This window comes from Pseudomonadota bacterium (genome assembly GCA_027624955.1).
Lineage (GTDB): Bacteria > Pseudomonadota > Alphaproteobacteria > UBA828 > UBA828 > PTKB01.
In genome coordinates this window covers 1-57,303 of record JAQBTG010000017.1, presented here as the reverse complement: position 1 = coordinate 57,303, position 57,303 = coordinate 1, and the positions used below count along the sequence as shown (strand labels likewise).

Here is a 57,303-nt window from a genome sequence, read left to right as displayed (position 1 = left end):
CGTGCCGCGCCACCATCATATCCGTTATCGTGGGCTCACGCATCGCGGTGAGACAATTGAGCGTGAGGCGCGGGGCTTTCACGCCAGGGTGGTCCAGCATGAATGCGACCATCTTGACGGCGTGCTCTATCCAATGCGAATGCGCGACCTGTCGACGCTGAGTTTCACCAGCGAGCTGTCGCGCGCAGAAACCGAAGAAGACCAAGAGGACTCCGAGCTATGACGCGCCAAGATACCACCCAGGACGCCATCCGAGCGACGCTGATCGCGGCCGTGCTCGGCCATGTGCCGTTCGATGGCTGGGGTGAAAAGGCGCTATTGGCGGCGGCCGACGAATGCGCCATTGACGCCACCACCGCGCGCCGCGCCTTTCCGCGCGGCGCCGCATCTTTGATCCAATACCACGCGGCGCGGACCGACCGGAGCATGGAAGACGGCTTGGGCGGCGCCGAGGCGCTAAAGGGCATGGGCGTGCGCCAGCGAATTGCCGCAGCGGTGCGCTTACGCCTTGAGCTTGAACAGCCCCACCGCGAAGCGGTGCGCGCCGCATTGGCTTATTGCGCGATGCCCCTGAACGCGCGCCTCTCGCTGTCCTGCCTCTACCACACGGTCGATAGCGTATGGTTTGCCATCGGCGATAAATCGACGGATTTCAATTTCTACAGCAAGCGCGCCCTGCTGGCCGGGGCGTATGGCGCGACGCTGCTATACTGGCTTGATGACAGCTCCGAGAATTATGAAGAAAGCTGGGCCTTTCTCGACCGCCGCCTTGAGGATGTCATGCGGGTGGGCCGGGTGAAAGGAAATCTGCAACGCCTGCTGCCGTCGCCACAATTCATCGCCAATCTGATCAAGAGCGGCCCGGGCTGGGCCTCAGGCACGGCGCGTTACGGCGCCTCAGGCGCGGCGCGCTATGGCGCCTCAGGCGCAGCCCGCAATGGGCGCACGGGCCGGCCGTAGTGTCGCCCCGGCTATTCCACCTGATCGACAGGAAATTCAGGCACGTTGGCGGTTTGCCGAGCGCGCCAGTCATCGAGCGCGCCGGCGATGGTGGTGTCGCCGAGCGCGAGAATGGCTGCGGCCAGAAGCGCCGCGTTGATGGCGCCAGGTTTGCCGATCGCCAGCGTCCCCACCGGAATGCCGCCCGGCATCTGTACGATCGACAACAGGCTGTCCATTCCCTTGAGGGCAGCGCTTTCCATCGGCACCCCGAGGATCGGAAGCGGCGTCAGCGCCGCGGTCACGCCGGCCAGATGCGCGGCGCCGCCGGCACCAGCGATAATCACCTGCAACCCGCGCTCCTTGGCAGTGCTGCAATATTCACTGTGCCGCTCAGGCGTGCGGTGAGCCGAAATAATGCGCGATTCACAAGCGATGCCAAGGCTTTTCAAGGTCAACGCAGCATGGCGCATCACCGACCAGTCCGACTGACTGCCCATGATAATGCCGACAACAGGCCTCTCTGTACTCACGATTTGTCCAAATTCACTATTTTATGGGAACTCTGTTAGAAAAAAGCAAAAGCGTTTACCATTACTAAACCCTGCAAGGCGATGTTAAAGGGTCGGCTCGATTACGGAAAGATACTTTTCACGCGATCAGCAAAACTTGGGCAGAATACTTAGGCAGGATTTTTGCCATCTGGATCTTGTCGTGGTAATAAAGTAATCGCTGCTAACACTGAATTATACGGAAGTGGCATTGGTCGAGGGCAAATTCGCATGAAGATCGAGGGAAATAGAACCTCACGAGTTGGCGTCGCAGGTCGTGCAGGAGGCACGAATCGCCGCGCCGCGAGTGCTAGCGCTGGTTCCAGCCACCAAGTCATGGACACGGCCTCGGTGATGGGCATTCCCGAGGCCGAGCTCACGTCCAAAGTCCGCATGGCAATCATGACGCTGATGGAAGAAGTCGCCCGGCTGCGCGACGAATTAAACGGCAGCCGCGGTCGGATTGAGCATCTTGAGCGTCTGGCCGATCAGGATTCGCTGGTGCCGGTCTATAACCGCCGAGCCTTCGTACGCGAGTTGACGCGCGCGATCTCGATGACTGAACGCTACGGCGCGCCGAGCACCGTCATCTATTTCGATGTCAACAACATGAAACATATCAATGATACCTGCGGCCACCCTGCCGGCGATGCCGCGCTTCGCCATGTGGCGGAAACGCTGCTCGAGCAAGTGCGCGATTCGGACATCGTCGGTCGCCTGGGAGGCGACGAGTTCGGCGTGATTCTCTATCAAATCGACGCCAGCGTGGCGCAGGACAAGTCAGGTCAATTGGCGCGCGAGATCGGCAAACAGCCTGTTCCGTTCAATGATGATGAACTGGCCATAAGCGTGACCTATGGCGCCTACACCTTCAGTGGAACCGAAGACGCCGGGCAGGCGCTTGCCGAAGCTGACAAGGCCATGTACGCGAGAAAACATGGCGGAAGCCGCAAAGAGGACCCGTCGCGTCAATAGCTAGTCCGTCACGGCCGACCAGCAATGGCTGGTCGATCATAGCCGCTCCGTGCAAAGCCGCTATTTCGCGAGGCGTTGCGGAATTACGCGATTAAATTCGGCAATTGATCGCTCTCAAGCTTGGCAATCTCGTCTTTTAGAGCCAATTTTCGCTTTTTCATTCGTCGCATTCGGACATCGTCTGCTTCGAGATTGTCAGCCAGCTCGTTGATCACCGCGTCTAAATCCCGATGTTCGATTCGTAGGGAGACGAGGCGCTGATCGTGACCTAGAGTTTCCATTGTTTATCCAGCATTTGAGAAATGACCCGATTGTTACAAATGATATGGTATCGAAATAGCTCCGAAAAATCGAGTATGAATATGGGATTTGCGCCGCCATTCACGCTGATTTCCCGGTGAAATTATCGCCCAAAACCGCAAATATCACCTGCTTGATCTGCCACCAAATTCAGCGGCCAAAAGAACTTTGACCGGCACTGTTTTTGGCTCCTTCGTGCGGTTCTTCGCTTCAATGCGCGACAACCGACGGCGGATAATTATGCTAGATATAGTGGTCAATGCGGGGCGCGTATGACACAATGGCCGAACCGTCAGTTGGGGTTCGGTTTGGCAATACCTCGCCACTAAATCACCCCTAAAATTTATTCGCGATTGGGGGACCATGTATTCAGGGCTAGATCCCGAAGAGATAAGTAATGATCTGGGGTTTGACGATTATGTCGCAAGCCTCGCCGCGAAACATGCCAATTTAGAAAAAGCGATTCAAGACGAGGTCGAAAGGCCGGCACCGAATACGCTCTCTCTTGGCGAGCTAAAACGCTGGAAATTGAGGGTTAAAGATCGAATCTACCTGGTCAAGGCTCAAACCTACGGCCAAAGGCGGCGATTCCAGGCTTAGAGCAAATCCCGAGCAGGTGGAATCACCTGCGGCGACGCATTTGCTTGAATCAAGAAGCGATAGAGCATTTCGCGTGAACGCAAGTGAAGGTGAAACGCTCTATCGGCCCACTGCGGCACTGCCTGTTTGGTTCAGCGCACACCGCGACGAAAACAATCTAGCGTTGTAGCTTTGCGATTGTCCTGCTGGTACTGAATCCAGCGACCGTTTCCGCCAACAGGATTCGACCGCCATAGGCCTGCACGTAGTCTGCGCCAACGACGCCATCAATCTGATAGTCGCCGCCCTTTATCAGCACATCTGGACGAAGAGCTTCGATTAAATTGATCGGCGTATCTTCAGCAAAAATTACCACGAGATCGATGCTTTCGAGCGATGCCAGCACTTGTGCGCGCGCGATTTCCGTTTGAATCGGCCTGTCCTTGCCTTTGAGGCGGCTCACCGATGCATCGCTGTTGAGGCCGACAACCAGCCGTCCACAATTATTTTTGCTCTGGCGCAGCAGCGATATATGCCCCGGGTGGAGGAGGTCGAAACAGCCATTGGTAAATCCGATCGATTGCCCGCCGTCGCGCCATTTTGCGATGCTTTCGAGTGCCGCCGTCAGGGGCACGATTTTGGCTTCGGATGAGGACAGATCACCGGCCCGCACGGCATGCAAGAGATCTGCCGCAAAGACTACGGCAGTGCCGGTTTTTGCCACCACCACGCCGGCGGCCAGATTTGCCAGTGCCGATGCTTCAATCAGGTTCACACCGTTTGCCAGTGCACTGGCCAGCGTCGCGACAACGGTATCGCCCGCGCCGGAAACGTCGAACACTTCGCGTGCCCGGGTCGGTAAATGCTCGACGTCGCCGTCAGCCGATAGCACCGTCATTCCGTGCCGACTGCGCGTTACCACCAGCGCGTCGATCGCTACTTGCTCGATCAGCGCCTGTCCGGCAGAGACGATTTCGCTTTCCGTTTCCACCGGCGCGCCGGTCGCGGCGCCCAATTCGCGCCGGTTCGGCGTGATCACGCTGGCACCCTTGTAGCGGCCGTAATTCAGGCCCTTGGGATCGACCACCACGGGCTTGGAGGCGGCGCGCGCACAGGCGATCAAGGCTCGGCACAGGTCTGCCGTCAATACACCCTTGGCATAATCCGATAACACCAGCACATCGCAATGCGGCACGATATCCTCGGCCATGCGCAGGAGGTTCTCGGCGCTGCGGTCGCTGATCCAGTTTCGCGTTTCTCGGTCGGTGCGCAGAAGCTGCTGGCCGCCCGCCAGGAACCTGGTTTTCTCGGTCGAAGGCCGGCCCGGCTCGACCAATAAATGCGGCTCAATCCGCTCCTGCTCGCCGACCATTTGCGTGAGCGTCCGCCCGACCTCATCATCGCCAACCACGGAGAGCAGCGCGGTGCTCGCACCGAGGCTGATCAAGTTTCGTGCAACATTTCCGACGCCACCCAGCATCGCAGTTTGCCGCACGATTCCAAGTATCGGCACCGGTGCTTCTGGCGATGTACGCTCGACCTCGCCGTAAACGAATCGGTCGAGCATGAGATCGCCGATACAAAGAATACGGGCCTGGCTCAGCCGTTCGATATGAGAGACCAAATCTGAAGGGGTGATCATATTTCGCACGTCAATTGTCGGGTGGCAATTCTACCGGTTCGGGCACCCAAATCCGGCAAATGCCTGCGCAATATACTCGATGTTGACCCCACGTGGCCACAATGCGCTCTCGCATACTTGCCCCTTCCGCGGCAGCGCGCCAAAATCCGGCGACCAAAATGGGGGATATATGGTTCAACAAAGTGATTGGCAGCCCGAGTATCAGCGCCGGCTGCAATCCGCAGACGACGCGGTAAGCCGTCTTGAAGACGGCCAGCGTCTGATTCTACCGACTCTGGCCGGGCAACCGCCGGCCCTGCTTGCCGCGATGGGGCGTCGCTTGCGGGCGGGTAACCTGGCGCGCGTGCGCACGAGTACGATATTGCCGACCCCTGATCTCGCCAATGCCTTGTTGCAGCCCGAGCATTTAGACAGCCTCGATTGGGACAGCCTGTTTTGCGGCAACCCCGACCGGCTCGGTGTCTTTGAGGGCCGCTATGACATGACGCCGATGCATTTCGGTCAGATGCCCAAGATCATGCGCGAAGACATGCAGGTGGGCGCTGTCATGACGCTGGCCTCGCCGCCCGATTCGGACGGCTACATGAGTATTGGCATCAGTATCGATTACACCAAATCGCTGATCGAGTCCGCGCGATTCAGCGTGGTCGAAGTCAATCCTAACGTGCCCCATGTGTTCGGCGATTGCCGTGTGCATGTGTCCGAAGTGAGCGCCATCGTCGAAAGCGCCGGCGATATTTTTGAACTGCCCAACCCGCCGGGGACGCCCGAGGACGAAAAGATCGGTGCATTTATCGCCGCGCGAATTCCGGACGGCGCCACAATTCAGTTGGGCTACGGCGCCGCGCCAAGTGCCGTCGGCCTGTGCTTGCTGGATCACAAACATCTCGGCATCCATACCGAAATGTTCGTCGACGCCATGCGGGTTCTGATGGAGACGGGCGTGGCGGATAATTCGCGAAAATCGATCAATCCCGGCAAGACTCTCTATACCTTCGCCGCTGGGACTCGGCAAACTTACGATTTTTTACATAAAAATCCGGCAATCGAAGGCCATCGAGTGGAGTATACCAACGACCCTTTCGTCATCGCGCAACATAAGGGAATGATAGCAATTAACGCGACCATCGCGGTCGACCTCACCGGCCAGGCGTGCTCGGAATCGATTGGCGGCATGCAGTATAGCGGCACCGGCGGCCAAGCCGATTTCATCCGCGGCGCCATGATGGCTGATGGTGGCCGGTCGTTTCTTGCCACTCATGCCACCGCCAGGAACGGCGCCGTATCCTGCATCGTCGACGGACTCTCGCCGGGCTCAGTTGTCACGACGGCGCGCACAGATATAGATATGGTGGTTACGGAATTCGGCATCGCTGAACTGCGTGGCAAGTCTCTGCGCGAGCGTGCCCAGGCCCTTATCGCCGTTGCCCATCCAAAGTTTAGGGACGGACTCCAGGAAGACGCGGCAAAGCGCGGTTTGTCGGCCAAACCCTTAAGGTCATAGGCGGCAAGTTAGATGTCGCTGGCCGTTCCCAGCGTTTAATCGAATCGCATTTCCCACTGCAAGGCGCCTACCGCGCTCGCCTACGGCGTCGGTTTGCCGCGCTGGCTTGTCGTAAAGCCCCGAAGCCCGGCTATGAGGCCGATTCTGTCTCGTCGGCCGGCGCCGGGACGGGCGCCGGGTCCGGTTGTGGGGGCGGCGCGACGGATGCGGCGGCCTCAGCTTTTGCCGCAGCTTTATTGGCTGCCTCACGCGCCGCCTTCTTTTCCTCGCGCTCTTGGCGTCTTTGGCCCTTGCGCAGTTCCTCCAACAATTCCTGTTCAGAGCAGATGCCGAGAAGCAGCGGATCCTGCGGAGAGATGTTGGGCGTATTCCAGTGCGTACGTTCGCGTACTGCGGTAATCGTCGATTTGGTTGTGCCCAAGAGTTTGCCGATTTGCGCGTCGTTCAGTACCGGATAGTTCTTGACCAGCCAAGAAATTGCATTGGGCCGGTCCTGGCGCTTGCTGACAGGGGTGTAGCGCGCCCGGCGTGTGCGTTCGGGCACCTTTGTGGTTGGCGAGCTTAAACTCAGCCGCAAAGTTTTATCCTGCTCGCAGCGCGCGATCTCATCGCGCGTGAGCTGGCCGTTGGTGATCGGGTCCGAACCACGGATACCAACAGCGACTTCGCCGTCGGCGATGCCCTGAACTTCCAGATCGTGCAAGCCGCAAAACACCGCGATTTGTTCAAAAGTGAGCGCGGTACTGTCGACCAACCAGACGGCCGTCGCTTTGGGCATCAATAACTCAGACATTGTTTATCCTTTCACCCCAATTCCATCGCGGATCAGGGCTGTGTATCCAGCCGCGCAAATCTTCTTCGCGGCTGCGAATGTTCGAATGACAGTGATATATCGCTCTTGGTGGATAAGGGTCAATTGGGCCGGTGAGGATTTCTTCTAATTGGTGAGGAGCATTATCTTACCGATATGTTCGCTGGATTCCATGCGTGCATGGGCCTTTGCGGCCTCTTCCAACGAGAATGAGCTATCGATCACGGGTGCGATGGTGCGCGCTGAAAGGAGCGGCCAGGCTTCTTTTTCTAGCGCTGCCGCGATGCGTCCTTTGCTTGCCACGCTTTGTGCACGCAGCGTGGAGCCGGTAATCGTCAAACGCTTGAGCATCACTGGCGCCAAATTGAGTGTGCTCTTGGGCCCGCCAAGGAAGGCAATTTGCACGAGGCGGCCTTCCGTTCTCAAGCAGCTCAAATTGCGCTGAACATACTCTCCGCCGACCATGTCGAGAACCACATCCACGCCTTCGCCGCCGGTCGCCGCTTTCACCGCTTTCACGAAATCCTCGCTGCGGTAATTTACGGCCAGTTCGGCGCCGAGATCACGGCACGCGGCACATTTATCCGGCGAGCCAGCGGTGGCGAACACGCGAATACCCATTGCCGCGGCGAGTTGAATGGCAGCCGTGCCGATGCCGCTGGTGCCGCCATGCACCAGCAGCCGCTCACCCGGCCGCAAGCGCCCGCGTTCAAATAGGTTTGTCCAAACGGTAAAATATGTCTCGGGCAACGCGCCGGCTTCCTCAGGTGTATAACCGTCAGGAAACGGCAATGCCTGCACCTCCGGCGCGGCGCAATATTCCGCATAGCCGCCGCCAGTAACCAGGGCACAAACAGAATCGCCCGGCTGGTATCGCTGGCCCCCAGGGCCGCACGCGACCACAGTTCCGCTCACTTCCAGTCCGGGAATGTCGGATGCGCCCGGTGGCGCGGGATATCCGCCCGCACGCTGCATCACATCTGGCCGATTGACGCCGGCCGCAGCGACCCGGATCAATATTTCGCCATGCCCCGGCTGCGGCACAGGGCGCCGTGTCGGGACGAGATTTTCCGGCCCACCCGGAGTCGATATTTCCACAGCCAGCATGTCTTCGGGTATGCGATCGCCTGGGTCGTTCATTTATGTTTACTCACGGTATTATTGCTCCCGGATTGCCCCGGTGAGTTGTTATAATGGCGCGCGTCCGATGGAGGGGGAAAACTTTATGGATGACATCGAAATTGTAATTCCGAAAGCCGCTGATTGGGCACCCCGCGTGCTGGATAATCTTTCGGTCGAGTCATTGAAGAGATATGTCGACGATTTAGAGCGTGAATTGAAACGCGTGAAGTTGGAACTAGACAACAGAGATGTAGTGCGCAGCGAGGCAGATGCCATGTTCAAGAAGTGAGCTGAACGCGCAATAGTCGCTCCAATTCATCGGGTACTGAAGGCAATGTCAGTTGCGAAGAAAGAACAAATTCGAGCCCTGTTGAAGAGCATCGAGACTGGCGATCCGGAAGCGGTCGCCGTCGTCAATGAAGCGAAGTACATTCAGCACAATCCGCAGACCCGCGAGGGCAGCGAGGGTTTGGCGACACTGTTCAAACGACTGTCCAAAACCGAGCCTCGGGTAAACATGGTTCGGGCGTTCGAGGACGGCGATTTTGTGTTCGCCCATATGGAATACGACTTTGCTAGCCGAAAAATAGGCTTCGAGGTCTTCCGGTTCGAAAATGGTCAGGCGATCGAGCATTGGGACAACATTCAGGAAAGGCAGCGGCCTAACCAATCGGGCCGCAGCATGGTGGATGGGCCGACCGATGCCACCGATCACGATCTGACCGAACACAACCGCGCGCTGGCTCGATCGTTCATTGAGACGGTATTTGTTGATGGCCAACTTAAACGCCTGACGGACTTCGTCGACCAGGACTCCTACGTTGAGCACAATCCGCGTCTGGGCGATGGCGTGACCATGCTTAAAGACGCGTTAGAAGCCGCAGACAACGGCTGCAAACGCATTGATTATCATCGCATCCACTATGTCCTAGCCGAAGGAAGTTTTGTGCTCTGCGTCAGCGAGGGAAACTATGGCGGCGTTCATTCCGCGTTCTATGATCTTTTTCGGCTGGCAAAGGGAAAAGTGGCTGAGCACTGGGACACAACTGAAAAAATCGCACCACGAAGCGAATGGAGAAACGACAACGGTAAATTTTAAGGCGTAAGGCCGCGAATAATTCAAAGCATCTCAAAGCGCAGCACATATTTGAGCCCAGGCCGCCGCTCTACGTTCTGTGTTGAAAGAAAGTAAATAATTGGCTCCGGGTTAACGATTAATTAACTATTTCGGAGATATTCTCGTAAATACGGTGTTTCACATATATGAAATCGCCGTGCATTAGACCTCTGATATTGTTTCGTCTCCCTGTTTTACTGCGCCGCCTTACCCAAGGCGGCGCTTTTTTTTGGCGATGAACGAAGTGCGAGACTGCGGCGCTTCATGATGAAGATACGAAAACGAGTGCGGCCTCCGTGCCTGCGGCAATGACTGCCGAGAAAGGCAAGAGCCACGGCCAATTAAAAGTGGTGGCGATCCGCGTTTTCCGTTCGTCGCGGCCGATTTTGATGGCGAAAGCCTTGATCCCATTAGGCGATTAAAATTATAGGTAATACTCGCCTAGGTTGATTTATCGGTTATCAATTGAGGTTTGATATGTGCGCACCGCGCCCACCAGCGCGGCGCCAAGCAGGCTAGCTATCCGAAGATTGATAGAGGCTAAATTCGCCCTACTTTAGCAAACTTGATGCGCAAATTTTTTTGATGTTGAGCTTGTGTCCTGATCCAGCATATGGCGCGCTGGCGTGGCGTGGCGTGGCGTGGCGCGCGCCAAGCCGATCCCGAGATCCGCCTAGGGGGCCGCCTAGGAGGACTCCGTCGGCGTATCGCTGCGTCCACCCCATTCAGTCCAGGAGCCGTCATAAACAGCGGCGCCGGTATGGCCGCAAACGAACAGCGCCAGGGCCAACAGTGACGCGCTGATGCCAGAACCGCAGGTGGTGACAACCGGCCGCGCCAGGTCGACGCCGCATTCGGCAAACGCCGCGGCCAACAAGTCCGGCGGCAACAGAGATTTATCCACTGCGTCGATGAGAACCGGGTAGGGAAGATTAACACTGCCCGGAATATGGCCGGAGCGGACGCCGGCGCGAATTTCCGGCTCGCTGCCATCGAAACGCCCAGGTCCGCGCGCATCAATGACCTGCTCCGCCCCCTGTTCTAGATTGCCCAGCATCTGCGCCAGATCGCGTACCAGTTCCGGCCGAAATATCGCCTTGAATTTCGCAGTGCCGGATGTAGCACGGCCGGCGACAATCGGTAGGTTGGCGGCGCGCCAGGCCGGAAGGCCGCCGTTCAGAACCGCCACATTGTCATGCCCGAAGATCCGCAATGTCCACCAGGCGCGTGGCGCGCTGAACAAGCCCGCACCGTCATAGACGATCACGGTATCGCTATTGGAAATGCCAAGTCTTGCCATTTCCTCGGCGAATAGTGGCGCGCTCGGCAGCATGTGGGGCAGCGGATTGTCAGGATCGCGAACACCATCAATGTCGAAAAATACCGCGCCTTCGATATGCTCGGCCTCGAACTCGGCGGCCGGGTCGCGTTTCTCCGCCGGCAAATACCAGGAAGCGTCCATCAATTTGAGGCCGGGCCGCGCAAGATTCGCCGCGAGCCAGGCGGGCGACACGAGAGGCCCGGGCAGTTGGACACTCATTCGGGCTCCTTGAAGATAATATTTATCCGGCGGTTATGTTTGCCCTTGTTCTCGATCTTGCGCACCGTTATGGGGCCGATCTCGCCGGTTGATTTGACATGGGTGCCGCCACAGGGCTGCAAATCCACATCTGCTATGTCGAGCAAGCGAACCCGCCCCTGGCCGCTCGGCGGCTTCACTTTCATCGTGCGCACGAGATCCGGCTGTGCCGCAAGATCCGTATCGCTAATCCATCGGGTGGTGGTGGGCGCGTCACGCGCGATCAACCGGTTGAGAAGTGCCTCGATCTCGGCTTTGTCGATGGAGAGTTCCGACAGGTCGAAATCTAGCCGGGCCTTATCCTCGGACAATTGGCCGCCAGTGACCGGCGCCTCGATAACGGCGCACAGCAAATGGAGGCACGTATGCATGCGCATATGTTTGTGCCGGCGCGCCCAGTCAATTTCGACCGTTACTGCCGTGCCGATCGCAGGAATCGACGCATCGTCTGGTACGATATGGAGGATTTCACCGATGCCTTCGCCTTTGACAGTATCCAGAATTGGAATAGTCGTGCCATCTGCGAGTTTGACAGCGCCGCTATCGCCGGGCTGGCCGCCGCCGGCAGGGTAAAACACAGTGCGATCAAACTGTATTGCGCCGGGCGCAGAGTGCGTCACGCAAGCTTCGCACGTCCGCGCATAGGCGTCTTCAGTGAATAATTGTTCAGTTGCCGCCACGATTGCCCCCGGTTTCGAGCCATTGCGGTACGGGCAAATTCTTGGCGCGCAGGAATTCCGGATTGAACATCTTGCTCATGTAACGCATGCCGTAATCGGCAAGGATCGTCACGATCGTGTGGCCGGGGCCGAGCTTCTCCGCCAAACGGATTGCGCCGGCGATATTGATGCCGCTGGAGCCGCCCAGTACATGTCCTTCCTCCACGACCAGATCGAAGATAATGGGAAGCGCTTCTTCATCGGGAATCTGAAACGGCACATCGATCGGCACGCCTTCAAGATTGGCGGTGATGCGGCCTTGACCGATGCCCTCGGTGATCGAACTGCCCTTAGCTTTCAGTTCGCCGTGGGCATAATAATTAAAGAGTGCCGCACCCATCGGATCGGCGAGGCCGATTACGATATTCGCATTGCGTTCCTTCAAATACAGCGCGATACCAGCCAGTGTACCGCCGCTGCCGACCGAACAAACAAAGCCATCCAGCCTGCCGTTGGTCTGCTCCCAGATTTCGGGCCCTGTGGTTTCGAAATGCGCTTGGCGGTTGGCAATATTGTCGAATTGGTTGGCCCAAACGGCGCCTTTCGGGTCCTTCGCGTCTAATTCCTCGGCGAGGCGGCCAGAATATCTTACGAAGTTATTTGGATCCCTGTAGGGAACCGCCGGGACCTCGATCAGCTCCGCGCCACAGAGCCTCAGCATGTCCTTTTTTTCTTGGCTTTGCGTATCGGGAATGACAATTACTGAGCGATACCCCAGCGCATTGCCGACCAAGGTCAGGCCGATGCCGGTGTTGCCCGCCGTGCCCTCGACGATCACGCCGCCGGGCTTTAATTGGCCTCTTTTCTCGGCGTCGCGCACGATGAACAGTGCGGCGCGATCCTTTACCGAGCCTCCCGGATTGAGAAATTCGCATTTGCCGAGAATTTCACATCCGGTACGTTCCGAGGCTGCTTTGAGACGAAGCATCGGCGTGTTGCCGATCAGTTCTATAAAATCTTCTTTTACAGACATTTTTTGTGAATACTCAGTATTTCCACTGCCAGCAACCTAGCTTGCTGGAAGATTACGATCAAGCTGGATAACCGTTATATTTCTGCAAATTTACCAGCTCACTAGCCCTTGCGGGACGCGCGTCAGCGCGGCACACTCCGGCAATCCACAAGGGCGGAAAGCACAACGAAAATGAACGAAAAAAAATCCATCGAGCAGCCTTATCTGCTGTTTCTCGGCGACGCGCATGACCAACTAGCGGCCAAAACCGCGCGTGGCATCGTTGACTGGCGGCCCGAGTGGTGCCTCGGCCAATTGCGTCTTGACGGCTGCCAAGCGACCGCTGGTATTGCCGATATCTCCGTTGCGGCGGCGGCGGAGGCGGGCGCGCGAACTCTGGTGGTGGGTGTCGCTAATCGCGGCGGTATCATTCCTGACAAATGGCTCGACACGCTTGTTGAAGCGCTCGATCGGGGCATGGATCTGGCCAGTGGACTGCACATGCGTCTCAGCGACATTCAAATGATAAGCAACAAGGCCAAGGAAATGGGTGCGTCACTGTTCGACGTCCGCCACTCGGAGCGAGAATTTCCCTTGGGTTCTGGCGAGAAACGGGCGGGTAAGCGTCTGCTGACCGTTGGCAGCGATGCTTCGGTGGGCAAGATGTACACCACCCTCGCCATCGAACGGGAGCTCAAGGCGCGCGGTGTGAAGGCCGACTTTCGCGCCACCGGACAGACCGGAATTTTTATTGCTGGAGACGGCGCTTCCGTCGATGCTGTGGTGGCGGATTTCATATCCGGTGCCACCGAATGGCTCTCGCCAGCCAATGCACCCGACCATTGGGATTTGATCGAAGGCCAAGGCTCCCTATTCCATCCCTCTTTCGCGGGCGTAACGTTGGGGCTTATTCACGGTGCGCAGCCCGATGCGATCGTGCTTTGCCATGAACCGACCCGCACGCATATGCGCGGGTTACCAAGTTGGCCATTGCCGAAATTGAGCGAATGTTTGGCAGCGAATATTGCAGCCGCGCGTCTCACGAACCCGGCGGTATTTTGTGCTGGCGTCGCCATCAACACCAGTCAACTCAGCGTCAATGAGGCGACGCGCGTGCTGAACGAAACCTCGGATGCACTCCGGCTTCCCTGCGTCGACCCGATGCGCGAAGACGATGAATTCAAGCTCGGCGGCGTCGCGCCAATCGTCGACCGCTTGCTCTGAACGATGCGCAAGCTCCGCGCACGGACGCATTTGTGGACGATGCGCGGTACCTTCCGCATATCCCGCGGCTCCCGAACAGAAACGCCCACCATCCTCGCGGAAATCGAAGAGGCTGGAAAAGTGGGGAAGGCAGAGTGCGTTCCCTATCCGCACTATGGCGAGAGCAACGACAGCGTCGTGGCGGAAATCGAGACGGTGCGCTCGGCCATCGAAAGCGGTATGTCACGCGCGGATCTGCAAAACGCCCTACCAGCCGGTGCGGCGCGTAACGCGCTCGATTGCGCGCTTTGGGACCTGGAAGCCAAGCTGAGCGGTAAGCGCGTTTGGGAGTTGGCTGGAATAGACCAACCACCGCCGGTTGTCAGCGCCATGACTCTCAGCCTGGACACACCGGAGAATATGGCCGAAGCAGCGCGCGCGTCGGCGCATCTTCCGTTGCTCAAGCTCAAAGTAACCGGCGAGGGCGATTTGGAGCGGGTGACCGCAGTCCGTGGCGGAGCACCCAATTCGCGTCTAATCGTGGATGCCAATGAAGGTTGGCGGCCGGAAATGCTCGACAGACTGTTACCTGCTCTCGCCAAACTTGGTGTGGAAATGGTGGAGCAACCGTTGCCGGCGGACAGCGACGAGGCTCTCCTCGGGCGTGAGTTTGCCATACCGATCTGCGCCGACGAATCTTGCCATACACGCGCCGACCTAGACCGCTTGCAGGGGCGCTACCCCATGATCAATGTGAAGCTGGACAAAAGCGGAGGACTCAGCGAAGCGTTGGCTCTGGTGCGTGAGGCGCGGGCGCGCGGCTTTCGGGTCATGGTGGGTTGCATGGTGGGGTCGTCGCTCGCCATGGCGCCGGCCGTGTTGCTCACCCCGTTCGCCGAATATGTCGACCTCGACGGGCCGCTCCTGTTGGCCAACGATTGTCAGCCCGGACTGCGTTACGACGGCATGACCGTGCACCCGCCGGAAGCCAGCCTATGGGGCTGATTGACCGTTATCCTGCTTTGCAGCATAATTTTTTGCAGTTGCGAAATGGCAAGCGGATCATGCAATGACGGATTTCCATAGACAGACCTACGACGAATGGCGCGCGCTTGCAGCGAAAGAGCTGAAAAGCCGTGATGCAGACTCGCTGATTTGGAAAACTCCGGAAGGCATAGACGTCAAAGCTCTCTATACGGCGGCCGACCTCGAGCACATGGAGTGCGAGGCCGATCTGCCGGGGTTCGCGCCTTTTACCCGGGGCGTACGTGCCACCATGTTCGCCAACAAGCCGTGGACGATCCGCCAATATGCCGGCTTCGCCACCGCCGAGGAATCGAACGCGTTCTACAAACGCAATCTTGCCGGCGGACAGAAGGGGCTCTCGGTCGCCTTCGATCTCGCGACTCATCGGGGGTATGACAGCGATCATCCGCGGGTGCGCGGCGATGTCGGCAAGGCGGGCGTCGCGATCGACAGCGTCGAGGATATGAAAACTCTTTTCGACGGCATCCCGCTAGGCGAAGTCAGCGTATCGATGACGATGAATGGCGCGGTGCTGCCCGTGTTGGCGGCCTTTATCGTTGCCGCGGAGGAACAGGGCGTGTCCCAGGGCAAGCTCTCCGGCACCATTCAGAACGATATCCTCAAGGAATTCATGGTGCGCAACACCTACATTTATCCGCCCGAGCCCTCGATGCGCATCGTCGCCGATATTGTCGCCTATTCGGCCAAGCAGATGCCGCGCTTTAACTCCATCTCGATTTCCGGTTATCACATGCAGGAAGCTGGCTCCACACTGGTGCAAGAACTGGCATTCACGCTTGCCGACGGGCTGGAATATGTGCGCGCCGCCTCCTCTCGCGGGCTGCGGGTAGATGATTTTGCGCCGCGTCTCTCTTTCTTTTTCTGCGTCGGCATGAATTTTTTCATGGAGATCGCCAAGCTTCGCGCGGCGCGCCTTTTATGGGCGCGAATCATGGCACAGTTCGAGCCGAAGGATCCGCGCTCACTGATGTTGCGCATGCATGTTCAAACGTCTGGTGTGTCGCTCACCGCGCAGGACCCCTACAACAATGTCGTGCGCACCGCCTACGAGGCCATGGCGGCTGTGCTCGGCGGCACGCAATCGCTGCACACCAATTCGCTCGATGAAGCGGTCGCATTGCCAACCGATTTTTCAGCCCGTATCGCCCGCAACACACAGTTGATTCTGGCTGAAGAAACCGGTGTGCCAAATGTTATCGATCCCTTGGGCGGTTCCTACTATGTCGAATCACTGACCCATTCGATCGCCGCTGAAGCGTGGAAGCTGATCGAGCAGGTTGAGGAATTGGGCGGCATGACCAAGGCGGTCAGCGCCGGGATGCCCAAGCTGCATATCGAAGAATCTGCCACGCGGCGGCAGGCGCGCATCGACCGCGGCGAAGAAACCATCGTCGGTGTCAACAAATATCTAAATGACAGCACCGACATGCCCGAATTGCTGGATGTCGATAATAGCGCAGTCCGCGAAGCGCAGATCGCTCGCCTGGCCAAAATCCGCTCTGAGCGCGACGAGAACGCGTGGCGTGCGGCGATAGATGCTCTCAAGACTGGGGCTCAGGGCGATTCCAACCTGCTCGCCCTTTCGATCGTCGCTATGCGCGCACGCGCCACGGTGGGCGAGGTTTCCGACGCGCTTGAAGAGCATTTTACCCGCCACCGCGCGGCGCCGTTGAGCGTATCGGGGGTCTATGCATCTGCCTATGCGAATGACGAGGAATTTACCCGCATTCGATCAGATGTTGCCGCCTTCGCTCGACTTGAAGGCCGCCGGCCGCGGCTCTTAGTGGTCAAGCTTGGCCAGGACGGACATGACCGCGGCGCAAAAGTCATCGCCACCGCGTTCGCCGACATTGGCTTCGACGTCGACATTGGCGCTCTTTTCCAGACGCCACAGGAAGCCGCCCGCGAAGCGGTGGAGAACGATGTGCATGTCGTGGGTATCTCCAGTCTTGCGGCCGGCCACAAGACTCTGGTGCCGGAACTGCTGTCAGAATTGAAGGCTCAGGGCGCGGGCAACATATTGGTCATCTGCGGCGGCGTCATTCCGCCCAATGACCATGAATTTCTCATCGAGGCGGGGGTCGCCGCCATTTACGGCCCCGGAACTAACATTCCCAAGGCGGCCGCCGAAATCATGGCCTTGATCGAAGGCCAGTAACTCAGCGACTGGCTGGTATTTCGGCGCTTCGCCGACTACTTCATGAAATGCCGCCCGCCGTCGTGAGGGAGAAATCATTTTGAGCCTGACGCAGGCCCCGGTCTACACATTTGGAGAAAGGGTGGCCGACAATATCGGTCATGCCCTCGGTATTTCAGCCAGCGCCGCCGGATTGGTCATGTTGGTCATTGTCGCCAGCCGCTATGCCGGGGCGCTGCCGGTGACCAGTTTTGCGCTTTACGGCGGCACACTGGTCCTCGTTTTTACCGCGTCGGCGCTCTACCACATGGTCCGCCGCGGTGCGCTCAAGAATGTGCTGCGAGTCTTGGATCATTCGGCGATTTATTTGTTGATTGCCGGCACATACACGCCTGTGGCGTTGAACAGCATTCAAGGCGTCTTTGGGTGGAGCCTGTTTGGGACGGTTTGGGGGCTGGCGCTAACCGGGGTAGCGCTCAAGTTGATCTATCCTGGGCGCTTGGAGAGACTGTCTATCTTTCTCTATTTTGCCACCGGTTGGGCAGGCCTCGCCGCAATCGAACCGCTACTCGCAAATCTGCATTGGGCGGCCCTCGCCCTGCTTGGCATCGGAGGTTTCTTTTATAGCGCTGGCGTAGGATTCCATCTCTGGACGCGATTGCGCTATCACAACGCGATTTGGCACGCATTCGTGTTGGTTGGAGCGGTGTGCCATTATTTTTCAGTAATCTTTTTCGTGCGGCCGAACCTGTGACATCATCACTTTTCGTAGCCCGCGATTGCGAATCACCAAAATAATCCATACTTAACATTCGGATCGTTCGGTCCGACGTCTAAGCAACGCCTGGAAATCCATGGTCGAAATGCCCCGCCAAGCCCGAGAGACGCCGCCTCCGGCTTCGCGCTCGCACATGCACACGATCCGCACGCTGCTGCCATATTTGTGGCAGCCTTCCTTCGAGATGCGTGGGCGTGTCGTGGTTGCCATCCTTCTTTTGGTTTTGGCCAAAGTCGCCAACGTCTATGTGCCGATTCTTTACAAGCAGGCGATAGATGTTTTGGGGGCCGACCAGGCATTTTTAATTGTCGTACCGGTCGCCATCTTGATCGCTTATGGCATCTTGCGCATCGCCACGGTGGCATTCGGCGAATTGCGCGATGCCGTATTTGCGAAGGTCGCCGAGCGCGCCATCCGTACGGTATCACTGCGTGTTTTTGAGCATCTGCACCGATTGTCGTTGAGCTTTCACCTGGAACGGCGCACCGGCGGGTTGTCGCGCGCCATTGAACGCGGTGTGAAGGGCATAGAGTTTCTGCTCACCTTCATGCTTTTCAATATTCTGCCGACCCTCGTTGAGGTCGTCATGGTGTGCGGCATTTTATGGTGGTTCTACGGTGTGGAATACGCCGCCATCACCTTCGTCACCATTTCGGCATTTATCGCATTTACGCTGACGGTGACGGAATGGCGGCTCAAATATCGCCGCCGCATGAACCAGCAGGATTCCGAAGCCCACACTAAGGCGATTGATAGCCTGCTTAATTACGAGACCGTGAAATATTTCGGCAACGAAGCGCACGAAGCGCGGCGTTTCGACGAATCACGCCAGCGCTACGAAGAAGCGGCGGTGCAGAGCAAGACCAGCCTGTCGATATTGAATATCGGTCAGGGTGCGATCATCGCCATCGGCCTCACCGGCATAACCATCAAGGCGGGCTACGAAGTCGCCGCCGGTACAATGACCATCGGCGATTTTGTTCTCGTCAATACTTACTTGATCCAACTCTATATTCCGCTCAATTTTCTCGGTTTCGTTTACCGCGAGATCAAGCAATCGCTCACCGACATGGAGGCCATGTTCGAGCTTACGGATATCTATCCCGCGATCGAGGACAAGCCAGGAGCAAAGCCACTCGACCTTCGCGACGGAGAAATCAAATTTGAGAATGTGCGCTTTAGCTACGATGCGCGGCGCAACATCCTCGACAATGTTTCGTTCGATGTGCCGGCCGGGCAGACGGTTGCCATCGTTGGCGCCAGCGGTGCCGGCAAATCCACCATCTCGCGCATCCTCTTCCGCTTTTACGATATCGAAAGCGGCAGCGTGCGCATCGACGGGCAAGACATAAGTGAGGTGCAGCAGCAGTCTCTGCGCGCCGCCATCGGCATCGTCCCGCAAGACACGGTGATGTTCAATGACAGTATTTTTTACAATATCGCCTATGGCGATCCGAGCGCGAGCCGTGCCGAAGTCGAAGAAGCCGCGCGTCTCGCGCATATTCATGAATTCATCGGTGCCTTGCCGGACGGCTACGAGACACAGGTAGGCGAGCGCGGCCTCAAGCTCTCCGGCGGCGAGAAGCAGCGTGTCGCCATTGCCCGCACGATCCTTAAAAACCCGCGCATCATGCTGTTCGATGAGGCGACTTCGGCGCTCGATTCCGGGACCGAAAAGGAAATTCAGGCTAATCTCAAAGAAGTCAGTCGTGACCGCTCAACCCTGGTGATCGCTCACCGCCTGTCGACGATCGTCGATTCCGATCAAATTCTAGTACTCGACGGCGGGCGCATCGTAGAGCGTGGCCGCCATGCGGAATTGCTGGCGAGCGACGGCAAATATGCCGACATGTGGCATCGCCAGCAGGAAACCGCGGAACTGCAAAAGGAACTGGCCGAGCGCCTGGCTTTGGAGAAGCAAGAGCTGGAAGGGGAGGACGCGCCGCTGCCCGAAGGCACCGGAAACGGATAGAGGCCGCCGCTTCAATAATTTTCAGCCAGTTCCGCCGCCGCTTTTTCCGTCGCTTCGTCTGCTGGGTAAAAGCTTTCGATGCGGAGTTCCTGCAATGTGATGTCCTGCGGCGTGCCGAAGGTGGTGAACGTTGTGACCCAAGAGAGCCGCCGTCCGCCGGCATTAAACGTGACGTTGAGGAAAGGCGCGTTGGGTGGCGCCATGATCGGATCGCGCCAATCCTCGGGTACCCCCGGATAAGCCAGCACTTCATCAAACAGGCGCGCCGCAATTTCGTCTCCGGGTTCCGCTTCCCGGCGCGCCCTCATCACTACATCACGCGCCACCGCCTCCCAATTCTCGATATAGGGTTTTAGCATGTCGGGATGGAGCATCAGGCGCAGCAGGTTGGCCGGGCCGTCGATCGCTGGCAGGTCCAACAGCCGGGTTAGATTGGCCGCACCCATATTGGCCATCACCAGATCCCAATGGCGGTTGAAGACGAGGGCAGGGTAGGGGTCGTGACTCTCCAGCATCATTTCGAGAACGCGCCGCGCCGGAGCGAGATCGGCATCTTCGAGACCGCGCTCACGGTAATGCGCCGCGTAGCCCGCGGCGTTGAGCAACATATTGCTCTCCCGCAGCGGTAATTCGAGCGCTTCCGCCAAGCGCAGCACCATCGGCCGGCTCGGCTGCGCGCGCCCTAATTCAATAAAACTCACATGACGCGCCGAGACACCGGCTTCGAGCGCCAGCGTAAGTTGGCTCATGCCGTGCAGGCCGCGCGCCTGTTTGAGTGCCCCTCCGAAGGGTGTGTGTGAAGCCAACGCCGCTCTCGCCATTCCTGCTTCCTCTCAGTCGGACGGTGTTCATACTAACGTGTCGATTTCCGCTCGGACATTACCTCGGAGGTAATTGCAGGGAATCGCCGGAGACACCAATTTCCTCTCAACACACTCAACGACTGAATTGTGGAGGAAAGAATGACCGCACCGACCGAGACCAAGGAAAGATTTCTTCGTCTGGCTTTGACAGAGAATTTTCTATTTTCAGCCGCGTCCGGACTCGCCCTGTTGGTGGCGCCCGGCGTTATCGCGGATTTTTTGGGCGAGGCGGTGCCGCAGTGGTTGATGCTGGTGCTGGGCGCCGGTTTGTTGCTTTTTTCCGCTGGTCTGTTGCGCCAAATCCTGCGCCGGCCGTTGAAACGGGGCGAAGCGATTCTGACCATCCTCATGGACGACGTCTGGGTGATTGCTAGTATTCTGCTACTGGCGCTGGCGCCGCACTGGTTCTCCGCCGCCGGGCTATGGCTGATCGGCGCAGTGGCATTTGCCGTTGCGGCACTTGCCGTGGCGCAGTGGCTCGGTCTCAGGCGTCTAGACGTCGACGCCCTTCCCGGCTCTTTGCGGGCGCCTCCTCGATAAATGGCAAGCCAGCATCATGGCCGCGGGAAACCCTAATCTGCGCCGCCGCGATGCAGCTTGAGAGCGGCGTAGACGGCATCGTTGGCCGGCGTCGGGACGGCGAGTTCGCGCCCGAGGCGCGAGACTTCGCCGGAGAGCCAATCCACTTCCAGGCGCTTGCCGCGCTCCAAATCGTCGAGCGTCGACGCCTTCATGTCGGGCGGCAGGTTCTCAGCAAAGGCGAGACGGTCGAGCGCGTAATCGTCGGCAAGGGCCACGCCGCGAGCGCGCCCGACTGCGGCTGTTTCCGCCATCAAGTTCAACAACAGGAGACGGCAATCTGAATCTGCGACAATGGCGCCGATCCCACTGCGGGTCACCGCTGTGGCGCCGCTTAAGCCGACCAGGAATACAAACTTCTGCCATTGCGTCAGCTCGATGTCGGCCGATATTTCGGCTTCGATGCCCGCCTGTTGGCAAACATTTAGGAAATTACGGAGGCGTGCAGTTTCGCCACCGTTTGAATCGCCGAACTGCAAGCGTGCAAAATTCCCGTGATGGCGGATGACGCCGGGACGTTCGATGAACGCTGAAATATAGGCAACACCGCCAACTACAGACCGGCCGCCCAAGGCCGGCGTCAGGCGCGCGACGCCATCGATGCCGTTTTGCAGCATGATGACGGTGGTGTTGCGGCCCAGCAGCGCTTTGCAGGCGTTGGCCGCTGCTTCGGTGTCCCACAGTTTGACCGCGAACAGCACGACATCCGCGGCACCGATGGCAGCGGGGTCGTCCGAAACCCGCGCATCTTCAATATGAAGATCGCCGAGCGCACTTTCGAGGTGAAGGCCGGTATTCTGGATGGCTGCAAGATGTGCACCACGGGCGATGAAGTGTACCTCCAAGCCGGCCGCCGCGAGGCGAGCGCCGAAATAGCCGCCGACGCCGCCCGCTGCCATAACCGCAATTTTCACACTTGGCCTACCCGCTCCATGAGCGAACTGGACCGGTGTCGAGATCGGCAAAATTGCTGCCGCTATAAATCCCGGTGCCGCTCATATTGAATTCTGTCACCGTTTGCCAAACGCTGTGACCACAGGTGCCCTGCGGGCTAAAATATGCTGCCGGATGGGGCGCAATTGGACAGGCATTTTTCTTCTCACGGCGCGCAGCATATCGCAAGAATTCGGGAAACTCACGTTTCGTCGGCCTCTTCAAACCTGCCCATCAGATGCGGTTGCCGCCGATGGGCCGGAGCGATAGGGTGAGGCCAAATCCGGGCGCGGCGGAAGGGTGTCTTTGCTCGGGCACATGAATTTTAGAATATGGAGAAATTCAAAAATGGCTACTGCTTCAGCTGAAATCGTTTCCGGTGTATTCCTTCAGGATGGCAGGCTGCTTCGCCAGCAATGCTATATCGACGGCGCCTGGGCCGATGCTGACAACGGCAAAACCATCGATGTAACTAACCCGGCGGACAATGATGTGATCGGCACCGTTCCTGCCATGGGCGGCGCCGAGACCCGGCGTGCGATTGAGGCGGCGAACCGCGCCTATCCGGCATGGCGCGCGAAGACGGCCAAGGAACGCTCCAAGATTCTGCGCAAATGGTTCGATCTGATGATGGAGAATCAGGAGGACCTGGCAGTCATTATGACCGCTGAGCAGGGCAAGCCGTTGAACGAATCGCGCGGCGAAATCGGCTATGGCGCCTCGTTTGTTGAATGGTTTGCTGAAGAGGGAAAGCGCGCTTATGGCGACGTGATTCCGCAGCCGACGAGCGACCGGCGCATCGTCGTAATCAAGGAGCCGATCGGCGTTGTCGGCCTGATCACACCGTGGAATTTCCCCAACGCGATGATCACGCGCAAGGCCGGCCCGGCGCTGGCAGCGGGCTGCACTGTGGTTGCGCGCCCCGCCACTTCGACGCCCTATTCAGCATTGGCGCTCTGCGAGCTGGCTGAGCGCGCCGGCATTCCGCCGGGTGTGCTCAATATCCTCACTGGCCCGTCGCGCGAGATGGGCGCGGAAATAACCTCCAACCCGATTGTACGCAAGCTCTCCTTCACAGGCTCCACCGAGGTCGGAAAGATTTTGATCGCGCAATGCGCGGCCACGGTAAAGAAGGTTTCCATGGAACTTGGCGGCAACGCGCCTTTTATCGTTTTCGACGATGCTGATATGGACGCGGCGATCGAAGGAGCGATGGCCTCGAAATACCGCAATACCGGACAAACCTGCGTCTGCGCCAATCGCTTTTTGGTTCAGGATGGGGTGTATGATGAGTTTGCGGAAAAGCTCGCTGCGGCAAGCGACAAGATGCGCGTCGGCCCAGGTCTCAAGGGCGAGACAGAGCAGGGACCGTTGATCGATATGGCGGCAGTCGAGAAAATCGAGGAACATATTCAGGATGCGCTCGACAAGGGCGCGAGGATAGTTACCGGCGGCAAGCGTCATGAATTGGGTGGCAGTTTTTTCCAACCGACCGTGATTGCCAACGTCAACACGCAGATGAAGGTCGCCCGCGAAGAGACATTCGGCCCTCTGGCGCCGCTGTTTCGGTTCCATACTGATGAAGAGGCCGTGCAGCTCGCCAACGATACGGAGTTCGGCCTTGCCGCCTATTTCTACAGCCGCGATATCGGTCGCATCTGGCGCGTCGCCGAGCAGCTTGAATATGGCATTGTCGGTATCAATGCCGGCATCATCTCAACCGAGGTTGCGCCATTTGGCGGCATGAAGGAATCCGGCATCGGGCGAGAGGGCTCGCATTACGGCCTGGACGAGTTCATGGAGGTCAAATATCTCTGTATGGGCGGAATCGGCACGTAGGCGTCCCATGGCTGATTTTGATCTGTTTGTAATCGGCGGCGGTTCGGGCGGCGTCGCCTGCGCGCGCCGCGCCGCCAGCTACGGTGCGCGTGTCGCCTTGGTGGAAGAAAGCCGCATGGGCGGTACCTGCGTCCATCGCGGATGTATTCCGAAAAAATTTCTCGTCTACGCTTCGCACTTCAAACATGATTTCGAGGATGCGGCTGGCTACGGCTGGAGCGTTGGCGAAAGTCGATTTGATTGGCCCGCCATGGTTGCGGCTAAGAATTCAGAATTGGCGCGGCTCGAAGGGATCTACCGCGGTTTGCTGAAGGATTCCGGCGTCACCACCATCGACGGCCGAGGCGTGTTGCTCGATGCCAACACCGTGGCCATCGGGGGCAAACAATATAGCGCCGATACCATTCTGATTGCCACCGGCGGCTGGCCCTCTCTGCCAGAACTGCCCGGTATCGAATTGGCCATCACATCGAACGAGGCGTTCGATTTACCGCAGTTGCCCAAACGCATCGTCATTGTCGGCGGTGGGTATATCGCTTCCGAGTTCGCCTGCATCTTCAATGGCCTGGGCGCCGAGACGGTACAACTCTACCGCTCCGACATGATCCTACGCGGCTTCGATATGGATGTCCGAGAAGTGTGCTGCGATGAGATGCGGAAATCCGGCATCGATGTGCGCCTGAACGAAAACCCAGGCAAGCTCGAGAAAACGGCGGCCGGTATCGCCCTCACCACCAGCCAGGACAATGTTCTGGAAGCCGATCAGATCATGTATGCCACCGGCCGCGTGCCGAACACGGCGGGCATCGGCTTGCAAGAAGTCGGGGTAGAGGTCAATCACAAGGGCGCGGTAACCGTCGATTCCGGTTCGAAGACCAATGTGCCTAACATCTATGCGGTTGGCGATTGTACAGACCGTGTAAATTTGACTCCGGTCGCCATTCACGAAGGCCGCTGCCTCGCCGAAACGCTGTACAATAACAATCCGCAGATTCCCGACCACCGCAATATTCCGACCGCCGTGTTCACCCAGCCCGAAATCGGCACGGTGGGCATGAGCGAAGAGGATGCCCGCACCCATTGCGCCGCTGTCGATATTTACAAAACCCGATTCCGTCCCCTCAAGCACACGCTGACCGGCCGCGATGAAACCGTGTTTATGAAATTGGTGGTGGACCGTGCAAACGACCGCGTCGTCGGCTGTCACATGATTGGCACGGGTGCCGGGGAGTTATCTCAGCTTCTCGGCGTTGCCATCAAGGCCGGCGCCACCAAAGCTCATTTCGATGAGACGGTGGCCGTGCATCCCACCTCGGCGGAAGAATTCGTCACCATGTACACACCGACGACGGCGTAGATCTGCTACGCCGCGGCCCGCAGCGAAAACGAAAATGTCATTTATTTGTAATGAATTATTAGCTAAACCTGCGATAAAGGCGTATAGGCAGCGCCTAAATTATCGTCCGATGCCCAAGGAGGCATGACATGGCTCGAAATTGGAGCCCCGAGGGTTGGCGCCAGCTACCGATTCTCCAGCAACCGAATTGGCCCGATGCCAAACATTTGGAACGGACCGAAGCGCGTCTGAAGGTCTCCCCGCCGCTGGTTTTTGCGGGTGAGGCGCGCAATCTCCGTGCCAAATTGGCTGAGGCGTGCGAAGGCCGGGCTTTTCTCCTGCAAGGTGGCGATTGCGCCGAAAGCTTCGCCGAATTTCACGCGGATAATATTCGCGATACATTCCGTGTTCTGTTGCAGATGGCCGTGGTCTTAACTTTTGGCGCCAAATGTCCGGTTGTGAAGGTGGGCAGGCTCGCAGGCCAATTCGCAAAACCGCGCTCCGCCGATACGGAGACGATCGACGGCGTGACACTCGCCGCTTATCGCGGCGATATGATCAACGGCATGGAGTTTGAAGGCGCCACGCGGGCGCCCGATCCCGATCGGTTAATGCAGGCGTACAGCCAATCTGCCGCCACGCTCAATTTGCTGCGTGCCTTTGCACAAGGCGGCTATGCCGATCTGCATGAGGTACAGCGCTGGAATTTAGGCTTCGTGGCGCAGAGTCCGCTCGGCGAGCGCTACAAGGATTTGGCCAACCGCCTGACTGAGAGCCTGGACTTCATGGCAGCTTGCGGATTGACGTCGAAGACAACACCGCAAATTCGCGAGACCGAATTCTACACCTCGCACGAGGCCCTCATTCTGGGTTACGAACAGGCGTTGACCCGGGTCGATTCAACCTCCGGCGATTGGTATGCCTGCTCGGCGCATATGTTGTGGATCGGTGATCGCACTCGTCAACCAGATGGTGCGCATGTCGAATTTCTACGTGGCGTGCGCAATCCGATCGGTCTTAAAGCTGGGCCATCGCTGGAGCCCGACGATCTCATCCGTCTCATGGATGTGCTCAATCCGAATAATGAGCCCGGCCGTCTCACGATTATTGCGCGCATGGGAGCGGACAAAGTCGAAAATGCCCTACCGCGGCTGATCCGCGCGGTTGAAAGCGAAGGTCGCAAGGTGCTGTGGGCCTGCGACCCGATGCACGGCAACACGATCAAATCCTCAAATGGGTACAAGACGCGAGTGTTCGACAATATCCTCTCTGAGGTGAGTGGTTTTTTTGCCGCCCACAGGGCCGAGGGCACCCATCCCGGCGGCGTTCATTTTGAAATGACCGGCCAGGACGTCACTGAATGCCTGGGCGGTGCGCAGGAAATAACGGAAGAGCTCCTTTCTGATCGCTATCATACCCATTGCGATCCCCGCTTGAACGCGTCGCAGGCTCTGGAATTGGCATTTTTGATTGCCGAGCGCCTGCAGGCTGAGCGGGGCGTTGAAGCCCGCTATATGCAGGCGTCTTAAATAAAGTATCGCTTCGGCTACCAGGCAACCGCAAGGTGCATCATGGCGAGTTCCCCCTCCCAAGCGGATATTACCCGGCAAACGGACCGTTATTTCGTGAAAACTCGCGAAGCGGTTGGCCGTTTCGGAGATATCAATGTCACTTACGCCATATTCATGCGCCGTCCGGTGTGTTACGCGCCGCGCCTAATCACCGACTGGCTGCATTCCGTCGCCACCGAACGCGACACGAAATTTAATATTGAGAGCCGTTTCAAGGAAGGCGATTGGGTCGGTGCTGGAGAGCCGCTGTTGTTCATCAGCGGGCCGCTCTATCATTTGGTCGATTTGGAAACCTTGTATCTGCAGCGCCTGGGCGCTGTCTGCGTCGCCGCCTATAACGCCTACTCTATGTGCGTGACGCTGCCCGACGTGGGCTTCATGGCGATGGACGCTCGCCATTGCGCCGGCCAGGACATGGCGGAGATGATGGCCTATGCGGCATCTGTCGGGTCCGAGAGCGCCAAGCGGGATAGCGATGCAGTCGGTTTCATCGGCAATTCGAACGATGCCACGGCGCATTATTTTGGCAATCCCGGAGGCTTTGGGACGATGCCGCACGCCTTCATTGGCTATGCCGGGTCGACCTTGCGCGCGGCGGAAATGTACCGTGAGGTATTTCCCGATGAGGGCTTGACGGTGCTGATCGATTACTTTGGCCAGGAAATTACTGATGCGCTTGAAGTGTGCAGAGCCTTTCCGGAACTCGCGGCGGCAGGTGAACTTCGCCTGCGTCTCGATACCCATGGCGGCCGTTATGTCGAGGGCCTTGATATGGCCGCCAGCTACGCTGTTTTGGAAAAGCACAAACCAAGAGCAGTGCGACAATACCGCAGCGAAACGGAACTCAAGTGGCTCGTGGGCACCGGTGTGAGTGCCGCCGCCATATTCCATCTGCGCGACAGCCTGGATGCAACCGGTTTCGACAAAGTTCAAATCATAGCCAGCTCAGGCTTCGGTCCCGAAAAGTGTAAGGTTATGGCCAGCGCCGGCGCGCCTATTGACGTGATCGGCACAGGCTCATTCCTTCCCGACGCCTGGGCAGAGACATACGCTACCGCAGATATCGTCGCCTACGATGGAAAAATCAGAGTAAAGACTGGGCGCGAATTTCTGCTGCGGAACGGCTTTGCCGAAGCCAGTGCCAAGAAAAACGCTTGAGCCCGACGCCGCATAGCAATTCCCAGCTTTTTATGTCCAACACTCTCTCAATCGCGCTTTGCCAGACCAACCCGACGGTTGGCGATATTGCTGGAAACTGCGCCTTGATCCGTGCCAAGCGCGCCGAAGCCGCCGCTGCCGGAGCCGACCTGGTGGTTTTTAGCGAACTCATCGTGACCGGTTATCCGCCGGAAGACCTCATTCTAAAGCCGATGTTCCAGGCGGCGGCCGAGGCGGCGGTAAAGGAGCTTGCTGCGGAGACCGCGGATGGCGGCCCAGCGATCTTGCTGGGCGCGCCCTGGCGCGATGCGGACAAGCTTTATAACGCAGCGCTGCTACTGGACGGCGGAGAGGTCGCGGCGCGGCGCTACAAATATGCGTTGCCCAATTATGGCGTCTTCGACGAAGTCCGGGTGTTTGCTCAGGGGCCGCTGCCCGGCCCCATCGCCTTTCGGAATATCCGTCTTGGCGTGATGATCTGCGAAGATATGTGGGTCGAAGAAGTATCGGAGTGCCTGATGGAATCGGGCGCTGAAATCTTGTTGGCGATAAATGGCTCGCCCTTTGAGCGCGACAAGACCGATGTGCGGCTCAACTGCGCTGTCGCGCGTGTTCTGGAAACCGGCTTGCCGCTCATATATCTGAATCAAGTTGGCGGCCAGGACGAGTTGGTATTCGACGGCGGGTCATTTGTCCTTGGCGCCGACCGTTCGCTGCGCGCTCAGGCGGCGATGTTCGTTGACGACATGCTGGTGACGCGTTGGTCGGAGAACGCTGACGGCGTTTGGTGTTGTGGGACCGTCGCGCACAGCCCGCAATTGGAAGGGCTGGAGGCGCTTTACCAGGCCATGGTTTTGGGTCTCCGCGACTATGTCGACAAAAACGGCTTTCCCGGCGTGCTGATCGGGCTCTCCGGAGGTATCGATTCAGCATTGTCCGCCGCCGTCGCGGTCGACGCGTTGGGCCCCGAGCGAGTGCATTGTGTGCGCATGCCGTCGCGATATACCTCGCAAACTTCGCTCGACGATGCTGGCGACTGTGCCGAGATGCTCGGCCTGGTATGCGAAACGATCGCCATTGAGCTGGCAGTTGGCGCGTTCGACGTCATGATGGCCGTAGCCTTCGCCGGGCGCGCGGCGGACGCGACGGAGGAAAATATCCAGGCACGAGTCCGCGGCATAATTCTCATGGCGTTGAGCAACAAGCTCGGCCACATGGTTCTTACAACCGGCAATAAATCTGAAATGTCGGTGGGTTATGCCACTCTTTACGGGGACATGTGCGGCGGGTATTCGGTGCTAAAAGATGTTTATAAAACCGTGGTTTTCGACCTTTCGCACTGGCGCAATCAAAATTGGGCGCCACAATTCAAGGGTCCAGAGCGGCGGGTGATTCCTGAGAATATAATCCTCAAGCCACCCTCCGCCGAGCTTCGGCCCGATCAAACCGACCAGGATTCACTCCCGCCGTATGATGTCCTGGACGACATTCTGGAATGTCTGATTGAGAGAGAAATGCCAGTGCCCGAGATCGTCGCGCGTGGCCATGACGAGGCGTTGGTGACACGCATCTGGCGCATGCTTGATGTGGCCGAGTATAAGCGCCGCCAGGCGCCACCGGGCGTCAAACTTACCGGCCGCGCTCTGGGCAAAGACCGGCGCTATCCGATTACCAACCGCTTTCGCGACACGTCCTGATCTAGTATTGGCACGCAGCTGACACTTCAGCGCCGCCTAGCAATGAGTGTGCGCGGGCGTGGACCCGAATCGCGGAATCTGATAGGCGTTACCCGCAATGCACGGCGAGACAGCACAACGATAAGAAGCAGCGGAGCAACGGGTGGCGCTTTCTCTACATAATACGCAGACGCGAAAGAAAAAACTGTTCGAACCGCTCGATGCGTCGCGCGTTAGTATGTACGTCTGCGGGCCGACTGTTTATGACCTGGCGCATATTGGCAATGCCCGCCCGATCGTCGTCTTCGATGTGTTGTATCGACTGTTGCGCAATATATATGGCCAGGAAAGCGTCATCTATGTGCGCAACATCACTGACGTGGATGACAAGATCAACGCCGCGGCGCAAGCGTCTGGCGAGCCGATTTCGGCCATCACCGCGCGCACGACAAAAGCGTTTCACGACGATATCGCCGAGCTAAACGCGCTGCCGCCAGATGTCGAGCCGCGCGCCACCGATCATATTCCCGAGATGATCGAAATGATCAAAACCCTAATCGCGTCGAATCACGCCTATGCCGCGGAAGGGCATGTTCTCTTTCATGTGCCGTCCGACCAAGGTTACGGCAAGCTATCCAACCGCGAGCGCGAGGAAATGTTGGCCGGCGCGCGGGTGGAAGTCGCGCCCTACAAGCGCGATCCGGCGGATTTCGTTCTGTGGAAGCCAAGCGATGAAGCGCTTCCCGGCTGGGACAGCCCATGGGGGCGGGGGCGCCCGGGCTGGCATATCGAATGCTCTGCCATGAGCCGCAAACATCTTGGCGTCACCTTGGATATTCACGGCGGCGGCGCTGATTTGATTTTCCCTCATCACGAAAACGAGGTCGCCCAAAGCGAATGTTCCTGTCCCGGCCATCCGTTTGTGCGCACTTGGGTGCATAACGGCTTTCTTTCCGTGAACGGCGAGAAGATGTCCAAATCGCTCGGTAATTTCATCACCATCCGCCAAGCGCTTGAAGGCGCGCCGGGTGAGGTCCTGCGCCTGATGTTACTCAGCACGCATTATCGCCATCCGCTCGACTGGACAGAGGAAGGGGTGCAGCAAGCACGTACCCGCCTTGACCGTCTCTACCGCGTCTTGCAAAACGTAAATGCAAGTGGCGGTGCAGAAGCGGATCTGAATGTCGCTGTTTCCGAGGATGCAGGGTTTATCGCCGCGCTACATGACGATCTCAATACGCCGCTGGCGCTCAGCGAATTGGAACGGCAGACCGATGAATTGTCGAAACTGGATGGATCAGAGGCCCGCCGGAAACGCCGCGCTGTTATGGCCGGTGCGGGCATTCTCGGAATTTTACAGCAAGACCCCGAGACTTGGTTCAAGGGCGGAGAAACGGCAAGCGATGTCGGCCATATTGAGGAGCAAATCGCGCTTCGCTTGGCGGCCCGTGGGGCCAGAGACTTCGATACGGCGGATAAAATCCGTGATGCCTTGGTTGCTACCGGCATCGTTCTGGAAGACAGACCGGACGGCACGACCAATTGGCGGCGGGTCGGCTAGGGCGGCGGATGGTAGGTAAGCGCATATATCTTTACGACAGCAGCCTGAGAAGCGGCGCGCTGCCTGAAGGCGCCGAGTTTTCTAGCGCCGATAGGCTGGCGATTGCCGAGGCACTGGACGGATTGGGCATCGACTACGTCGAAGGCGGCCCGCCAGACTCTGGCCCTGCCGACGACGCGCTGTTCGCCGCCGCGGCCAAATATCGCCAGGCTCGCCTTGCCGTGCTGTTGCCGCTGCAAACAAGTGAGGGAAGCGCAGCGAGCGATCCAGCGCTAGTGCGGGCGCGCGACGGCGGCGCACGAATCGTGTCCCTGGCGGGTGTCGCATCGGGGCCACAGGCGCGTGCCGAGCTCGGCGTCGAGCCACGTGAGCAGATCGACATGATCGCCGAGAACGTGTCCCAAGTTGTCGGTTGGGCGGATGAAACAATGTTTGTTTGCGGCCATTTTTTTGATGGCTTCAGGGTCGATCCGCATTACGCCCTCGAATGCGCGGCCACAGCCTATATTCACGGCGCCCGCTGGATCGTGCTGTGCGATAGCAACGGCGGCACATTGCCGCACGAGATATTTGCGGTCGTGGAGGAAGTCGCGAAGGCGCTGCCGAGTAGCCATATCGGCATACGTTGTCTCAACGATAGCGACAATGCGGTATCCTCGTCCCTCGCCGCCGTGCGTGCGGGGGCGCACCAGGTGCAAGGCACATTCAACGGACTCGGCGTGCGCTGCGGCAACGCCAATCTCGCTTCGCTGATTCCCAATTTGATGCTCAAATTGGGTTGTGAATCGGCGGTTACGACAGAGGCTTTGAGCCGCCTTACCGCCGTTTCGCATCAAATCGATGCCCGGCTGAACCGGCCTCCGGCATCGCGCGCGCCTTATGTCGGCGCCGACGCATTTAGTCGCAAAGACGGGCCGAGCACCGCGGATACAACGAATGCGGCGCATATCGACCCACAATCTGTCGGTAATCAGCGCCGATTGGCGGCGGAAAACCAGGCCGCCCCGGACAATATCTCTCGGCATTTGGCCGCACTTCGCATCAGCGTCAACCTGGATGATCCAAAGCTCAAAAGCCTTCTCGAAACTTTGCACGAAAATGAACAAAACGGCCTCACCTATGACGGCGCGGAGGCGAGTTTCGAATTGTTGGCGCGCAACTGCCTTGGCACCCTGCCAAATTTTTTCCGGCTCGACGGTTTCCGCGTCATCGATGAACGCAGGGTTGACGCGCTGGGCCGCCTCGTCACGCTGTCGGAAGCTTCGGTGCGCGTGCAGGTGGGGGAGAACCGCCACATGATGGTAGCGGAAGGCGCCGGGCCGGTGCATGCCCTCGATGTTGCGTTGCGTAAATCGCTCGGCGACGCTTATCCCGATCTCAGGGAGCTGCGGCTGGTGGATTACAAAGTGCGAATATTGAATTCGGAAGGCGGAACCAAAGCCCGCATCCGGGTGATGATCGATTCCTCCGACGGAATTGATATTTGGTCGACCGTGGGTGTTTCCGACAATGTCATCGATGCCTCCTATAACGCGCTCCACGACGGCATCGTCTACAAGCTGTTACGCGATGAGTTGAAGCGCCAGGCAGCATCCGGCGGCTCAGAGGCGCCAGATGGCGAAAACTAACCGGCGCCAACCGAAAACGGAGGCGGCGGAGTTCACCTCGGCCGGCGGGCCGGCGATAATTCTCGTCCGTCCGCAATTGGGCGAAAATATCGGAACCGCCGCACGAGCGATGCTGAATTGTGGCCTCATGGATCTGCGCCTCGTCGCGCCGCGCGACGGCTGGCCCAATGTCAAAGCTTTGACTGCGGCTTCAGGCGCCGATGCCGTAATTGGGCGGGTGCGTCTCTTCGAGACAGTGGCTGACGCGGTGGCGGATCTGAGTACGGTCTTTGCCAGCACCGCGCGCGGGCGAGAAATGGTCAAACCTGTGCTCACCCCGCGCCAAGCAGCTGCCAAGATGCGCCACACGTCGGTCACACGCGCCGGTATCTTATTTGGCCCAGAGCGCAGCGGGCTCAGCAATGACGATGTGGTGCCTGCCGACGCCATCATCGAAGTTCCTCTCAATCCGGCCTTTTCGTCGTTAAATCTGGCTCAAGCGGTTTTGATCATTTGCTATGAATGGTCCGCTGCCGCCCAGGAGGCGACGCCGGAGTATCTGCCAGTCGGCCACAGCCCGGCCGCCAATAAGGAAGAAATATTAAATTTCTTCAATATGTTAGAGGGGGAATTGGACTCGCGCGACTTCTATCCGACGGTGGCTATGCGTCCCAAGATGGTGAGCAATTTGCGCAATTTGTTTCAACGCCTCGAGCTGTCGCAACAGGACGTGAAGAGCCTCTTCGGTGTCGTCAAATCACTAACCCGGCCGCCGCGCAGAAAATTTTCTGGAGAAAATTGAATGTATTTCGCGCACGAGGATGCAACCTATTTGACAAGCGAAGAGGCCGGTATATAGTACCGCCACCTCGCGGGCCACTTGGCCCGCGCTAATTTTTTGCGCATACATTGCGAGTAAAATGACCAAACGAATCGAATCGAAATACAAGGTCTGCCGCCGCCTCGGGGTAAACCTTTGGGGTCGTGCCAAGAGCCCGACAAACAAGCGCGAATACGGTCCAGGCCAGCATGGCCAGCGCCGCCGCAAGCCGTCCGATTATGGTACCCAGCTTCAAGCCAAACAAAAACTGCGGTGCTATTATGGCAATATCACTGAAAAGCAATTTCAGCGTTATTACCATCAGGCCGTAAATGTGCAGGGCGACACTGGCGAAAACTTGATCGGCATTTTGGAGCGCCGTTTGGACGCCGTGGTCTACCGCATGAAATTTGTGCCCACCGTGTTTGCGGCGCGGCAGTTGGTCAGCCATGGGCATGTCAGCGTAAATGGCCAGCGAGTCACCATCGCGAGCTATCTGTTGAATGAAGGCGACGTCGTGACGATCAAAGAAAAATCGCGCGAAATGTCACTGGTACTGGCCGCTGTTGATTCGCCCGAGCGTGAAGTGCCGGAATATATCAACGTCAACCACGACCGCATGGAAGGCACATTCGTGCGCACGCCGAAACTGGCCGACGTGCCCTATCCGGCGCAAATGGAGCCCAATCTGGTGGTCGAGTATTACTCGCGCTGACCGTCTTTAATCGACGATTGGGAACAGAGGCCGCCTGAGGGCGGCCTTTTTTGTACACCAAACTGCAAGCCATCCGTTTAGGCGATTGTGCGGGGACGAGAAACCGGTAAGTATTAGTGCTTCGTCTGCCTTCGAGGGGGAAAGGGCAATGATAAAGCTCGATTATTTCGCCGTTCTTATTGCTGTCGCGGCTATCGTCGCGCTGTCGCTGTGGCCGCTGCAGAGTCACGGTGAGGGCGAGCATGAGGAGGAGCATGGCGATAATGGTGGACAAGATGAACACGAGGCCGCAGGCGGCCACGCCGTCCACTGGACCTACGCGGGAGCCGAAGGGCCAGAACATTGGGGCGACTTATCGCCCGATTTCGCCGCCTGCAAGTCGGGGCGGATGCAATCGCCGATTGACATCGCGTCGGCGGCCACCGGCCTCGCGGTCGGCGCGCCAAACCATGACTTAGCCTACCAAGATGTGCCGCTCAGCATTGTCCACAATGGCCACACCGTTCAGCTGAACTATGCACCGGGCAGCTCAATGTCGATTGAGGGCCAGAAATATGATTTGCTGCAGTTCCATTTTCATGCGCCAAGCGAGCATACAGTGGACGGCAAGGCCTTCCCGATGGAAGCGCATTTTGTGCACAAGGATAGCCATGGCGGGCTAGCGGTGATCGGCGTGATGATCGAAGAGGGCGAAACCAACGCCGCGCTGACCGATGCTTGGGCGCACCTTCCTGTCCACGAAACCGCGGAGACCGTGGTGGTGGACGTGAACGTCAATGCCAGCGCGATTTTGCCGCCGAACGGGCGCTATCACCATTATAAAGGCTCGCTCACGACGCCGCCCTGTAGCGAGGGAGTTCGCTGGTTCGTTCTTTCCCAGTCGATAACCATGAGCGCGGCTCAAATTCAGAAATTCGAAGCCGCTGCAGCGCCCAACGCTCGGCCGGTTTAGCCGCTCAATTCCCGACTGATGATCGGTCCCGGTTGATACTCAATTTCGTGTAAAAGCGCGCAGCATCTCAATGTCGAGGTCGAGCTTTTCGCCCAGCCAGAGCGGATGATCCTCATGGTCGGGCACGTCGTGACCTGTATCGGGATGCACCAATATTGTTAGGCCGCGGCGGTTGAGCATCAACCAGGGCACGAACTCAGCAAACATTTTGGGCGGGAAGGCGACTTGATACATCGCTTTGGGATGTGGGCCGACTGGTTGGTCGCGCCAGCGCCCGAGCGCGACGTCGAAACGCTCAGCTAATGCGGCGCGCACCTCGGCGGCCGCGCGTTGGGTCTTAGCGTCATAATAAATATGCGCGTGATATTCGCGAATGACTTCCGGACCGATAGGCTCAGAACAGTCCAGAGTCATTGATGCAGTTTCCCGCGATTAACCTTGACGGGGTTGCTGTTCGACGCCGTGCGTCGTCATGAACTCAGTCAATTCGCCAGATTCATACATTTCGCGCACAATATCGCAGCCACCGACGAACTCACCTTTGACGTAGAGCTGGGGAATAGTCGGCCACTCGCTAAAGCTTTTTATGCCGTCGCGCACTTCCGGATCCTCAAGCACGTCAAAGCCCTTGAACTTGACGCCCATAAGCGAGAGCACCTGCACCAGCGTTGCCGAAAATCCGCATTGCGGAAATACCGGGGTACCCTTCATGAACAGCACCACATCACTATTGTCGATCGTTTGACGGATGCGTTGGGTGACGGGGTTGTCGGTCATCGTATTCATCAATTCATTCCTTGGAAATTTTCAAGCCCGTTTTTATTTTTCACCGGGTACTTCGGTTTTTAGAGCGAGTGCATGAAGTTGATCGCCCATACGGCCCTTGAGGGCCTTATAGACCATTTGATGCTGCTGAATGCGTGATTTCCCTTTGAAACTGGAGGAGAGCACGAGTGCTGCGTAGTGATCGCCATCGCCTTTTAAATCGTCGATGCGCACTTCTGCGTCAGGGATGCTTTCCTGGATCAATCGCATGATTTCACCGGATTCCATGGCCATTATCTTATTCTCCGGAGCTCACGGGCCCGTCGGGCGCTTCCATATAATGCGGAAGCCAGTCTTCGTGGGCGCGCTGTAGTTCGTTAAGGGATATGGCACCTGTACCGCCTAGTGTCAACGTGGCACCGCCACTCAACCCTATGGAATAAATGGGTATATTTGCCCCGATGGCGTCATTGATGATGGTTTTTGCCTGTGCCGCGCCGGCGCTGACGACGTAACGCGCCTGATCCTCGCCGAAAAGCCAGGCATGGAGCGGGATTTCGGAGTCCGGGATATCTATTGTGGCGCCGATTTCACGTCCTTCTGCAAGAGCGGCGAGAGACATTTCGGCCACTGCCACCAGCAGGCCGCCATCCGAAATATCGTGGCAGGTCCTGACGCGCCCAGCTTCGATCAGCCCGCGCACAAACTCACCGTTGCGCCGCTCAACGGCAAGATCCACCGGCGGCGGCGGTCCGTCCTCGCGGCCGAGCATCTCGCGCGCATATATCGAAGCGTCAAGATGGCCTTTGGTCTCGCCGATCAACAAAATTTGTTCGCCCGACTCGGCAAATGCGATGCGTGCCATGCGGTCGATATTGGCGATCAATCCGACTCCGCCAATCGCCGGCGTCGGCAGAATGCCAACACCTTCGGTCTCGTTGTAGAAGGAGACATTGCCCGAAATAACGGGATAGTCGAGCGCTCGACAGGCTTTGGCCATGCCTTCTATGCAGCCGACGAATTGGCCCATCACCTCGGGTCGTTCGGGATTGCCGAAGTTTAAGCAATCGGTAATCGCCAGTGGCGTGGCGCCCACTGCCGTCAAGTTGCGCCATGTCTCGGCCACCGCTTGGGCACCGCCGCTTTCGGGATGGGCGGCGCAATAACGCGGCGTGCAGTCAGTGCTGATCGCCAAACCCTTGTTGCTGCCATGCACCCGCACGACGCCAGCGTCACCACCCGGCCTGACGATCGTATCGGCCATCACCATATGGTCGTACTGCTCCCATATCCAACGCTTGGCGCAGAGGTCCGGCGCGCCGAGCAACGTGCGTAGCGCAGATAAGGGAGCGACATCCGATGCATTTAATTCGACCGCAGATATTGGCTCCGGTCTTTCCCGGCGCTCATAGGGGCGGTCATAGATCGGTGCGTCATCGACGAGCGGTCCCACCGGCAGGTCGGCGACGATGTTGTTGCCGCTTTTCAACACCATGCGGCCGCTATCGGTGATGCGCCCGACAATAGCGAAATCGAGTTCCCATTTTTCGAATATTTTGCGCGCCGCGCCCTCCGAGCCTGGTTTGAGGACCATGAGCATGCGTTCTTGGCTTTCCGACAGCATGATTTCGTACGGCGTCATGCCTTCCTCGCGGGTCGGCACGCAGTCGAGATCAAGTTCGATCCCGGTTCCGCCCTTGCTCACCATTTCCACTGAGGAGCAGGTCAGCCCCGCCGCGCCCATATCCTGTATGGCAAGAATGGCGTCCGTCGCCATTAGTTCCAGGCAGGCTTCGAGCACTAATTTTTCGGTGAACGGGTCGCCGACCTGAACGGTCGGGCGCTTTTCCTCTGAATTCGCATCGAACTCGGCTGAGGCCATGGTAGCGCCGTGAATGCCGTCGCGCCCCGTCTTTGAACCAACATAGACCACGGGATGACCGATTCCAGCGGCCGCGGAGTAGAAGATGCGCTCTTTGTCGGCCAGGCCGACGGTCATCGCGTTAACCAAAATGTTGCCATTGTAGGCGTTGTGAAAATTGCATTCGCCGCCGATTGTCGGGATGCCCATGCAATTGCCGTAGCCGCCAATGCCGGCGACGACTCCGGAAACCAGATGCCGCGTTCTCGGATGGGCCGGATCACCGAATCGGAGTGCGTTCATATTGGCGATCGGTCGTGCGCCCATGGTGAATATATCGCGCATGATGCCGCCGACGCCGGTGGCCGCACCCTGATAGGGCTCGATGAAGGAGGGGTGGTTATGGCTTTCCATCTTGAAGATCGCCGCCTGGCCGTCACCGATATCGATTACCCCAGCATTTTCACCCGGCCCGCAAATCACCCAATCGGCTTCGGTCGGCAATTTTTTGAGCCAGATACGCGAGGATTTGTAAGAGCAATGCTCGCTCCACATGACCGAAAATATGCCGAGCTCGGTCTCGTTGGGCGCTCGGCCCAGGCGCTTCTCAATAAGGGAATATTCCTCTGCGCTTAAACCGTGCGCGGCAATAACCTCGGCGTCTGCAGCAGGTTCGGTGATCGGCGGGCCGCTGTTCATGCCAGCGCCGCCAGAAGGCCGTCGAACATGGCCTTGCCGTCGATGCCGCCGAGACGCACGTCTGCAAGGCGTTCGGGGTGCGGCATCATGCCTAGAATGGTGCGTTCTTTATTGAAGATTCCAGCGATGTTACGCGCCGAGCCATTGGGATTGGCGCCAGACGAAAGGGTTCCGTCGGCCTCGCAATAGCGGAAGGCAACGAGGCCGTTTTCTTCCAACGCGTCCAATTCCCGCGCCTCCGCAAAATAATTGCCATCACGGTGGGCGATCGGCATGCGTACCAGTTCACCTGGTGAATAATTCCGCGTAAACGGGCTGTCTGCCGATTCGACCCGCAGATGCACATCCTTGCAGACGAATTTTAGTGAGGCGTTGGGCATGAGAACGCCTGGCAGCAGACCGGCCTCAGCCGCAATTTGGAAGCCGTTGCAGATGGCGAGGAGGCGGGTGCCGCGTTGCGCCGCATCTATAACCGCACGCATGACGGGCGAATTGGCTGCGATCGCACCCGAACGCAGATAATCGCCGTAGGAAAAGCCGCCCGGAAGCACGATCAGATCGCAATCGGGCAGATTGCCGTCGCCATGCCATACCATCGCCGGTGTTTTACCGCTTGATGCCTCAAGCGCGACTTTGACATCGCGGTCGCAGTTGGAACCGGGAAAAACGACAACCGCCGCTTTCATGCGAACGCTCGCCAATGGCGTTTTAGGCAGCGCTCTCCCCAAAGCCGCCCGAGGCGGCGCACCCCAGAGTTCACGGTTTCCGCTCTCATGTCTCCAAATCGATGATGTAGTTTTCGATCACGGTGTTGGCTAGTAATTTTTCGCACATCTGCGTGAGCTGTTCATGTGCTTTTGCCTGATCGTCTTCGGAAATATCGAGCTCGATATACTTGCCTTGGCGCACATTCTCGACGCCGGTAAAGCCAAGTGCGCCGAGCGAGGATTGGATCGCTTTGCCCTGCGGGTCGAGAACGCCCGATTTCAGGGTAATGTGAATTCTGGCTCTCATCTCTCGGTCTTGGCCCGCCGCTCCTTGATATCAACTGGCTGGCTATGGCCGTGCAAATCGACGACATCAGACTGCGGTAGGATGCCGAGTCTGCGTGCGACTTCCTGATAGGCTTCGGCGGCCTCGCTCATGCTGAGGCGCCCACGGTCGCGATCGAGCCGCTCGTCGGTTTCAAGATCCCATAGACGGCAGGTATCAGGGCTGATTTCATCCGCCAGTACGATACGTAATTCCTCGCCTTGCCAAAGACGGCCAAATTCAAGCTGAAAATCTACCAGGCGAATGCCAACACCGTAAAAAAGGCCGGAAAGAAAGTCATTTACCCTGAGCGCCATCGACAGCATATCGTCGAGTTCCTGCGGCATGGCCCAGCCGAAGGCAGTGATATGCTCCTCGGAGATCATCGGATCGCCGAGCTCATCGCTTTTGTAGTAATATTCGACGATCGAGCGTGGCAAGGCGGTGCCTTCTTCAATGCCGAGACGCTTGGCGAGGGTGCCGGCGACGATGTTGCGGACCACCACCTGCACGGGAATTATTTCGACCTCGCGGATCAACTGTTCGCGCATGTTGAGGCGGCGCACCAAATGTGTCGGCACGCCGATTTCGGCGAGGCGGGTCATCAAATGCTCTGAAATTCGGTTGTTCAGAACGCCTTTGCCAGTGATCGTGGCAATGTCGCCGCTTGCGTCCCGGGTCGCGTCGTCCTTGAAATATTGCACAAGGGTACCGGGCTCGGTGCCCTCGTAGATCACCTTGGCTTTGCCTTCGTAAATTCGCCTGCGACGGGACATCGCCGGACCTCCACAACGGAGAAATTCTTGAAACCCGCCTGCACCGCGGAACGGGCCGCAACTCGACATTGAGCTGCGCTCGGCAAGACCATAGTCAAAGTGGGCTGGCAAAACAATGTTGCCCCGGAATGGCACATCCTGCGCAAGCGTCGAGCGTAAACCAGAGCCTCCCTGAACTGCCTTAAAGCTTTACAACAGAAAAGGAACTCTCGCATGGAGGCCCCGGCGCAAAACGCCAAACCGGGCGCCGTGGCGGCGATGACGGTGCCGGTAAAGCGAGCACAGAGGCGTTTACCGTGCCGAATCCCAACCGAGTCACCACACATATTGCTGCGTCGCCAGTTTCATTGATTTCGTCATTCTCTTGGCTTGCTAAGAGTTTTTCCCAAGATTGCCAATCATTATGTCCGGGATCCGGTATGGGGGCGCTCTCGAAGCGCGGCAAATGGTGCCGGACGCGCGGCGATTCAGGAGAATTCCTGTCATACGCAGTAAACATAGAAAAGCCCGGAGGAATGGTGTGACAGTCGATCGTCTTATGGCCGTCATGACGCAGCCAGAAGGCGCCGCTATTGTCGGCCAGAACTAGATTGAATGATCGGTAGGCGCTGCCGTCGAGGGATGCGAGTGCTTTCGCCGCCACCGACGCATCGCTGTGGTCGAGAGCCTCCAGCACCAATTCTCCGCGCGAGCGCTTACCGTCGCTCGGCCCGAGCGAGCCCATCCGGTTCAAGATTCCGGCGATGACGCCGTGATCATTGACGCCGAGCCAGCTTCCGCCCGCCAATTCGTCACGCCCGGCGACCACTTCCGGGCGGTCCTGCCAATGGCGCGCCGGCGCGGACCAAGTGCGGTCGAGCATTTCATCCCGATTGGCGGCAATGAGCACCGGCCATTCATGGCCGGGGCGGCAGAGTATCACCAAAGTGCACATGATAGTTTTATGGCTCTCCCTATCGGATTGTGCCGGGTCGTGCCGGATTTATCTTGTTCCAGTTAGCCGCTCGCGCATTGCCGACGGCAATACTCGGTTTACAAAGCAGCTGACGCGTCTCATATAAGAGCCAAGAATCTCCAGGGCCGTCCGTCGCCGAGATCGGCATACGGCGCATATTGTGGACAAAACATAGACCACAAGATGACCCTTTGGCACAATGGCAAGGCGCCGCGCGGCGCGGCACAACAGAAACAAGGAATCGACGGCGATGAGCAATGGATTTGAGGAACGAAAAACGTCTGCAGAAGCCAAATTCCGGCATGATGAAGAGTTCAAATTCAAGGTCACGGCGCGGCGTAACAAATTGCTCGGGTTATGGGCCGCCGACCTGATGAAAATCGAAGGCGCGGATGCGGACGCCTACGCCAAGCAGGTTGTAATTTCGGATTTCGATGAGCCGGGCGATGACGATGTGTTGCGCAAGGTATTGGGCGACCTTAAGGCGAAAGGCCGCAGCGAAGACGCCGCTGACGTTCGACGCCAGATGGACAGTCTGCTCGATAAAGCCAAAGAGGAACTGATGCAGGAGTAACATCGTTCTGAGTGCATTTCCGCGGAACCAGCTCGTGAAATAAATAGCATGCTAATTTAGAATGGTTAATTCTACACGAGAATGGGGCTTCGACGCGCACGCGGCGCTTTCTGAAGCCGGCGTACGGCAGATTCCCTATGTGCCCGACGGCGGGTTGGATACGCTTTTGCGGCTCTGCGCCGACGACAATCTCATGCTTCCGGTGTTGCTCTCTTCCGAACAGGAAGGGGTCGGTGTTGCAGCCGGCGCCTGGCTCGGCGGTGAGCGCGCGGCGCTTCTCATGCAGTCAAGCGGCGTCGGCAATTGCATCAATGCGCTCTCTTTGATGCGCACCTGCCGCTTTCCACTGCTGATGATCGTCACCATGCGTGGCGAATGGCGCGAGTTCAATCCCTGGCAATTGCCGATGGGGCAGGGCGCGGCGGCCTATCTTGAACAGTCCGGCGTTATCGTGAAACGCGTCGAAGACAGCGATATGGCGGGCGAAATGGTCGCTGGTGCGGCGGCACTCGCATTCGAGACGATGAGCACGGTCGCCGTCCTCATTGCCCAGCGTGTCGTTGGGGTCAAAAAATTTACGGGGCCCAGTAAGGTGAACCAGTAAAATGTCTGAATCTCCGGATACGGAACTGGACCGGCGTGACGTCGTGCGCGCCATATTGGCGAAACGCGGCGATGCACTGGTTGTCGCCGGGCTTGGCTCGCCGGCATGGGATTGTGCTGCGGTCGAAAACAACCCGCTCGATTTTCTTCTCTGGGGCGCGATGGGAAACACCGCCTCGATCGGCCTGGGCCTCGCCTTGGCCCAGCCTCATCGGCGCGTGCTCATCATTACCGGGGATGGAGATATGACCATGGGGCTGGGCACGCTCGCGGCCATCGGCACACAGCGCCCCGCCAACCTCGCCATCGTTGTGTTGGATAATGAGCGCCACGGCGAAACTGGCATGCAACATGGTCACACGGCACATCAATTGGATCTTGCCGGGGTGGCGACTAATTGCGGCTTTGCTGAAACGCGCCTGGTGCGCGACCAGGCTGGCCTAGCCGATGCCCTGCCGATTATTCTCGAAGCTGTAGGGCCGATAGCCGCCATCATCAAGATCAAGGCGGAGAATTTGCCGCGGGTTTTGCCGCCGCGCGATGGCGCCTTCCTGAAAGACCGCTTCCGCAATGCCCTGCTCGGCGAAGAAATCGCACAGGCCTAGCGCTAGATCGGCTTAGTAGCGTCCCACAGTCAGGCCGCCGTCGACGATGAGCGTCTGGCCGGTCATATAGCGGGCACCATCGGAACAGAGAAACAGGATCACGTCGGAAATATCTTCCGGCTCGCCGTAGCGCCCGAGAGGGACATATTGTGCTGACGATTCCAGCCCAGCGAGACCCACCGAATGAACGGTCGAGAGCGCTTGCGCGGTCTTAATAAAGCCCGGCGCGACGCCGTTGATGCGCACTCCGCCCGGACCCAAATCACAGGCGAGGCCGCGCACCAGCCCGACCACGCCGGATTTGGCGGCGTTATACTGCACATGGTCGTGCCAGCCATAGGTTGTGCCCATGACCGAAGAGAGGGCGACGATGGCTCCCCTTCCCGCAGCTTGCATCGCCGGCGATGCGGCGCGGCAGACGCGAAAGACTCCGGTCAGATCGACATCCAGGGTGTGCGCCCATTTTTCGTCCGTCATTTCATCAAGCGGCACCTTGTGCGCAATACCGGCATTGGCCACCACTGCATCAAGCGCGCCGGTAGCATTCTCTGCTGCCTTGACCACGGCATTCACATTGGCGGTATCGGTGACGTCGAGACGATGAAACTCCGCCGTACCGCCGGCTGCCTCAATGGCGCTGACGGTTTCCGCACCCTCCTTGTCGAGAACATCGGTGACGTAGACATGATACCCAGCAGCCGCGAATGCGAGGGCCGAGGTATGGCCGATGCCGATGCCGGCGCCGGTAATGAGGACGGTAGCTTTGCTCATGTGTTTTCTTCCTTTCGAATCAGGCGCTTTTTCGGCGCGGCTTTTTTCTGCTTTTTTGCGGCACCGAACACGCGCGCGAATATCGTGTCGGTATGCGCGAGATAGGGCGCCGGGTCGAAACAGGCGGCCAATTGCCCGCGGCTCAAACGAGTGCTGATTACTTTGTTCGCCCATAGGCGATCTTCGAAACTGCCGCCCTGTTCCCACACCTGCATGGCGCTGTCCTGCACATAGCTGTATGCGTCCTCGCGTGAAATACCGGCCTGAATGAGCGTGAGCAAGACGCGCTGGCTATAGACCAGCCCACCGAGGCTCTCCAGGTTGGCCCGCATGGCTTTCGGGTGGACTACGAGGTTTTCCATTACGCCGGCCAGACGGGCGAGGGCAAAATCAAGCGCGATGGTGGCGTCGGGCGCAAACACGCGCTCTGCCGACGAATGTGAAATGTCGCGCTCGTGCCAAAGCGCCACGTTTTCTAAGGCCGGAATGACAGCGGCGCGGACGACGCGCGCGAGACCGGTCAGATTTTCACTCAAAACAGGGTTGCGCTTGTGCGGCATGGCCGAAGAACCCTTCTGGCCCTTGGCAAAAAATTCCTCCACCTCGCGCACCTCGGTGCGCTGTAAATGGCGAATCTCGACGGCGATTCGTTCCAGAGACCCTGCGATCACGCCGAGCGTCGCGAAATAGGCGGCGTGGCGGTCGCGCGGGATGACCTGGCTTGAAACCGGTTCCGGCCTAAGGCCGAGACGCTTGGCGACATGCGCTTCGACGCGCGGGTCAACGGAGGCAAAGGTGCCTACTGGTCCTGAAATTGCACAGGTGGCAATTTCATCGCGTGCCGTCACCATGCGTTCACGGGCACGGGCAAACTCGGCGTAATGGCTGGCAAGCTTGAGGCCAAAGCTGGTGGGCTCGGCATGAATACCGTGGCTACGCCCGACGCACAGGGTATTTTTATGTTGCCGGGCGCGGCGTTTGAGCGCTTTCAATACCGCGTCGAGATCAGCGAGCAGCAGGTCCGAAGCCTGGCAGAGTTGAACAGCAAAGCAGGTATCGAGCACGTCGGATGAGGTAAGCCCCTGATGGACAAAGCGCGCCTCAGGGCCGACATATTTCGCCAAATTGGTGAGGAAGGCGATGACGTCATGGTGGGTTTTCCGCTCGATCTTGTCGATGGCCTTGGCGTCGGTGATTTTGCCGAGGTGATTTTTCGCCGCGCGCTTTAGCGCCGACACCGCCGACTTCGGAGCGATGCCAAGCTCGGCCTGCTTTTCCAGAGCATAAAGTTCGATGTCGAGCCAGATACGGAATCTGTTCTCCGGCTCCCATATAGCGGTCATTGCCGCGCGGCTATAACGCGGAATCATGGCGCTGTTATACTCCGCGCCGTGGGTGCTCGCCGGCGCAAGGGCACGCTATTCCGCCGCCGCCTGCTTCTTATCAGCGGAACCATCGGTCGAGAAGTGCGAGAACATGCCAACGAAACGCTTCTGCTCTGGCGGGCGGTAGGTTTTAAGCTTGCTCGTCTTTTTGCCAAGTTCGACCAAAACTTCAGCCTGCTTCGTGGCGCAGACCACACCGTCTAGTACCGGCACGCCAAGCTCGTCCTCCAATTCCTGAGCGAACTTGGCGAACCCGGCGCAGCCGAGACAGACCGCTTCGGCATCGTCCTCCCTGACTGAACGGCGAACTTCGTCGCGCAATTTGTCGAACGAGCCGACCGGGTCTCTCTCAATGTCGAGCACGTAGAGCGGCGTGGTGCGGATGGCGACGCATTTTTCCTGCATGCCGTAGCTGCGCACTAGCTCTTCCAATAAAGTGTGAATACGCGGCACCACCGAGACGATGGAAAAACGCGCTGCCAACATGGCCGCGGTGTAGAAAGACGCCTCAGCAATGCCGATCACCGGTGCGGTCGTCATTTCGCGCGCCGCATGGAGCCCGGGATCGCCGTAACAGGCGATGACGTATGCATCGATGCCTTCTTCCTCACCCTTGCGCACTTCGTCGAGCACGCCGCAGGCGGCGACATATTCGTCATAATAAGATTCGATTGATGTAGGACCGAAGTCAGGGCTGACAGCGATAATTTCCGTGCCGGGCCGTGCCACCGAGCGGGCGGCGTCGCCGATTCCCGCCGTCATTTCAAGCGTCGTGTTCGGATTGATGACCTTGATTCTCATTGTCTAATTCCTTTCACGTCTGCCGTCATTTCCCACTTGGGCCGCGTCTCTCTGCGGTCGCGGCGGAATCGAGTTTCAGAGACGGCGTGATAATGACGCCGTAATCGTTTTTTGCTCTTTGAACGGAAATATAACCGTCCAATACGTCTTCCAAAACGTCGCTTGCCGGGCGCGACCGGGGATCGCCATAGCCACCGCCGCAGGTTCCGGTCAGCGCCAGGGATTCGCCGGCCTTGACCGCCCGGTTGGGCATCATCGAAGGCAGGCCAGTGCGCCCGCCAACAGTGTCTATGTAGTCGAGGCTGGCGGTGTTGCCTTCGGCGCCGCCGTCAAATCCCCAGGGCGGGTATTTATGGCCATCGCCCTCGACCGAAATAAAGCTGTCTTCGAGGAATTCGACCTCTCGGATCGAGCCGATTCCGCCACGCCAGCGCCCGGCAGCGGCTGAATCGTCACGCAATTCGTAGCGCGTCACCCGTAGCGGGGTATGCGATTCGATGTCTTCGATCGGATTGTTACGCGTGTTGGCGTAGAGCGTATCGACGGCGTCCATACCGTCCTTGCCATAACGACCGCCATAGCTGCCTTCATGGATTTCCATATGTACCCAGTGCTGCTCGCCCTTGATACCGCTGAACGCTACCACCTTGAGGTTGCCCACACCGGCACCGACTTTTGTTGGCACGGCTTCGGTCAACGCTTTCATCAGCGTGTCGGCGACGATATTGCCGGGTGCGAAGCGGGCGATGGTGGGGGCGGGGAAGATCGGATTTGCCAGGCAGCCCAAGGGCGCGACGATCTTGATGGGGCGCACGAGGCCGGAATTCTGCGGAATGCTGCCATAGACCGTGCTGTCCAGAAGGATTGAGCGCAATGTCAGCCAGATAGCGCAATCCACCGTACCCTCGAGCGGCATATTGATCGGCCGGTCATTACACTGATCCGCCGTGCCGGTCAGATCGACCGTCAAGTCGCTGCCCGCCACTGTGACCGTTACAGCGATCTCGAAATCGCGCCGCTGAGGGTCATCGAGGAAGCCGTCAAGATGGCCTAAGGCGCTGTAGCTTCCGTCCGGCAGCTCCTCGATAGCCTGACGCATGAGGCGCTCGGAATAATCCATCAAGGCGTCCGCGGCGGCGTCGACAGTTTCCAGATCGTAGCGATCGATCAATTCCAAAAAGCGATCGGCGCCGATACGCGAAGCAGCCACCTGAGCTTCCATATCACCGACCACAAGGTCTGAGGCGCGGATGTTGTCGCGTAAAATACTCCACAAGACTTCGTTCTTCACGCCTCGGTCATAGGCCTTCAAAGCTTTGAATTGCAGGCCCTCGGCATAGGCATCCATGGCGTCCACGATGCCGCAACTGCCGGGGCTAAGCGCTCCAATATCGAGGTGATGCGCAGTAGTGACCGAATAGCCCACCAATTTGTCGTCCGCCATAAAGACCGGCACGATGAAGGCCACGTCGGGACCGTGGCTGGCGCCATGATAGGCCGAATTATGGATGATCACGTCACCCGGATTCAGTACATCTCCGCGCTCTTCGAACAATTTATGCATGCCTTTCACGTAGCCCGGGATCGGGCCGCTCTGAAGCGGCGTGCTCTGCTTCGATTCACATAACTGGCGGCCCCGAGCGTCGATGATGGCGGCGCCGAAATCCTCCGACTCGCGAATGATGCTCGAATAGGACATGCGCATCAGCTTGTAGCCCATCTCAACCGCTATGTTTTCCAAGGCGCCCTGGATAACATTCGCGGTAACGGGATCGATGGCGCTGCGGTTGGAGCGAATATTGCTGCCATTTCCGGACATGTCGTTCAGCCTTTCCTGTTGGCCGTAAGTATCAAATTAGCGCCCTTGTCCAAAACGGCGGACCAACCGGGCGGCACCACTGTGGTGGTATCTTTTTGCAAAATTACTGCCGGGCCATCGAAGGCAGTTTCCGGCGGGAGCTTAGCACGGATGTAGAATTTCGTTTCCAGCCGTTGCAAGGCGCCATCAACCCGGAAGACTGACGTGGCCGTTTTCACATGGGCTGCGTCGAGCGATTCTCCAATTGGCGCTGGGGGATTGGCGATCTTTGGCATTTTGCCAACGCCCGTGAGGCGGATATTGACGATCTCAATCGGGCTGTCGGTGAAAAAATGCCCATATTCCTGTTCGTGCAACTCGTGGAAGGCCTGCCAGACTTGTTCTAGAGCTGCATCGTTCAGGGCGCCCCGAGGAATCCCGACGCGCAATTCATATCCTTGACCGACATAGCGCAGGTCGCCGAATCTGAGCTGTTCGACCTCGGCCTCAGAGAGCCCGTCGGATGCGAATTGTTCGAGCAGCTCCGCGCTGAGGGCTTGGAAATCCCGGTTGATCTTGTCCAGGTCGACTGTGCCTTTGACCTGGAACTCGGTCTTAATTTGATCATATTTAAGGTCGGTGGTTAACAGGCCACCGGCCGAAGTAATGCCCGGATGGGGTGGTACGACAACCTCAGGGATGCCGAGCAGGTCCGCCACTTCGGCACCATGCAGCGGACCGGCACCGCCGAAAGCGACGAGGGAAAAGCCGCGCGGATCAATGCCCTTTTGCACCGTCTTGGCGCGGATGGCGTTGGCCATGTTGCTGTTCATGATGGTGAGTACGCCTTCAGCTGCCTCGAAGCGCTCGAGGCCGAGGCGCCCGGCGAGAGTGTCGATCACTTTTTCGGCGGCGGACGCATCGAGCGCCATACTGCCGCCCAGGAAATTATCCGGATCGAGGCGGCCGAGGGCGAGATTGGCATCGGTCACCGTGGGCGCCTCGCCGCCAAAGCCATAACAAGCCGGCCCTGGGCGCGCGCCAGCGCTTTGCGGTCCCACCTTGAATCCGCCGCCGGCATCGACATGGGCGATGGAGCCGCCGCCGGCGCCAATGGTGCCAATGTCGATCATGGCGACAAGGATCGGATAACCGCCAATCCAGGTATCGCGTGCCGTGGCTTCGCTATATTGCCCATCGATGACAATACCGATGTCGGCGCTTGTGCCGCCGACATCGAACGTAATGAGCCGGCTCCGCCCAGAGAGCGCCGCCGCCCACGCGCCGCCCAACACGCCTGCCGCCGGCCCGGACAACAATGTGACGACCGGCAGCTCGGCCACCGTTTGCGCTGTTGCCACACCGCCGTTCGAGCCCATGATGTGCAAATCCGCAGACAAGCCGGATTCCTTCAATTTGTCGTCAAAGCGCTGCACGTAAGTGCGCACTTTCGGGCCGATAAAAGCGTTCATCGCAGCGGTAGTGAAGCGCTCAAACTCGCGAAATTGTGGCGCTACCCGCGCTGAAGTACAGACGAAAGCTTCCGGGTATTCTTCCAGGACTATCTCGCGCGCGCGCAATTCGTGCTTCGGTTCGAGATAGGAAAATAGGAAACAAATGGCGATGGCCTCGACGCCTTCTGCCTTGAATTCCCGCGCCGCCTTGCGCACGGCTTCTTCATCAAGCGGTACCAACACGTCGCCCGCGGGTGGTATCAAACGCTCCGCCACGGTCTTACGGTGGCGTCGGCGCACCAGCGGGCGCGACTGCCACGGAATATCCTGCATGATTGAATAGTTTTCGGGCCGCTGATGGCGGCCGATATGGATAATATCGCGATAGCCTTTACTGGTGATCATGCCGGTCCGCGCACCATCATGCTGCAGCACCGCATTGGTCGCGATGGTAGTGCCGTGAAACACATGATCGATATCGCCGGGCTCTATGCCGCTGCGCGCGCACAACTCGCGAATGCCCTCGGTCGCGCCGATACTTGGATCCTCAGCCGTTGTCGGAACCTTGTGGATTTCGGTTTGCTGCGTCTCACTATCGGTGATGATCAGGTCGGTAAACGTGCCGCCGACATCGACGCCAATTAGTTTCATAGATTCCTGCCATTTGACTTGCGTACCGGGCGAAAATTCGCTGCAGCGGGCGCAGTTTGGGACCCGCGTCTGCGCCCGTCAAGAACGTGTGTGCCGATACCATCCAATCTCTTAAAAAAGCGGGCAGGGACGGCTTGCACTTTCCCGCCGACGCAGAATGGGGCATCATGTTCGGACAAATTTGTCACCACCAATCACAACATTCAGGGAGTTCTTCATGGCCAAAGTATTGGTAATCGTACCCTTCGCTCTCGATGCCGATGGGATCCAAAATCGCCGCTCGCAACTCGATTCTGTCTCTTTTGGCCCGGATATCGAATTTGAATTTCGTGGCGTTAAGGCAGGCCCGGCAATTCTCGATTGCTATCATGACTATCTATTAGGCGATATCGCGCTATTCGAAGCTGCGATGAGCGCCCAGGAAGAGGGCTACGACGCCGTCTGCATCGACACCATGAGTGATTCCGGCATGAACGCGATGCGCTCGGTATTGGACATACCGGTTATCGGTCCGGGCCGGGCGTCCTATCTGATGGCTTTGATGATGGGCAATAAATTTTCGGTTGTGACGCAGTGGGATGGCTGGATTCCGCTGTATAAGAAAACTGCGCAAGAATATGGCATGAATGACCGTCTTGCTTCGGTGCGGTCGATCAATGTCATGCCCGATGTCGCCAATTTGCTCGGCGGCAAGGAAGAAGTCGTGTTTCCCAAGCTCGTCGAGTGCGCCATGCGTTGTATCGAGGAAGACGGCGCGGAGGTGATCCTCCTGGGATCTACCACCATGCATCAGGCACATGGTCATATGGCAGCAAACCTGCCAGTGCCGGTGATAAATCCTGGTCCGCTCACATATAAGATGGCAGAAATGTTTTTGGGGCTCGGCCTTACCCACAGCCGCAAGGCCTATCCCAAGCCGAGCGTTCCCAAGCCGTCTATGTTGAGCGATATGATGGATGCGGCGGCGAAAAGCGCTGACGCCTGAATATTGCAGACATCTGACGAGGTGGAATGAGCGGGCCGCAATCGAGGGCGCGGTTATCCCGGTGCTGTGTCTCGCCGCAAATCGAGCGGCGGTTCAACGCAGACACCGGGGCCGTATTCCACCTTGTCGGAAGGCGGCTCATAGCGCATGACGACCCAATTGGCCGGCTCGTCGCGGTCCACAAGGCTGATTCTTAGATCCGGGAAATACCAGTCATATTGAACTGTCTTGTTCCAGTTCACATTGTGGCAGCTGTGCCAAAAGCTGTGCGCAGGGCCGTAGGCCTCGACAAATGCCTCTAAGAACACGTCGAAATGTTCGGTATGACGGTTCGCTGTTTCTATATTGAGGGCTGTGACAATGGCTTCTTCCGGCGCTTCACAGAGCCATATGAACCAGTCTTCATCGAGCAAACGAATTGGAATGGCGTATTGCACAATACAGCCCGAGATAGATGTTTTTGTCTGCTGAATCAAAACCGACCGCCCAAATAGTGCGATCGCGTCTGTCACGCTCATACCCCAGCGAATACCCCGCAATCCGGTCAGGTCTTCGTCACTTTTTGCTGCAGATTCGCCCGATACCACCAGCAGCATAGATAATGCTGCAGCCGCAGAAATAATTGCGGACCGCGTGCTGCGACGGCTTTTCATGGCGTTATCCCAGTCTGAATTATAACAGGCCCATCGACTTGAATGAGCTATGACCGTTGCGGCTAATAATCAGATGGTCGTGCACGGAGATACCCAATTTCTTGCCCGCCTCGCAAACTTCTTCAGTCATTTCAATATCTGCAGCAGAGGGCGTCGAATCCCCACTTGGGTGATTGTGGACGAGTATAAGGGCCGATGCACTGAGCTCCAATGCCCGCTTAATGACTTCGCGCGGATAGAGCGGCACATGATTAACCGTGCCTTTTTGCTGCGTTTCATCCGCGATTAGAGAATTGTTGTTGTCTAGGAACATAACATGGAATCGCTCGTTCATCTGGTGCGCAAAGCTCGCCTTGCAATAGTCTAGCAGGGCTTTCCAATTGGCGATCACGGGCCGATCCCTGAGCTGGTCGCGGAGCATTCTGAGCGAGATGGCTTCAGCCAATTTCAATGAATGAACAACCGCTTTGCCGGCGCCCTCTACTTCGGCCAAGGACCTGGGCTCGGCCGCAAGGATTGCGCCGACGCTGCCGAAGCGCTTGAGCAGGCTCTTGGCTAAGGGCTTTACATCGCCACGTGGCAGGGCACTAAAAAGCAGCATTTCGACTAGTTCGTAATCGGCCAATGCATCCGCCCCGGCTTTCGCGAAGCGCTCCCTAAGGCGTTGCCGGTGGCCGGTATAATGCGCTTTTTCCGACAAGATGTGATCAGCCTTCCGCGCCGCTGGATCCATGCCAGGTCTGGCAGGTCTCAATCGTAAGGTGGCTTGGTATACCCCGCCGGAGACGAAGTGAAAATCTCGACGCCATCGGCGGTGATGCCAATGGAATGTTCGAATTGGGCCGATAGTGAACGGTCTTTGGTCACCGCAGTCCAGCCGTCCTTCAGCAGTTTTACCTGCCAAGTTCCCAAATTTATCATCGGCTCGATGGTGAAAATCATGCCTTGCTTGAGTTTTAAGCCTTCGCCTGCTTCGCCGTAATGCACCACATTGGGTGAGTCATGGAAAATGCGGCCAATGCCATGGCCGCAAAAGTCGCGCACCACACTGCAGCGATGAGATTCCGCGTAACTTTGAATGGCATACCCAATGTCGCCGAGTGTGGCATCCGGCCGGACCGCGGCGATGCCGAGCATCATGGCTTCATAGGTGATATCTATTAGGCGGCGGGCTTTGGCGGCGGGTTTGCCGACGTAGAACATGCGACTTGAATCGCCGTGCCATCCGTTCACAATTACGGTGACATCAACATTGATAATGTCGCCATCTTGCAGGCGCTTCTCGCTTGGGATGCCATGGCAGACGACATGATTTATCGACGTGCAGATGGATTTGGGATAGCCACGGTAGCCGAGGGGTGCGGATATTGCACCGGCAGCTACCGTCATGTCGTCACACAGGCGGTCAAGCTCGTCTGTGCTGACGCCCGGAACGACATAAGGTGTAATAAAGTCGAGAACTTCGGCGGCCAATCGCCCAGTTTTGCGCATCGCCTCGAATTCTGCGTCGCCGTGAATTTTGATGCCGCGTTCGACGATTTCCCCGCTATTCAAGGATGAGTCCGCCGGATCTAAAGGTCGCTGCCGCTCGTTGGATTCGTACAATTTCTATTCTTCCCAATATTGTGCGCCGCCGTCGGCGGCGTTGTTCTCTGAATTTTGTCTCGCTACCGCACAATATAGCAGCTTTACCGATATTTGAGTTGCTCGGTGGAGTTATTTCCGAATTTCCATCGCTTGTGCTGCCCCGCAACAATTTCATTATTTGGTTTGCGCGACGTGGACACCGTCCCAATCGATCCCAACCGGATTGACCGAATACGACTCCACACGCGCCGCGAAAACCTCATAGAGCTTGTCTAGGCCTTGGCGGTCCGACTCGCGACAACGCCGCAGCAGCTCACGCGCCCTGTTCCAATCCTGAGCACGGTAGGCGGCGAGGAACCCGTCATGATTTTTCTTGTGGGTCTTGAAGTCAGCTGAATCCGCCAAATCCTGTCTGCCCAATAGGCCATAAATTCGCTCCGGTTCCACGCGGCCGTGCACCTGAATCAAATCGAGCTCGAGGCTCCCATATTCGGGCACCAGATCATGCGTTTCTTGGCCGATGATCAAAGTTATGCCATAGGTTTTTTGTTGGCTTTCCAGCCGCGAGGCCACATTTACTGCGTCTCCCATGACCGAATAGTTGAGCCGGTGCTCCGATCCAAAATTCCCCACTAGGCAATCGCCTGTGTTGAGACCGATGCCGACCCGCATGGGAACGTGAATGCGCTCTTCCCTTTCAGCTTCCTCTAGTAATTTGATGTTGAGCTTGGCCATTCCATCCAGCATTTCTAGCGCAGCGTCACAGCAATGGCGGGCGTGCTCGGGATCGTCGAGCGGGGCGTTCCAAAAAGCCATGACCGCGTCCCCCATATATTTGTCGATCGTGCCGCCATTTTCCAAAATGCGGTCGGTCATCTTGGTGAAATACATGTTGAGCAAACGGGTCAGTTTTTCCGGGTCACCACGAAGTTGCTCGGAAATATTGGTAAATCCACGAACGTCGCAGAACAGAATCGACATTTTGCGGATTTCCCCGCCAAGGTTGAGTTTTTTGGCATCGTTTGCCAATTGTTCCACCAGTTCAGGTGCGATGTAATGACCGAACGCGCGCCGCACTTCGCGCCGCTGTGCTTCTTCTTTGACGTAATAGATGGAGACCAACAGGATATAGAGCACAATTCCGGAAATTGCCGGGAAGGTGACGTCGAGCAGGATGCCTGCGTTGTCGAAGAGATACCAGGAAGCACCAATCACGCCTGCGAGTACCGGAACGCCACTGACAAAGCGAAATATCGGCTTGAGGCCAGGAATACGCACCAGGAGCAGCAAGCCGAACAGCACGATAGCGCCGTACTCGATAATGATGACAAAATCTGGCCGTGTCAGATAGGCTTTTGACAGAATGGCTTCAAGCATTTGCGCCTGAATTTCGACACTTGCCATTGCGTCGTCTACTGGTGTCGCCTTGAAATCAAGAAAACCTGCCGCAGACGTCCCGATGAGTACGAGCTTGCCCTTTAGTCTGTCCGCGTCGACTTCACCATGTAATACCTCCTTAGCTGAAACGAAGCGTGCGCGATCATGCGGTGCGTAGTGGAACCAGATCCGTCCCGATTCATCGGTCGGGATGACGCGTCCCGCGATGGCGATCCCGGTCAAGCCATTGCCGTCACTTTTGAGCACCAGGCTGGTTTCGTTGAAGGCGACGCGAAGCATTTCGAGCGCCATGGTCGGGTAAATCTCCGGCCCCACTCGGATAACCAGCGGCGGGCGGCGCACCACGCCATCGTTTTCGGGTAACAACGTGACCATACCCAGCCCTGCTGCCGAGTTTTCCAGAATTGGCAGGTTACGCGTGATACCGAGAAAGCCGAACAGACGCCCGATCGGCTCGCCGCCCACTTTCACGATGGAGGCCTTGCGGGCAATTTCTTCCCGTTCTCCAGCGATTTCACGTGTGGTCGTGGATTGGCCCATGACCACCGGCGCGCGGCGGATTTGCCGCGCAAAAATGACGTCATTGCTTGGCATTCGTTTTAATGCCTCTGCAATCTCCTTGCTCAGCTGCGGCGTCGTTTGCACCCATTTATCAGGTGAAGCGCGGTCCGCTTCAGGAAACAGGAAGTTAAATCCGATACCGACCGCGCCGGATTTTTGCAATGTAGCGACCAGGCCCGCCAACAAAGTTCGCGGCCAGGGCCACTGGCCGAAGGCTGCCAGGCTTTCTTCATCTACATCTACTATGACAATGGGCAACGTTGCCTTGTCACGAGGTTTGAGATTTTGGAACAGGTCAAATTGCCGATGGCGCAGGCTTTCGACAGGCATCGGATCCCAGGCCCGGATGAATATCAAAATTGCCACCGCAACAAAGGCGACCAGGTAAATGAGATAGCGCGACAACATGCCGGGCGTTCCTGACTATTCCTAACGAATGGCGCAGCGTCGATACGCCGACGGTGTGGCCATTTGTTTCTTATTGCAAGGTGGGCGCCCTTAGACTCTGCGCTCATGCGCCAGGATGACGCAGCCTGGCGCTAGATGCCAGTATTTGCATCCGGGCAAACGCCGAATCGGGTTTTAGTCAGTTGGATTTAAGACCCGCCGGCGCCGAGGCGTGGATCTCAAGTCGGGCTGGGATCGTCTTCAGGTTCGTCACCGGCTTCCGTCACCACTTCCGAAAGCGCTTCGGCCAAAGCGGTGGCCAGTAATTCCTCAGGGTCGAGTTCTTCCTCGAGTTCTTCGATTGGGTCGAGCACGATCGCAGCCAGGAATATTTGGTCAGCACCGAGGAATTCGATTTCCAATATGCCGTTAACAATTTCAATTTCGATAGTTACTGAGCCGCCGACGCCCTCGCTGGCTTCACCACTTTCGCCACCGAAATCATCCTCCGAACCATCGCCGGAGGAAGGTTGAGGCGGCATAGCTTCGCGCACTGCCGCGAAAAATTGACTGATAACTTCAGGGTCCAGGTCGATCGGCCTCAGGTCGCCATCCTCGTCGAGGAGGAGGACATCGAAATCACCTGACATCAACAATTGTTCACCGGTTTCCGTGGACGAGACGGAAAACGAACCGAAATCTCCCGTATCGGCATCGGGAAGATTGAAGAAATTCTCGGTCCCGCCGTCCGCATCGACGTCAAACCCCGGGTTTGTTCCGCGGATGGCGGACATCGCACGTGGGGTTCGCACAATCATGGCCTGTGGGTCGGTTGAGGCGATCTTCCCAGTCTTCATGGTAAACAGCCCGTCGAGGATGGATATCGACAAATTGCCACTTTCCTCATCGGGATTATAGACGAGATCATCCAGCACCATCTCTGCCTTGTCGGACATGGCAACTGTCGTCTCGTCGCCGAGCAGTAGGCCCATTGACGAGCCAGCGCCGGTGGTCAGCTTGTCACCCTTATAGATAGGATCACCGAGCGACAGGGTTTCGGTTTGACCATCCACACGTACCACAGTGGCAAAGCCTTTGACGGTGTCCACGCGGCCAATCGGGTCGCCATAGTTCTTCGCGTTTCCGGCCATCACATCCCGATCGATGCGCGGGAATTGCAGTCCTGTTTCGGAAAAATCGAGGCCCTCGCCGCCCAGCGGGGAAGACCCCTTTTTACCGGAATCTAAAATCCAATCGCTTGGATCCTTGGTGAGCACGCGCACCGTCTTATTATTGACCCGGACACGGTTGCCGAAGGGGCGGGGAATCTTTGACCAGTCACCTAAATCGTCTGTAATCAATGTCACTCGGTAGATGCCGTTTGGCATCTCCGTGGTGATCCTCCCCCAATGAGTTGGTCCAACCTTATAGTTAGTAGAGGAGGATCAAGACATGGGAATCAAGA

The 57,303-nt window shown here is 57.9% G+C and carries 55 protein-coding genes (1 of these 55 only partly in view); 27 read left to right on the top strand and 28 right to left on the bottom strand.

Annotated elements, in window-relative coordinates; genetic code table 11:
- Both O3A94_08645 and O3A94_08640 read left to right on the top strand, forming a co-directional pair.
- Positions 1-223: the final stretch of a peptide deformylase gene (locus O3A94_08645; protein MDA1356324.1), read on the top strand. The gene continues 374 nt to the left of window position 1, outside the view; the window shows 223 of its 597 coding nt (coding positions 375-597); its start codon lies off the left edge, out of view; it ends in the stop codon at positions 221-223.
- On the top strand, positions 220-960 hold the full coding sequence (locus tag O3A94_08640; GenBank protein ID MDA1356323.1) for a COQ9 family protein: 741 nt from the start codon (positions 220-222) through the stop codon (positions 958-960). Before O3A94_08645 ends, O3A94_08640 begins: the two co-directional genes overlap by 4 nt.
- 11 nt (positions 961-971) lie before the next feature.
- On the opposite strand, the gene purE is transcribed toward O3A94_08640, so the two are convergent.
- Positions 972-1,439 (bottom strand): 5-(carboxyamino)imidazole ribonucleotide mutase, encoded by a 468-nt coding sequence (purE, locus tag O3A94_08635; protein MDA1356322.1) that lies wholly within the window; start codon positions 1,437-1,439, stop codon positions 972-974.
- Positions 1,440-1,826: 387 nt separating this feature from the next.
- Here purE and O3A94_08630 point away from each other — a divergent pair, with 387 nt between their 5' ends.
- Positions 1,827-2,465, top strand: coding sequence for a GGDEF domain-containing protein (locus O3A94_08630; GenBank protein MDA1356321.1), 639 nt, complete (start codon positions 1,827-1,829; stop codon positions 2,463-2,465).
- An 83-nt stretch (positions 2,466-2,548) separates the two neighbouring features.
- Here O3A94_08630 and O3A94_08625 read toward each other — a convergent pair whose 3' ends face one another.
- Positions 2,549-2,746: a YdcH family protein gene (locus O3A94_08625; GenBank protein ID MDA1356320.1), complete on the bottom strand. Its 198-nt coding sequence runs from the start codon at positions 2,744-2,746 to the stop codon at positions 2,549-2,551.
- Positions 2,747-3,128: 382 nt separating this feature from the next.
- Here O3A94_08625 and O3A94_08620 point away from each other — a divergent pair, with 382 nt between their 5' ends.
- Positions 3,129-3,365 (top strand): DUF465 domain-containing protein, encoded by a 237-nt coding sequence (locus O3A94_08620; GenBank protein MDA1356319.1) that lies wholly within the window; start codon positions 3,129-3,131, stop codon positions 3,363-3,365.
- 157 nt (positions 3,366-3,522) lie between these two features.
- On the opposite strand, the gene rfaE1 is transcribed toward O3A94_08620, so the two are convergent.
- The gene (gene rfaE1, locus O3A94_08615; protein ID MDA1356318.1) at positions 3,523-4,986 is read right to left on the bottom strand and encodes a D-glycero-beta-D-manno-heptose-7-phosphate kinase; all 1,464 of its coding nucleotides are present in this window, start codon (positions 4,984-4,986) and stop codon (positions 3,523-3,525) included.
- A gap of 169 nt (positions 4,987-5,155) precedes the next feature.
- Here rfaE1 and O3A94_08610 point away from each other — a divergent pair, with 169 nt between their 5' ends.
- Positions 5,156-6,490 (top strand): 4-hydroxybutyrate CoA-transferase, encoded by a 1,335-nt coding sequence (locus O3A94_08610; protein ID MDA1356317.1) that lies wholly within the window; start codon positions 5,156-5,158, stop codon positions 6,488-6,490.
- Between the two features lie 130 nt (positions 6,491-6,620).
- On the opposite strand, the gene O3A94_08605 is transcribed toward O3A94_08610, so the two are convergent.
- Positions 6,621-7,283, bottom strand: coding sequence for a DUF1013 domain-containing protein (locus O3A94_08605; GenBank protein ID MDA1356316.1), 663 nt, complete (start codon positions 7,281-7,283; stop codon positions 6,621-6,623).
- A gap of 144 nt (positions 7,284-7,427) precedes the next feature.
- On the bottom strand, positions 7,428-8,441 hold the full coding sequence (locus O3A94_08600) for an NAD(P)H-quinone oxidoreductase (protein ID MDA1356315.1): 1,014 nt from the start codon (positions 8,439-8,441) through the stop codon (positions 7,428-7,430).
- Between the two features lie 85 nt (positions 8,442-8,526).
- Between O3A94_08600 and O3A94_08595 the strand changes: the two genes are divergently transcribed.
- Both O3A94_08595 and O3A94_08590 read left to right on the top strand, forming a co-directional pair.
- Entirely contained in the window at positions 8,527-8,712 is a 186-nt protein-coding gene (locus O3A94_08595) for a DUF1192 family protein (GenBank protein ID MDA1356314.1), read from the top strand.
- 45 nt (positions 8,713-8,757) lie between these two features.
- Complete coding sequence (locus O3A94_08590; protein ID MDA1356313.1) at positions 8,758-9,522, top strand: nuclear transport factor 2 family protein; 765 nt, start codon at positions 8,758-8,760, stop codon at positions 9,520-9,522.
- 703 nt (positions 9,523-10,225) lie between these two features.
- Here the strand turns inward: O3A94_08590 and sseA are convergent.
- The 3 genes from sseA to O3A94_08575 are packed head-to-tail and all read right to left on the bottom strand — an operon-like array spanning position 10,226 to position 12,811.
- A complete protein-coding gene (gene sseA / locus O3A94_08585; protein ID MDA1356312.1) occupies positions 10,226-11,080 on the bottom strand; it encodes a 3-mercaptopyruvate sulfurtransferase in 855 nt (284 codons plus the stop codon).
- Complete coding sequence (locus tag O3A94_08580) at positions 11,077-11,799, bottom strand: alanyl-tRNA editing protein (GenBank protein MDA1356311.1); 723 nt, start codon at positions 11,797-11,799, stop codon at positions 11,077-11,079. Before O3A94_08580 ends, sseA begins: the two co-directional genes overlap by 4 nt.
- Positions 11,786-12,811 carry a cysteine synthase A gene (locus tag O3A94_08575; protein ID MDA1356310.1) on the bottom strand — a complete coding sequence of 342 codons (1,026 nt, stop codon included), beginning with the start codon at positions 12,809-12,811 and terminating at the stop codon, positions 11,786-11,788. The genes O3A94_08580 and O3A94_08575 overlap by 14 nt, the downstream gene beginning before the upstream one ends.
- 171 nt (positions 12,812-12,982) lie before the next feature.
- On the opposite strand from O3A94_08575, the gene O3A94_08570 reads away from it, so the two are divergent.
- The 5 genes from O3A94_08570 (at position 12,983) to O3A94_08550 (ending at position 19,927) form a co-directional block, all read left to right on the top strand.
- A complete protein-coding gene (locus tag O3A94_08570; protein MDA1356309.1) occupies positions 12,983-14,014 on the top strand; it encodes a DUF1611 domain-containing protein in 1,032 nt (343 codons plus the stop codon).
- 3 nt (positions 14,015-14,017) lie between these two features.
- Entirely contained in the window at positions 14,018-14,998 is a 981-nt protein-coding gene (gene ycjG / locus O3A94_08565) for an L-Ala-D/L-Glu epimerase (protein ID MDA1356308.1), read from the top strand.
- Positions 14,999-15,062: 64 nt separating this feature from the next.
- A complete protein-coding gene (scpA, locus tag O3A94_08560) occupies positions 15,063-17,198 on the top strand; it encodes a methylmalonyl-CoA mutase (GenBank protein MDA1356307.1) in 2,136 nt (711 codons plus the stop codon).
- 79 nt (positions 17,199-17,277) lie between these two features.
- Positions 17,278-17,931 carry a hemolysin III family protein gene (locus tag O3A94_08555; GenBank protein ID MDA1356306.1) on the top strand — a complete coding sequence of 218 codons (654 nt, stop codon included), beginning with the start codon at positions 17,278-17,280 and terminating at the stop codon, positions 17,929-17,931.
- A 157-nt stretch (positions 17,932-18,088) separates the two neighbouring features.
- Complete coding sequence (locus O3A94_08550) at positions 18,089-19,927, top strand: ABC transporter ATP-binding protein/permease (protein MDA1356305.1); 1,839 nt, start codon at positions 18,089-18,091, stop codon at positions 19,925-19,927.
- Positions 19,928-19,938: 11 nt separating this feature from the next.
- On the opposite strand, the gene O3A94_08545 is transcribed toward O3A94_08550, so the two are convergent.
- Complete coding sequence (locus O3A94_08545; GenBank protein MDA1356304.1) at positions 19,939-20,748, bottom strand: helix-turn-helix transcriptional regulator; 810 nt, start codon at positions 20,746-20,748, stop codon at positions 19,939-19,941.
- 141 nt (positions 20,749-20,889) lie between these two features.
- On the opposite strand from O3A94_08545, the gene O3A94_08540 reads away from it, so the two are divergent.
- Positions 20,890-21,330 carry a hypothetical protein gene (locus tag O3A94_08540; GenBank protein ID MDA1356303.1) on the top strand — a complete coding sequence of 147 codons (441 nt, stop codon included), beginning with the start codon at positions 20,890-20,892 and terminating at the stop codon, positions 21,328-21,330.
- A 32-nt stretch (positions 21,331-21,362) separates the two neighbouring features.
- On the opposite strand, the gene O3A94_08535 is transcribed toward O3A94_08540, so the two are convergent.
- Positions 21,363-22,283, bottom strand: a complete 921-nt coding sequence (locus O3A94_08535) for a 2-dehydropantoate 2-reductase (protein ID MDA1356302.1) — start codon at positions 22,281-22,283, stop codon at positions 21,363-21,365.
- A 367-nt stretch (positions 22,284-22,650) separates the two neighbouring features.
- On the opposite strand from O3A94_08535, the gene gabD reads away from it, so the two are divergent.
- The 10 genes from gabD to O3A94_08485 all read left to right on the top strand — a co-directional run bounded on the left by gabD (position 22,651) and on the right by O3A94_08485 (position 35,537).
- Positions 22,651-24,141, top strand: coding sequence for an NADP-dependent succinate-semialdehyde dehydrogenase (gabD, locus tag O3A94_08530; GenBank protein MDA1356301.1), 1,491 nt, complete (start codon positions 22,651-22,653; stop codon positions 24,139-24,141).
- 7 nt (positions 24,142-24,148) lie between these two features.
- Entirely contained in the window at positions 24,149-25,498 is a 1,350-nt protein-coding gene (gene gor, locus O3A94_08525) for a glutathione-disulfide reductase (protein MDA1356300.1), read from the top strand.
- A 128-nt stretch (positions 25,499-25,626) separates the two neighbouring features.
- Positions 25,627-27,006 carry a 3-deoxy-7-phosphoheptulonate synthase class II gene (locus O3A94_08520; GenBank protein MDA1356299.1) on the top strand — a complete coding sequence of 460 codons (1,380 nt, stop codon included), beginning with the start codon at positions 25,627-25,629 and terminating at the stop codon, positions 27,004-27,006.
- A 42-nt stretch (positions 27,007-27,048) separates the two neighbouring features.
- Positions 27,049-28,206 carry a nicotinate phosphoribosyltransferase gene (locus O3A94_08515; protein MDA1356298.1) on the top strand — a complete coding sequence of 386 codons (1,158 nt, stop codon included), beginning with the start codon at positions 27,049-27,051 and terminating at the stop codon, positions 28,204-28,206.
- Positions 28,207-28,238: 32 nt separating this feature from the next.
- The gene (locus tag O3A94_08510) at positions 28,239-29,903 is read left to right on the top strand and encodes an NAD+ synthase (protein MDA1356297.1); all 1,665 of its coding nucleotides are present in this window, start codon (positions 28,239-28,241) and stop codon (positions 29,901-29,903) included.
- Positions 29,904-30,045: 142 nt separating this feature from the next.
- A complete protein-coding gene (gene cysS / locus O3A94_08505; protein MDA1356296.1) occupies positions 30,046-31,443 on the top strand; it encodes a cysteine--tRNA ligase in 1,398 nt (465 codons plus the stop codon).
- An 8-nt stretch (positions 31,444-31,451) separates the two neighbouring features.
- On the top strand, positions 31,452-33,071 hold the full coding sequence (gene cimA, locus O3A94_08500) for a citramalate synthase (protein ID MDA1356295.1): 1,620 nt from the start codon (positions 31,452-31,454) through the stop codon (positions 33,069-33,071).
- Positions 33,058-33,852, top strand: a complete 795-nt coding sequence (locus O3A94_08495; GenBank protein ID MDA1356294.1) for an RNA methyltransferase — start codon at positions 33,058-33,060, stop codon at positions 33,850-33,852. The genes cimA and O3A94_08495 overlap by 14 nt, the downstream gene beginning before the upstream one ends.
- A 118-nt stretch (positions 33,853-33,970) precedes the next feature.
- Complete coding sequence (gene rpsD, locus O3A94_08490) at positions 33,971-34,585, top strand: 30S ribosomal protein S4 (protein ID MDA1356293.1); 615 nt, start codon at positions 33,971-33,973, stop codon at positions 34,583-34,585.
- 148 nt (positions 34,586-34,733) lie between these two features.
- A complete protein-coding gene (locus O3A94_08485) occupies positions 34,734-35,537 on the top strand; it encodes a carbonic anhydrase family protein (protein ID MDA1356292.1) in 804 nt (267 codons plus the stop codon).
- Positions 35,538-35,576: 39 nt separating this feature from the next.
- Here O3A94_08485 and O3A94_08480 read toward each other — a convergent pair whose 3' ends face one another.
- From O3A94_08480 to O3A94_08445, 8 genes are all read right to left on the bottom strand, one after another.
- Entirely contained in the window at positions 35,577-35,951 is a 375-nt protein-coding gene (locus O3A94_08480) for a 4,5-dioxygenase (protein MDA1356291.1), read from the bottom strand.
- A gap of 18 nt (positions 35,952-35,969) precedes the next feature.
- Positions 35,970-36,314: a Grx4 family monothiol glutaredoxin gene (grxD, locus tag O3A94_08475; GenBank protein ID MDA1356290.1), complete on the bottom strand. Its 345-nt coding sequence runs from the start codon at positions 36,312-36,314 to the stop codon at positions 35,970-35,972.
- A 42-nt stretch (positions 36,315-36,356) separates the two neighbouring features.
- The gene (locus O3A94_08470) at positions 36,357-36,596 is read right to left on the bottom strand and encodes a BolA family transcriptional regulator (GenBank protein ID MDA1356289.1); all 240 of its coding nucleotides are present in this window, start codon (positions 36,594-36,596) and stop codon (positions 36,357-36,359) included.
- A gap of 4 nt (positions 36,597-36,600) precedes the next feature.
- Complete coding sequence (gene purL / locus O3A94_08465) at positions 36,601-38,862, bottom strand: phosphoribosylformylglycinamidine synthase subunit PurL (protein ID MDA1356288.1); 2,262 nt, start codon at positions 38,860-38,862, stop codon at positions 36,601-36,603.
- Positions 38,859-39,548 (bottom strand): phosphoribosylformylglycinamidine synthase subunit PurQ, encoded by a 690-nt coding sequence (gene purQ / locus O3A94_08460; GenBank protein MDA1356287.1) that lies wholly within the window; start codon positions 39,546-39,548, stop codon positions 38,859-38,861. The genes purL and purQ overlap by 4 nt, the downstream gene beginning before the upstream one ends.
- 85 nt (positions 39,549-39,633) lie before the next feature.
- Positions 39,634-39,876 (bottom strand): phosphoribosylformylglycinamidine synthase subunit PurS, encoded by a 243-nt coding sequence (gene purS, locus O3A94_08455; protein ID MDA1356286.1) that lies wholly within the window; start codon positions 39,874-39,876, stop codon positions 39,634-39,636.
- Entirely contained in the window at positions 39,873-40,670 is a 798-nt protein-coding gene (locus O3A94_08450; protein ID MDA1356285.1) for a phosphoribosylaminoimidazolesuccinocarboxamide synthase, read from the bottom strand. Before O3A94_08450 ends, purS begins: the two co-directional genes overlap by 4 nt.
- A gap of 181 nt (positions 40,671-40,851) precedes the next feature.
- Positions 40,852-41,604 carry an NRDE family protein gene (locus O3A94_08445; GenBank protein ID MDA1356284.1) on the bottom strand — a complete coding sequence of 251 codons (753 nt, stop codon included), beginning with the start codon at positions 41,602-41,604 and terminating at the stop codon, positions 40,852-40,854.
- A 271-nt stretch (positions 41,605-41,875) separates the two neighbouring features.
- Here O3A94_08445 and O3A94_08440 point away from each other — a divergent pair, with 271 nt between their 5' ends.
- The 3 genes from O3A94_08440 to O3A94_08430 all read left to right on the top strand — a co-directional run bounded on the left by O3A94_08440 (position 41,876) and on the right by O3A94_08430 (position 43,407).
- Positions 41,876-42,199: a DUF1476 domain-containing protein gene (locus tag O3A94_08440; GenBank protein MDA1356283.1), complete on the top strand. Its 324-nt coding sequence runs from the start codon at positions 41,876-41,878 to the stop codon at positions 42,197-42,199.
- A gap of 61 nt (positions 42,200-42,260) precedes the next feature.
- Entirely contained in the window at positions 42,261-42,803 is a 543-nt protein-coding gene (locus tag O3A94_08435; protein MDA1356282.1) for a thiamine pyrophosphate-binding protein, read from the top strand.
- Position 42,804: 1 nt separating this feature from the next.
- Positions 42,805-43,407, top strand: coding sequence for a thiamine pyrophosphate-dependent enzyme (locus O3A94_08430; protein MDA1356281.1), 603 nt, complete (start codon positions 42,805-42,807; stop codon positions 43,405-43,407).
- A gap of 12 nt (positions 43,408-43,419) precedes the next feature.
- Here O3A94_08430 and O3A94_08425 read toward each other — a convergent pair whose 3' ends face one another.
- The 5 genes from O3A94_08425 to O3A94_08405 are packed head-to-tail and all read right to left on the bottom strand — an operon-like array spanning position 43,420 to position 50,267.
- Entirely contained in the window at positions 43,420-44,178 is a 759-nt protein-coding gene (locus O3A94_08425; protein ID MDA1356280.1) for an SDR family NAD(P)-dependent oxidoreductase, read from the bottom strand.
- Entirely contained in the window at positions 44,175-45,548 is a 1,374-nt protein-coding gene (gene purB / locus O3A94_08420) for an adenylosuccinate lyase (protein MDA1356279.1), read from the bottom strand. Before purB ends, O3A94_08425 begins: the two co-directional genes overlap by 4 nt.
- A 48-nt stretch (positions 45,549-45,596) precedes the next feature.
- On the bottom strand, positions 45,597-46,364 hold the full coding sequence (locus O3A94_08415) for an aspartate/glutamate racemase family protein (protein MDA1356278.1): 768 nt from the start codon (positions 46,362-46,364) through the stop codon (positions 45,597-45,599).
- Positions 46,365-46,389: 25 nt separating this feature from the next.
- Complete coding sequence (locus O3A94_08410) at positions 46,390-48,183, bottom strand: hydantoinase B/oxoprolinase family protein (protein MDA1356277.1); 1,794 nt, start codon at positions 48,181-48,183, stop codon at positions 46,390-46,392.
- 5 nt (positions 48,184-48,188) lie between these two features.
- A complete protein-coding gene (locus O3A94_08405) occupies positions 48,189-50,267 on the bottom strand; it encodes a hydantoinase/oxoprolinase family protein (GenBank protein MDA1356276.1) in 2,079 nt (692 codons plus the stop codon).
- Positions 50,268-50,484: 217 nt separating this feature from the next.
- On the opposite strand from O3A94_08405, the gene O3A94_08400 reads away from it, so the two are divergent.
- Positions 50,485-51,252, top strand: coding sequence for an aspartate/glutamate racemase family protein (locus O3A94_08400; GenBank protein MDA1356275.1), 768 nt, complete (start codon positions 50,485-50,487; stop codon positions 51,250-51,252).
- Between the two features lie 53 nt (positions 51,253-51,305).
- On the opposite strand, the gene O3A94_08395 is transcribed toward O3A94_08400, so the two are convergent.
- From O3A94_08395 to O3A94_08375, 5 genes are all read right to left on the bottom strand, one after another.
- On the bottom strand, positions 51,306-51,905 hold the full coding sequence (locus O3A94_08395) for a hypothetical protein (protein ID MDA1356274.1): 600 nt from the start codon (positions 51,903-51,905) through the stop codon (positions 51,306-51,308).
- A gap of 19 nt (positions 51,906-51,924) precedes the next feature.
- Positions 51,925-52,605: a DNA repair protein RadC gene (gene radC, locus O3A94_08390; protein MDA1356273.1), complete on the bottom strand. Its 681-nt coding sequence runs from the start codon at positions 52,603-52,605 to the stop codon at positions 51,925-51,927.
- Between the two features lie 50 nt (positions 52,606-52,655).
- Positions 52,656-53,459 carry a type I methionyl aminopeptidase gene (map, locus tag O3A94_08385; GenBank protein ID MDA1356272.1) on the bottom strand — a complete coding sequence of 268 codons (804 nt, stop codon included), beginning with the start codon at positions 53,457-53,459 and terminating at the stop codon, positions 52,656-52,658.
- Positions 53,460-53,666: 207 nt separating this feature from the next.
- Positions 53,667-55,859, bottom strand: coding sequence for an adenylate/guanylate cyclase domain-containing protein (locus O3A94_08380; GenBank protein MDA1356271.1), 2,193 nt, complete (start codon positions 55,857-55,859; stop codon positions 53,667-53,669).
- A 218-nt stretch (positions 55,860-56,077) separates the two neighbouring features.
- Positions 56,078-57,226, bottom strand: a complete 1,149-nt coding sequence (locus tag O3A94_08375; GenBank protein ID MDA1356270.1) for a FecR domain-containing protein — start codon at positions 57,224-57,226, stop codon at positions 56,078-56,080.
- Positions 57,227-57,303: the final 77 nt, after the last annotated feature.

What these genes read in the sequence shown, in the direction of transcription:
- O3A94_08485 (MDA1356292.1), top strand. Translation starts at nt 34,734, where the DNA reads ATGATAAAGCTCGATTATTTCGCCGTTCTTATTGCTGTCGCGGCTATC.
- O3A94_08605 (MDA1356316.1), bottom strand. Translation starts at nt 7,283, where the DNA reads ATGTCTGAGTTATTGATGCCCAAAGCGACGGCCGTCTGGTTGGTCGAC.
- sseA (MDA1356312.1), bottom strand. Translation starts at nt 11,080, where the DNA reads ATGAGTGTCCAACTGCCCGGGCCTCTCGTGTCGCCCGCCTGGCTCGCG.
- O3A94_08395 (MDA1356274.1), bottom strand. Translation starts at nt 51,905, where the DNA reads ATGAAAAGCCGTCGCAGCACGCGGTCCGCAATTATTTCTGCGGCTGCA.
- O3A94_08625 (MDA1356320.1), bottom strand. Translation starts at nt 2,746, where the DNA reads ATGGAAACTCTAGGTCACGATCAGCGCCTCGTCTCCCTACGAATCGAA.
- purE (MDA1356322.1), bottom strand. Translation starts at nt 1,439, where the DNA reads ATGGGCAGTCAGTCGGACTGGTCGGTGATGCGCCATGCTGCGTTGACC.
- O3A94_08515 (MDA1356298.1), top strand. Translation starts at nt 27,049, where the DNA reads ATGGCGAGTTCCCCCTCCCAAGCGGATATTACCCGGCAAACGGACCGT.
- O3A94_08640 (MDA1356323.1), top strand. Translation starts at nt 220, where the DNA reads ATGACGCGCCAAGATACCACCCAGGACGCCATCCGAGCGACGCTGATC.
- grxD (MDA1356290.1), bottom strand. Translation starts at nt 36,314, where the DNA reads ATGACCGACAACCCCGTCACCCAACGCATCCGTCAAACGATCGACAAT.
- O3A94_08600 (MDA1356315.1), bottom strand. Translation starts at nt 8,441, where the DNA reads ATGAACGACCCAGGCGATCGCATACCCGAAGACATGCTGGCTGTGGAA.
- O3A94_08450 (MDA1356285.1), bottom strand. Translation starts at nt 40,670, where the DNA reads ATGTCCCGTCGCAGGCGAATTTACGAAGGCAAAGCCAAGGTGATCTAC.
- O3A94_08610 (MDA1356317.1), top strand. Translation starts at nt 5,156, where the DNA reads ATGGTTCAACAAAGTGATTGGCAGCCCGAGTATCAGCGCCGGCTGCAA.
- O3A94_08400 (MDA1356275.1), top strand. Translation starts at nt 50,485, where the DNA reads ATGGCCAAAGTATTGGTAATCGTACCCTTCGCTCTCGATGCCGATGGG.
- O3A94_08590 (MDA1356313.1), top strand. Translation starts at nt 8,758, where the DNA reads ATGTCAGTTGCGAAGAAAGAACAAATTCGAGCCCTGTTGAAGAGCATC.
- O3A94_08430 (MDA1356281.1), top strand. Translation starts at nt 42,805, where the DNA reads ATGTCTGAATCTCCGGATACGGAACTGGACCGGCGTGACGTCGTGCGC.
- purL (MDA1356288.1), bottom strand. Translation starts at nt 38,862, where the DNA reads ATGAACAGCGGCCCGCCGATCACCGAACCTGCTGCAGACGCCGAGGTT.
- O3A94_08550 (MDA1356305.1), top strand. Translation starts at nt 18,089, where the DNA reads ATGCACACGATCCGCACGCTGCTGCCATATTTGTGGCAGCCTTCCTTC.
- O3A94_08405 (MDA1356276.1), bottom strand. Translation starts at nt 50,267, where the DNA reads ATGAAACTAATTGGCGTCGATGTCGGCGGCACGTTTACCGACCTGATC.
- O3A94_08435 (MDA1356282.1), top strand. Translation starts at nt 42,261, where the DNA reads ATGGTTAATTCTACACGAGAATGGGGCTTCGACGCGCACGCGGCGCTT.
- O3A94_08510 (MDA1356297.1), top strand. Translation starts at nt 28,239, where the DNA reads ATGTCCAACACTCTCTCAATCGCGCTTTGCCAGACCAACCCGACGGTT.
- O3A94_08540 (MDA1356303.1), top strand. Translation starts at nt 20,890, where the DNA reads ATGACCGCACCGACCGAGACCAAGGAAAGATTTCTTCGTCTGGCTTTG.
- O3A94_08620 (MDA1356319.1), top strand. Translation starts at nt 3,129, where the DNA reads ATGTATTCAGGGCTAGATCCCGAAGAGATAAGTAATGATCTGGGGTTT.
- O3A94_08380 (MDA1356271.1), bottom strand. Translation starts at nt 55,859, where the DNA reads ATGTTGTCGCGCTATCTCATTTACCTGGTCGCCTTTGTTGCGGTGGCA.
- O3A94_08570 (MDA1356309.1), top strand. Translation starts at nt 12,983, where the DNA reads ATGAACGAAAAAAAATCCATCGAGCAGCCTTATCTGCTGTTTCTCGGC.
- O3A94_08410 (MDA1356277.1), bottom strand. Translation starts at nt 48,183, where the DNA reads ATGTCCGGAAATGGCAGCAATATTCGCTCCAACCGCAGCGCCATCGAT.
- O3A94_08630 (MDA1356321.1), top strand. Translation starts at nt 1,827, where the DNA reads ATGGACACGGCCTCGGTGATGGGCATTCCCGAGGCCGAGCTCACGTCC.
- O3A94_08595 (MDA1356314.1), top strand. Translation starts at nt 8,527, where the DNA reads ATGGATGACATCGAAATTGTAATTCCGAAAGCCGCTGATTGGGCACCC.
- rpsD (MDA1356293.1), top strand. Translation starts at nt 33,971, where the DNA reads ATGACCAAACGAATCGAATCGAAATACAAGGTCTGCCGCCGCCTCGGG.
- cimA (MDA1356295.1), top strand. Translation starts at nt 31,452, where the DNA reads ATGGTAGGTAAGCGCATATATCTTTACGACAGCAGCCTGAGAAGCGGC.
- purQ (MDA1356287.1), bottom strand. Translation starts at nt 39,548, where the DNA reads ATGAAAGCGGCGGTTGTCGTTTTTCCCGGTTCCAACTGCGACCGCGAT.
- O3A94_08470 (MDA1356289.1), bottom strand. Translation starts at nt 36,596, where the DNA reads ATGGCCATGGAATCCGGTGAAATCATGCGATTGATCCAGGAAAGCATC.
- gabD (MDA1356301.1), top strand. Translation starts at nt 22,651, where the DNA reads ATGGCTACTGCTTCAGCTGAAATCGTTTCCGGTGTATTCCTTCAGGAT.
- O3A94_08415 (MDA1356278.1), bottom strand. Translation starts at nt 46,364, where the DNA reads ATGAGAATCAAGGTCATCAATCCGAACACGACGCTTGAAATGACGGCG.
- O3A94_08445 (MDA1356284.1), bottom strand. Translation starts at nt 41,604, where the DNA reads ATGTGCACTTTGGTGATACTCTGCCGCCCCGGCCATGAATGGCCGGTG.
- O3A94_08425 (MDA1356280.1), bottom strand. Translation starts at nt 44,178, where the DNA reads ATGAGCAAAGCTACCGTCCTCATTACCGGCGCCGGCATCGGCATCGGC.
- O3A94_08495 (MDA1356294.1), top strand. Translation starts at nt 33,058, where the DNA reads ATGGCGAAAACTAACCGGCGCCAACCGAAAACGGAGGCGGCGGAGTTC.
- O3A94_08375 (MDA1356270.1), bottom strand. Translation starts at nt 57,226, where the DNA reads ATGCCAAACGGCATCTACCGAGTGACATTGATTACAGACGATTTAGGT.
- purB (MDA1356279.1), bottom strand. Translation starts at nt 45,548, where the DNA reads ATGATTCCGCGTTATAGCCGCGCGGCAATGACCGCTATATGGGAGCCG.
- gor (MDA1356300.1), top strand. Translation starts at nt 24,149, where the DNA reads ATGGCTGATTTTGATCTGTTTGTAATCGGCGGCGGTTCGGGCGGCGTC.
- purS (MDA1356286.1), bottom strand. Translation starts at nt 39,876, where the DNA reads ATGAGAGCCAGAATTCACATTACCCTGAAATCGGGCGTTCTCGACCCG.
- O3A94_08575 (MDA1356310.1), bottom strand. Translation starts at nt 12,811, where the DNA reads ATGTCTGTAAAAGAAGATTTTATAGAACTGATCGGCAACACGCCGATG.
- rfaE1 (MDA1356318.1), bottom strand. Translation starts at nt 4,986, where the DNA reads ATGATCACCCCTTCAGATTTGGTCTCTCATATCGAACGGCTGAGCCAG.
- O3A94_08440 (MDA1356283.1), top strand. Translation starts at nt 41,876, where the DNA reads ATGAGCAATGGATTTGAGGAACGAAAAACGTCTGCAGAAGCCAAATTC.
- O3A94_08545 (MDA1356304.1), bottom strand. Translation starts at nt 20,748, where the DNA reads ATGGCGAGAGCGGCGTTGGCTTCACACACACCCTTCGGAGGGGCACTC.
- O3A94_08480 (MDA1356291.1), bottom strand. Translation starts at nt 35,951, where the DNA reads ATGACTCTGGACTGTTCTGAGCCTATCGGTCCGGAAGTCATTCGCGAA.
- scpA (MDA1356307.1), top strand. Translation starts at nt 15,063, where the DNA reads ATGACGGATTTCCATAGACAGACCTACGACGAATGGCGCGCGCTTGCA.
- O3A94_08520 (MDA1356299.1), top strand. Translation starts at nt 25,627, where the DNA reads ATGGCTCGAAATTGGAGCCCCGAGGGTTGGCGCCAGCTACCGATTCTC.
- ycjG (MDA1356308.1), top strand. Translation starts at nt 14,018, where the DNA reads ATGCGCAAGCTCCGCGCACGGACGCATTTGTGGACGATGCGCGGTACC.